Origin of the sequence: Salipiger marinus (assembly GCF_035481585.1) — a bacterium.
GTDB classification, from domain to species: Bacteria; Pseudomonadota; Alphaproteobacteria; order Rhodobacterales; family Rhodobacteraceae; genus Salipiger; species Salipiger marinus.
This window is the reverse complement of record NZ_JAYKSL010000018.1, coordinates 1-56,458: the sequence shown is the minus strand read 5'-3', so window position 1 is coordinate 56,458 and position 56,458 is coordinate 1. Positions and strand designations below refer to the sequence as shown.

Annotated in this window: 50 protein-coding genes and 1 pseudogene (1 of these 51 cut by a window edge); 26 read left to right on the top strand and 25 right to left on the bottom strand. The window is 67.5% G+C overall.

The genetic code is table 11. The features are described 5' to 3' along the window. From VK682_RS20160 to VK682_RS20150, 3 genes are all read left to right on the top strand, one after another. Positions 1–264: the final stretch of an OpgC family protein gene (locus VK682_RS20160; protein ID WP_089844335.1), read on the top strand. It extends 1,011 nt beyond the left edge of the window; the window shows 264 of its 1,275 coding nt (coding positions 1,012–1,275); the start codon falls outside the window, past its left edge; its stop codon occupies positions 262–264. Between the two features lie 129 nt (positions 265–393). Then, positions 394–1,680 carry an efflux RND transporter periplasmic adaptor subunit gene (locus VK682_RS20155; RefSeq protein WP_324782455.1) on the top strand — a complete coding sequence of 429 codons (1,287 nt, stop codon included), beginning with the start codon at positions 394–396 and terminating at the stop codon, positions 1,678–1,680. Positions 1,681–1,683: 3 nt separating this feature from the next. Beyond that, on the top strand, positions 1,684–4,791 hold the full coding sequence (locus VK682_RS20150; RefSeq protein WP_324782454.1) for an efflux RND transporter permease subunit: 3,108 nt from the start codon (positions 1,684–1,686) through the stop codon (positions 4,789–4,791). A 12-nt stretch (positions 4,792–4,803) separates the two neighbouring features. On the opposite strand, the gene VK682_RS20145 is transcribed toward VK682_RS20150, so the two are convergent. The 11 genes from VK682_RS20145 to VK682_RS20095 all read right to left on the bottom strand — a co-directional run bounded on the left by VK682_RS20145 (position 4,804) and on the right by VK682_RS20095 (position 15,594). Next, complete coding sequence (locus VK682_RS20145) at positions 4,804–5,244, bottom strand: MarR family winged helix-turn-helix transcriptional regulator (RefSeq protein WP_324782467.1); 441 nt, start codon at positions 5,242–5,244, stop codon at positions 4,804–4,806. Positions 5,245–5,329: 85 nt separating this feature from the next. Beyond that, positions 5,330–6,031 carry an ABC transporter ATP-binding protein gene (locus tag VK682_RS20140; protein ID WP_230797452.1) on the bottom strand — a complete coding sequence of 234 codons (702 nt, stop codon included), beginning with the start codon at positions 6,029–6,031 and terminating at the stop codon, positions 5,330–5,332. Beyond that, positions 6,024–6,794, bottom strand: coding sequence for an ABC transporter ATP-binding protein (locus VK682_RS20135; RefSeq protein ID WP_089844327.1), 771 nt, complete (start codon positions 6,792–6,794; stop codon positions 6,024–6,026). Before VK682_RS20135 ends, VK682_RS20140 begins: the two co-directional genes overlap by 8 nt. After that, positions 6,791–8,650, bottom strand: a complete 1,860-nt coding sequence (locus VK682_RS20130) for an ABC transporter permease (RefSeq protein ID WP_230797451.1) — start codon at positions 8,648–8,650, stop codon at positions 6,791–6,793. The genes VK682_RS20135 and VK682_RS20130 overlap by 4 nt, the downstream gene beginning before the upstream one ends. A 113-nt stretch (positions 8,651–8,763) precedes the next feature. Further along, the gene (locus VK682_RS20125) at positions 8,764–9,972 is read right to left on the bottom strand and encodes an ABC transporter substrate-binding protein (RefSeq protein ID WP_230797450.1); all 1,209 of its coding nucleotides are present in this window, start codon (positions 9,970–9,972) and stop codon (positions 8,764–8,766) included. Between the two features lie 64 nt (positions 9,973–10,036). Next, positions 10,037–11,107, bottom strand: coding sequence for an aromatic ring-hydroxylating dioxygenase subunit alpha (locus tag VK682_RS20120; RefSeq protein ID WP_230797449.1), 1,071 nt, complete (start codon positions 11,105–11,107; stop codon positions 10,037–10,039). Between the two features lie 31 nt (positions 11,108–11,138). After that, positions 11,139–11,714, bottom strand: a complete 576-nt coding sequence (locus VK682_RS20115) for an amino acid synthesis family protein (protein ID WP_230797448.1) — start codon at positions 11,712–11,714, stop codon at positions 11,139–11,141. Beyond that, positions 11,711–12,295, bottom strand: coding sequence for an amino acid synthesis family protein (locus tag VK682_RS20110; RefSeq protein ID WP_089844320.1), 585 nt, complete (start codon positions 12,293–12,295; stop codon positions 11,711–11,713). Before VK682_RS20110 ends, VK682_RS20115 begins: the two co-directional genes overlap by 4 nt. After that, entirely contained in the window at positions 12,288–13,184 is an 897-nt protein-coding gene (locus VK682_RS20105) for a UPF0280 family protein (protein ID WP_230797447.1), read from the bottom strand. The genes VK682_RS20110 and VK682_RS20105 overlap by 8 nt, the downstream gene beginning before the upstream one ends. Further along, positions 13,151–14,584, bottom strand: coding sequence for a 6-hydroxynicotinate reductase (locus VK682_RS20100; protein WP_230797498.1), 1,434 nt, complete (start codon positions 14,582–14,584; stop codon positions 13,151–13,153). The genes VK682_RS20105 and VK682_RS20100 overlap by 34 nt, the downstream gene beginning before the upstream one ends. 182 nt (positions 14,585–14,766) lie before the next feature. Next, complete coding sequence (locus VK682_RS20095; RefSeq protein ID WP_380715336.1) at positions 14,767–15,594, bottom strand: ferredoxin--NADP reductase; 828 nt, start codon at positions 15,592–15,594, stop codon at positions 14,767–14,769. A 203-nt stretch (positions 15,595–15,797) separates the two neighbouring features. Here VK682_RS20095 and VK682_RS20090 point away from each other — a divergent pair, with 203 nt between their 5' ends. The 4 genes from VK682_RS20090 (at position 15,798) to VK682_RS20075 (ending at position 23,234) form a co-directional block, all read left to right on the top strand. Continuing rightward, positions 15,798–16,634 carry an FAD binding domain-containing protein gene (locus tag VK682_RS20090; protein ID WP_230797446.1) on the top strand — a complete coding sequence of 279 codons (837 nt, stop codon included), beginning with the start codon at positions 15,798–15,800 and terminating at the stop codon, positions 16,632–16,634. Further along, entirely contained in the window at positions 16,624–19,347 is a 2,724-nt protein-coding gene (locus VK682_RS20085) for a molybdopterin-dependent oxidoreductase (protein WP_230797445.1), read from the top strand. The genes VK682_RS20090 and VK682_RS20085 overlap by 11 nt, the downstream gene beginning before the upstream one ends. Beyond that, positions 19,344–21,440, top strand: a complete 2,097-nt coding sequence (locus VK682_RS20080; protein ID WP_230797444.1) for a hydantoinase/oxoprolinase family protein — start codon at positions 19,344–19,346, stop codon at positions 21,438–21,440. The genes VK682_RS20085 and VK682_RS20080 overlap by 4 nt, the downstream gene beginning before the upstream one ends. Positions 21,441–21,533: 93 nt before the next feature. Further along, the gene (locus VK682_RS20075) at positions 21,534–23,234 is read left to right on the top strand and encodes a hydantoinase B/oxoprolinase family protein (RefSeq protein WP_324782453.1); all 1,701 of its coding nucleotides are present in this window, start codon (positions 21,534–21,536) and stop codon (positions 23,232–23,234) included. Between the two features lie 179 nt (positions 23,235–23,413). Here the strand turns inward: VK682_RS20075 and purU are convergent, their stop codons facing one another. After that, positions 23,414–24,298 (bottom strand): formyltetrahydrofolate deformylase, encoded by an 885-nt coding sequence (gene purU, locus VK682_RS20070; protein WP_089844307.1) that lies wholly within the window; start codon positions 24,296–24,298, stop codon positions 23,414–23,416. A gap of 248 nt (positions 24,299–24,546) precedes the next feature. Here purU and VK682_RS20065 point away from each other — a divergent pair, with 248 nt between their 5' ends. Further along, positions 24,547–26,277, top strand: a complete 1,731-nt coding sequence (locus VK682_RS20065) for a sugar phosphorylase (protein ID WP_230797496.1) — start codon at positions 24,547–24,549, stop codon at positions 26,275–26,277. Positions 26,278–26,283: 6 nt separating this feature from the next. On the opposite strand, the gene VK682_RS20060 is transcribed toward VK682_RS20065, so the two are convergent. From VK682_RS20060 to metF, 4 genes are all read right to left on the bottom strand, one after another. Further along, positions 26,284–27,669 (bottom strand): GntP family permease, encoded by a 1,386-nt coding sequence (locus tag VK682_RS20060; protein ID WP_230797442.1) that lies wholly within the window; start codon positions 27,667–27,669, stop codon positions 26,284–26,286. Between the two features lie 141 nt (positions 27,670–27,810). Further along, entirely contained in the window at positions 27,811–29,031 is a 1,221-nt protein-coding gene (locus VK682_RS20055; RefSeq protein WP_230797441.1) for a glycosyltransferase family protein, read from the bottom strand. A gap of 3 nt (positions 29,032–29,034) precedes the next feature. Continuing rightward, positions 29,035–29,808 carry an HAD-IIB family hydrolase gene (locus tag VK682_RS20050; RefSeq protein ID WP_324782452.1) on the bottom strand — a complete coding sequence of 258 codons (774 nt, stop codon included), beginning with the start codon at positions 29,806–29,808 and terminating at the stop codon, positions 29,035–29,037. A gap of 99 nt (positions 29,809–29,907) precedes the next feature. Next, on the bottom strand, positions 29,908–30,774 hold the full coding sequence (gene metF / locus VK682_RS20045) for a methylenetetrahydrofolate reductase [NAD(P)H] (RefSeq protein WP_230797439.1): 867 nt from the start codon (positions 30,772–30,774) through the stop codon (positions 29,908–29,910). A gap of 95 nt (positions 30,775–30,869) precedes the next feature. Between metF and VK682_RS20040 the strand changes: the two genes are divergently transcribed. Next, a complete protein-coding gene (locus tag VK682_RS20040) occupies positions 30,870–31,775 on the top strand; it encodes a LysR family transcriptional regulator (RefSeq protein WP_230797438.1) in 906 nt (301 codons plus the stop codon). Between the two features lie 11 nt (positions 31,776–31,786). Here VK682_RS20040 and VK682_RS20035 read toward each other — a convergent pair whose 3' ends face one another. Beyond that, positions 31,787–31,993: a cold-shock protein gene (locus VK682_RS20035; RefSeq protein WP_089844295.1), complete on the bottom strand. Its 207-nt coding sequence runs from the start codon at positions 31,991–31,993 to the stop codon at positions 31,787–31,789. A 226-nt stretch (positions 31,994–32,219) separates the two neighbouring features. On the opposite strand from VK682_RS20035, the gene VK682_RS20030 reads away from it, so the two are divergent. Both VK682_RS20030 and VK682_RS20025 read left to right on the top strand, forming a co-directional pair. Beyond that, positions 32,220–32,534, top strand: a complete 315-nt coding sequence (locus VK682_RS20030) for an arsenate reductase family protein (RefSeq protein ID WP_230797437.1) — start codon at positions 32,220–32,222, stop codon at positions 32,532–32,534. Beyond that, the gene (locus tag VK682_RS20025; RefSeq protein WP_230797436.1) at positions 32,531–33,229 is read left to right on the top strand and encodes an SDR family NAD(P)-dependent oxidoreductase; all 699 of its coding nucleotides are present in this window, start codon (positions 32,531–32,533) and stop codon (positions 33,227–33,229) included. Before VK682_RS20030 ends, VK682_RS20025 begins: the two co-directional genes overlap by 4 nt. 56 nt (positions 33,230–33,285) lie before the next feature. Here the strand turns inward: VK682_RS20025 and thrS are convergent, their stop codons facing one another. Beyond that, positions 33,286–35,232, bottom strand: a complete 1,947-nt coding sequence (gene thrS / locus VK682_RS20020) for a threonine--tRNA ligase (RefSeq protein ID WP_230797435.1) — start codon at positions 35,230–35,232, stop codon at positions 33,286–33,288. A 268-nt stretch (positions 35,233–35,500) separates the two neighbouring features. Between thrS and VK682_RS20015 the strand changes: the two genes are divergently transcribed. The 7 genes from VK682_RS20015 to VK682_RS19985 all read left to right on the top strand — a co-directional run bounded on the left by VK682_RS20015 (position 35,501) and on the right by VK682_RS19985 (position 41,604). Next, a complete protein-coding gene (locus VK682_RS20015; RefSeq protein WP_324782451.1) occupies positions 35,501–36,400 on the top strand; it encodes a DMT family transporter in 900 nt (299 codons plus the stop codon). Positions 36,401–36,508: 108 nt separating this feature from the next. Further along, positions 36,509–36,706: a hypothetical protein gene (locus VK682_RS20010; RefSeq protein WP_230797433.1), complete on the top strand. Its 198-nt coding sequence runs from the start codon at positions 36,509–36,511 to the stop codon at positions 36,704–36,706. 78 nt (positions 36,707–36,784) lie between these two features. Then, positions 36,785–37,357, top strand: coding sequence for a transcriptional regulator BetI (gene betI, locus VK682_RS20005; RefSeq protein WP_089844287.1), 573 nt, complete (start codon positions 36,785–36,787; stop codon positions 37,355–37,357). Then, a complete protein-coding gene (betB, locus tag VK682_RS20000) occupies positions 37,354–38,808 on the top strand; it encodes a betaine-aldehyde dehydrogenase (RefSeq protein ID WP_230797432.1) in 1,455 nt (484 codons plus the stop codon). The genes betI and betB overlap by 4 nt, the downstream gene beginning before the upstream one ends. Positions 38,809–38,898: 90 nt before the next feature. Beyond that, entirely contained in the window at positions 38,899–40,551 is a 1,653-nt protein-coding gene (gene betA / locus VK682_RS19995; protein WP_324782450.1) for a choline dehydrogenase, read from the top strand. Between the two features lie 73 nt (positions 40,552–40,624). Continuing rightward, the gene (locus VK682_RS19990) at positions 40,625–41,290 is read left to right on the top strand and encodes a thermonuclease family protein (RefSeq protein ID WP_230797430.1); all 666 of its coding nucleotides are present in this window, start codon (positions 40,625–40,627) and stop codon (positions 41,288–41,290) included. Positions 41,291–41,367: 77 nt separating this feature from the next. Then, on the top strand, positions 41,368–41,604 hold the full coding sequence (locus VK682_RS19985; protein WP_089844280.1) for an HP1242/YdcH family protein: 237 nt from the start codon (positions 41,368–41,370) through the stop codon (positions 41,602–41,604). Positions 41,605–41,610: 6 nt separating this feature from the next. On the opposite strand, the gene VK682_RS19980 is transcribed toward VK682_RS19985, so the two are convergent. Continuing rightward, the gene (locus VK682_RS19980; RefSeq protein ID WP_324782449.1) at positions 41,611–42,141 is read right to left on the bottom strand and encodes a glutathione peroxidase; all 531 of its coding nucleotides are present in this window, start codon (positions 42,139–42,141) and stop codon (positions 41,611–41,613) included. A 118-nt stretch (positions 42,142–42,259) separates the two neighbouring features. Here VK682_RS19980 and VK682_RS19975 point away from each other — a divergent pair, with 118 nt between their 5' ends. Then, a complete protein-coding gene (locus VK682_RS19975; RefSeq protein ID WP_089844276.1) occupies positions 42,260–42,529 on the top strand; it encodes a DksA/TraR family C4-type zinc finger protein in 270 nt (89 codons plus the stop codon). A 107-nt stretch (positions 42,530–42,636) separates the two neighbouring features. On the opposite strand, the gene VK682_RS19970 is transcribed toward VK682_RS19975, so the two are convergent. From VK682_RS19970 to VK682_RS19950, 5 genes are all read right to left on the bottom strand, one after another. Then, on the bottom strand, positions 42,637–44,454 hold the full coding sequence (locus VK682_RS19970) for a M3 family oligoendopeptidase (RefSeq protein ID WP_375342674.1): 1,818 nt from the start codon (positions 44,452–44,454) through the stop codon (positions 42,637–42,639). A gap of 208 nt (positions 44,455–44,662) precedes the next feature. Continuing rightward, positions 44,663–46,255, bottom strand: coding sequence for an ATP-dependent DNA ligase (locus tag VK682_RS19965; RefSeq protein ID WP_230797428.1), 1,593 nt, complete (start codon positions 46,253–46,255; stop codon positions 44,663–44,665). Continuing rightward, a complete protein-coding gene (locus VK682_RS19960) occupies positions 46,252–47,265 on the bottom strand; it encodes a ligase-associated DNA damage response exonuclease (RefSeq protein ID WP_230797427.1) in 1,014 nt (337 codons plus the stop codon). Before VK682_RS19960 ends, VK682_RS19965 begins: the two co-directional genes overlap by 4 nt. Before the next feature lie 36 nt (positions 47,266–47,301). Continuing rightward, positions 47,302–48,270 carry an alpha/beta fold hydrolase gene (locus VK682_RS19955; RefSeq protein ID WP_089844271.1) on the bottom strand — a complete coding sequence of 323 codons (969 nt, stop codon included), beginning with the start codon at positions 48,268–48,270 and terminating at the stop codon, positions 47,302–47,304. Next, positions 48,270–48,560, bottom strand: a complete 291-nt coding sequence (locus VK682_RS19950) for an SCP2 sterol-binding domain-containing protein (RefSeq protein WP_089844269.1) — start codon at positions 48,558–48,560, stop codon at positions 48,270–48,272. Before VK682_RS19950 ends, VK682_RS19955 begins: the two co-directional genes overlap by 1 nt. A gap of 63 nt (positions 48,561–48,623) precedes the next feature. On the opposite strand from VK682_RS19950, the gene VK682_RS19945 reads away from it, so the two are divergent. The 6 genes from VK682_RS19945 to VK682_RS19920 all read left to right on the top strand — a co-directional run bounded on the left by VK682_RS19945 (position 48,624) and on the right by VK682_RS19920 (position 54,339). After that, the gene (locus VK682_RS19945; protein WP_230797426.1) at positions 48,624–49,187 is read left to right on the top strand and encodes a hypothetical protein; all 564 of its coding nucleotides are present in this window, start codon (positions 48,624–48,626) and stop codon (positions 49,185–49,187) included. Positions 49,188–49,223: 36 nt separating this feature from the next. Further along, entirely contained in the window at positions 49,224–52,292 is a 3,069-nt protein-coding gene (locus VK682_RS19940; protein WP_324782448.1) for a helicase-related protein, read from the top strand. Beyond that, complete coding sequence (locus VK682_RS19935; RefSeq protein ID WP_230797424.1) at positions 52,293–52,679, top strand: Hsp15 family ribosome-associated heat shock protein; 387 nt, start codon at positions 52,293–52,295, stop codon at positions 52,677–52,679. Positions 52,680–52,736: 57 nt separating this feature from the next. After that, positions 52,737–53,075, top strand: coding sequence for a ferredoxin FdxA (gene fdxA / locus VK682_RS19930; RefSeq protein WP_089844265.1), 339 nt, complete (start codon positions 52,737–52,739; stop codon positions 53,073–53,075). 279 nt (positions 53,076–53,354) lie between these two features. Further along, entirely contained in the window at positions 53,355–53,864 is a 510-nt protein-coding gene (locus VK682_RS19925) for a CarD family transcriptional regulator (RefSeq protein WP_089844262.1), read from the top strand. A 298-nt stretch (positions 53,865–54,162) separates the two neighbouring features. Beyond that, the gene (locus VK682_RS19920; protein ID WP_230797423.1) at positions 54,163–54,339 is read left to right on the top strand and encodes a hypothetical protein; all 177 of its coding nucleotides are present in this window, start codon (positions 54,163–54,165) and stop codon (positions 54,337–54,339) included. An 831-nt stretch (positions 54,340–55,170) separates the two neighbouring features. Here the strand turns inward: VK682_RS19920 and VK682_RS19915 are convergent. Further along, positions 55,171–55,638, bottom strand: coding sequence for a GNAT family N-acetyltransferase (locus VK682_RS19915; protein ID WP_230797422.1), 468 nt, complete (start codon positions 55,636–55,638; stop codon positions 55,171–55,173). A gap of 234 nt (positions 55,639–55,872) precedes the next feature. Between VK682_RS19915 and VK682_RS19910 the strand changes: the two are divergent. Next, positions 55,873–56,458 (top strand): annotated as a pseudogene (locus VK682_RS19910) (hypothetical protein); the annotation flags it as partial.

Below are 56,458 nucleotides of genomic sequence, written 5' to 3'. Positions count from 1 at the left end.
TGGGCCGCGCCGCTGCGGCTGCTGGGGCGGCAGGGGCTGATCGTGTTCTGCACCGGCACGCTGCTGTCGCTGGTGCTTCAGGTCATCATCGCCGGGGCGGGCGAACCGCGCTGGATGGCATGGATCCTGCCGCCGGTCGGCGTGGCGATCATGCTGGGCATCGCGTGGCTGGCCATGCCGCGCAAGCCCATTGCCCCGCGTCAGGGCAGCGCACAGGCGCAGGGCGGCGTGGTGGCGCGCCCCGCAGGGGCCCGCGCCAGCTAAGCGCGGCTCACGGAAACGTCAGACCGAAAAGGCCCCGCCGCAATGACTTTTGCGGCGGGGCCTTCATCTTGCGGCGTGTAACGCTTGGTCCTGCGACCCATGCCGGATGACAGACGCAAAGGAACCTTCATGCCGATCCGACCCGTTCTGCGGACAGTTGCCGTGTTTGCCGCGCTGAGCCTTGCCGCTCCGCTGACAGCCCAGGTGCCGCCTTCTGGCGCTGCCCAAGCCCGGGAGGTGGGGGTGGTCACGCTGGAACGGGCGCAGGTGCCCTATCAGGTCACGCTGCCGGGCCGCTCGGTCGCCTTTGACGAGGTGGCGGTGCGTCCGCGCGTGTCTGGCATGATCTCGGAAATTGCCTATGAACCGGGGCGGAACGTGGCGGCGGGGGATCTGCTGTTCCGCATCGAAGGCGACACCTATGCCGCCGATGTCGCCGCCGCCGAGGCCGATCTGGAAGGGGCGCGCGCCGCGCTGCAATCCGCCGAGGCGACGCTGGGCCGCTATCAGCGCCTGTCGGGCACCGGGGTCGCCGCCACCGAGGTGGAGACGGCGGAAGTGTCGGTGGCGCAGGCCCGCGCCACGGTCAGCGCGGCAGAGGCGGCGCTGGATCTGGCGCGGCTGGAACTGGACCGCACCACCATCACCAGCCCCATCGACGGCATCGTGGCGCTGCCCGAGGTGTCGGTGGGCGATCTGGTCACCGCCAACCAGACCGACGCGCTGACCACGGTCACGCGGATCGACCCGATCTATGTGGACGTGCAGGAATCCATCCGCCGCATTCAGGAGGTGCGCGCCCGGTTCGAGGCGGGCACGCTGATGCCCGGAGAGGTGCGCGACGTGACGCTGGAGCTGGAAACCGGCACCCGCTATGACGGGCAGGGCAGTTTCGTGTCGCCGCCGATCAACGTGTCCACCACCACGGGCACCTCTGCCATCCGCTTCAGCTTTCCCAATCCCGACCGCCGCATCCTGCCGGGGCAGTTCCTGCGGGTGCATATCTCCGTGGGCACGGCGCAGGCGATCCTTGTGCCGCAGGGCGCCACCTCGCGCGCAGGCGATGGCAGCCTGACCGCCTTTGTGGTGACGGAGGGCGTGGCCGAAGAACGGATGCTGACCGAAGAAGGCACCTTCGGCAATGACTGGGTGGTGACCGAAGGCGTGACCGAGGGCGAGACGCTGGTGGTCGACGGGCTGCGCAACCTGATGGCCGGGGCAGAGGTGCGCCCGGTTCCGGTCGCCATTTCCGAAGAGGGCGTGGCGGTCCGCGCCGATGGCCAGAGCGAAAGCTTCATATCCCCCGCCGCCGCCTCCGGCGACAGTCCTCCCGTCGCCTCCGGCGAGACATCCGGCGAGGCGTCCGGCGCAGGGGACGACGCCGCCTCCGGTGACGCGTCCGGCGACGAGGGCTGATCCATGGGACATTTCTTCATCGGGCGCCCGGTTTTCGCTTGGGTGCTGGCCCTGCTGACCATGCTGGGCGGCGCCTTTGCCGTGCTGACCCTGCCGGTCAGCCAGTATCCCGACATCGCGCCGACCTCGGTGCGCATCTCTGCCAGCTATCCCGGCGCCACCGCCGAAGCGGTGCAGAATTCCGTCACCCGCGAGGTCGAGGACGCGATGACCGGGCTGGAGGGGATGCTCTACATGACCTCCAGCTCGTCGCAGGGGTCATCCTCCATCGAGATCACCTTTGACGAAAGCGTGGATCCCATCGACGCGCAGAACGAGGTGCAGTCCAAGGTCAGTCAGGTCGAGGGCCGCCTGCCCACATCGGTGCAGAGCCAGGGCGTGCGGGTGTCGCGCTCCAGCTCGTCGATCCTGCTGGTGGGGGCGCTGGTGGACACGTCCGGCACCTACAGCACGCTGCAGCTTGGCGACATCATGTCCACCACGGTCGAAGGCCCGGTGGAACGCACCGATGGCGTGGGCGGCGTGCAGAGCTTCGGTTCGGGCTATGCCATGCGCATCTGGCTTGATCCGCTGTCGCTGGCGCGCTACCAGCTGACGCCCTCGGACGTGACCAGCGCCGTGCAGGAGCAGAATTCCACCGTGTCCGTGGGCTCGCTGGGCGAACAGCCCACGCTGACCGGGCAGCAGTTCACCGCCACCGTCACCGCGCAAAGCCAGCTGACCACGGTGGAGGAATTCCAGAGCATCCTGCTGCGCTCTTCCGAAGAGGGGGGCGTGGTCCGGCTGGGCGATGTCGCCCGGGTCGAGATCGGGCAGGAAAGTTATGGCGGCGGCTCGCGGTTCAACGGGCTCGCCTCTTCGGGCTTTGGCGTCAATCTTGAAACCGGGGCCAATGCGGTGGACACCGCCGCCGCCGTGCGCGCCACGCTGGACCGGCTTGCCCCCGCGCTGCCCGAAGGCGTGGAATTCCGCATCGCCTATGACACCTCGCCCTTTGTCGAGCTGTCCATCGAGCGGGTCTATCACACGCTGATCGAGGCGGTGGTGCTGGTGCTGGCGGTGCTGCTGATCTTCCTGCAAAGCTGGCGCGCCACGCTGATCCCGCTGATCGCGGTGCCGGTGGTGCTGCTGGGCACCTTCGGGGTGTTGCTGGTCACCGGCTTCACCATCAACACGCTGACCATGTTCGCCATGGTGCTGGCCATCGGTCTTTTGGTCGATGACGCCATCGTGGTGGTGGAAAACGTCGAACGGCTGATGGAGGAGCAGAAGCTGTCGGCCTTCGAGGCCACCAGACAGTCCATGGCGCAGATCACCACGGCGCTGATCGGCATCAACGTGGTGCTGGCGGCGGTCTTTCTGCCCATGGCGTTTTTTGGCGGCTCCACCGGGGTGATCTACCGGCAGTTTTCGGTGACCATGGTTGCGGCCATGGCGATTTCGCTGATCATGGCGATCATCCTTGCGCCGCCCATGTCGGCGCGGCTGCTGCGCCCCAGCCATGGGCCCGCGCGCTTTGCCCCGGCGCGCTGGTTCAACAGCGGGCTCGCGCGCCTGACGGCGGGCTATGGCCGCGTGGTGCGGGCCAGCCTGCGCGCGCCTGCCATGGTGCTGGTGGTGCTGGCGCTGGTGCTGGGCGGCGCATGGGCGGTCTATGACCGGATGACCTCCTCGTTCATTCCGACCGAGGATCAGGGCGTGCTGATGACCATCATCTCGCTGGACGAGGGTGCCACCACGCAGCAGACGCTGGCCACGGTGGAGCGGGTCGAGGAGTATCTGCTGACCGAAGAAAGCGAGGCTGTGGAAAGCACCTTCGCCTCGCTGGGGTTCGGCTTTGGCGGGTCGGGGCAGAATCAGGCCATGGTCTTCGTCAAGCTGCGCGATTTTGCCGAACGCGAAGGCAATCCTGACTTGGCCGCCGAGGCGGTGGCGGGCCGCGCCACCATGGCCTTTGCCGCCAACCGGTCGGGGCAGATCTTTGTCACCCAGCCGCCCGCGATCCGGGGCATCGGCAATACCGGCGGGTTTTCCTTCTATCTGGTCGATCAGGCGGGCAACGGCATCGCGGCGCTGCAGGCCGCCGCCGAGGAGCTGGAGGCACGCTCCGCCGACAGCAGTGCCGTCACCAACCTGCGCGTGTCGGGCACCGAGGAAGAAAGCGCGCTGCGCATCGAGGTGGACCGCGAAAAGGCGGAAAGCTTCGGCCTGACCCTGTCCAGCATCAACGCCATGCTGTCGGTCATCTTCGCGGGCAGCGAGGTGAACGATTTTGTGCTGGGGTCGGAACTGCGCCCGGTGATCGTGATGGCCGATGCCGCCTACCGGATGCAGCCCGACAACATCATGGACTGGTATGCCCGCAACGACGCCGGAGAGATGGTGCCGTTTTCCGCCTTCATGGACACCACATGGGAGCCGGTGGCGCCGCGTCTGCAACGCTATGCCGCCACCGCCGCGATCGAGGTGTCGGGGTCGGCGGGCGAGGGCGTCAGTTCCGGCGCGGCCATGGCCGAAATGCAGGATCTGGTCGCGGAACTGGAGGGCGGCTACGGGCTGGCATGGACGGGCCTGTCCTATCAGGAGCAGCAGTCGGGCTCGCAGGCGCCTTATCTTTACGCCATCTCGGCGCTGGTGGTGTTCCTTGCACTCGCGGCCCTTTACGAAAGCTGGTCGATCCCCTTTGCGGTCATGCTGTCAGTGCCGGTGGGCGTGCTGGGGGCGCTGGTGGCGGCGTGGCTCTTCGGGCAGTCCAATGACGTCTATTTCAAGGTGGGGATGCTGACGACTATCGGGCTTGCCGCGCGCAATGCCATCCTCATCGTGGAATTCGCCGAAGATCTGCGCAAGCAGGGCCGCAGCATCGCCGAGGCGGCGGTGGAGGCGGCACAGCTGCGGCTGCGGCCCATCCTGATGACCGCGCTGACCTTCATTCTGGGGGTGGTGCCGCTGGCCATCGCCACCGGGGCGGGGGCCAAGGCGCAGAACGCCATCGGCATCGGGGTGATCGGCGGCATGATCGCCTCCACCGTGATCGGGATCTTCCTCGTGCCGGGCTTTTATGTGCTGGTCATGCGGCTGGTGCGGCGGGTCACGGGCCGCACCGCCTGAGGCGAGGCCGCCTTAGATGATCTTGCGAAGGAGGCGCAGCAGCGTCTCCTTCTCCTTGTCGCGCAGCGGCGCCAGCGTTTCGGCGGTGACAAGGATCGCCGCCTCCACCGCCTCGTCGACCAGCGCCACGCCCGAAGGTGTCAGCGACACCAGATGCCGCCGCCGGTCGTCGGGATCGCGCGCGGTGCGCAGCAGGCCGCGCGCGATCAGCCGGTCCACCACGCCCTTGGTGGTGGCGCCGTCCATCGCCACCGACCGCCCCAGCGCGTTCTGCGACATGGGGCCATCTTCGGCGAGCCGGTACATCACCGAAAACTGCGTGGTGGTCAGCTTGCCGGGCACCTTTTCGGCAAAGATCACCGAATTGCGCTGATAGGCGCGGCGCAGCAGGAAACCGATCTGGTCATCCAGCGTATAGCCGTGTTCGGCACTGGTTCGGGCGGGGCGGGGCATGTCCAAGCGGCGTCTCCTTCTTGGCTTTGCCCTAGCGGCGTCGCGCCGCAAGGGCAATCCGGCCCCGCCACAGAGCGGCGTCAGGTCACACGGACAGATAGGCGTCGCGGATCTCGGGCTGCTGTTCCAGTTCGGCAAACGTGCCGTCGAATTTCTTCTGTCCACCTTCGATGATGATCGCCCTATCGGCCACGGCGCGGGCAAAATGCAGGTTCTGTTCGGAAATCATCACCGTCAGCCCTTCGGCCTTTAGCTGCAGGATGGTGCGCGCCATCTGTTCGACGATGACCGGCGCGATGCCTTCGGAGGGCTCGTCCAAAAGCAGCAGCGCGGGATTGCCCATGAGCGTGCGCGCGATGGTCAGCATCTGCTGTTCGCCCCCCGACATGTGCTTGCCACGGTTGCCGCGCCGTTCCGACAGGTTGGGGAAGATCTGGAACAGCTGCTCCACGCTCCAGTGCGGGGCATCCTTGCGCGCGGGCTGGCGGCCCACTTCGAGGTTTTCCAGAACCGTCAGGTCGGTGAAGATGCGCCGGTCCTCGGGCACATAGCCAAGCCCGGCCTTGGCCACGCGGAAGGCCGGGTCGCCCACCAGATTGCGGCCCTGAAACATCACCGCGCCGTCGCGCGGGCGCACCAGCTGCATCACCGATTTCATCGTGGTGGACTTGCCCGCGCCGTTGCGGCCCAGCAGGGCCACCACCTCGCCGCGCCGCACCTCGAAACTCAGATCGTCAAGGATATGGGCCTTGCCGTAATAGCTGTTGATCCGCTCGACGCTAAGCATGCGCCTCCTCCTTGAACAGGGTGCCGCCGCCCAGATAGACCTCTTGCACCTTGGGGTTGTTGCGCACCTCGGCGGCAGAGCCGTCGGCGATCAGCGCGCCACGGTTCAGCACCATGATGTGATGGGCATGGGCAAAGACCACGTCCATGTCATGTTCGGTGAACAGCACCGACACGCCCTGATCGCGCACGATGTCGGCGGTCAGCTGCATCAGCGCGATGCGTGCCTGCGGCGCCATGCCAGCGGTGGGTTCGTCCATCAGCAGGAGCCGGGGCCGGTGGCAGAGCGCGATCGCCAGTTCCAGCCGCTTCAGATCGCCATAGGCCAGCACCGAACAGGGCCGGTCGGCCTGATCCTGCAGGTCGACGGTGCGCAGGAAGTCCATCGCCTCGTCCCGATAGAGCCGCCACGCCCGCGCCCCGAAGGAGAACAGCCGCCGGTGATGGCTGATCAGCGCCATCTGCACGTTCTCGATCACCGTCATCGACTGATAGGTGCCGGTGATCTGGAAGGTGCGGCCCACGCCGCGCCGCCAGATCTCGCGCGGCTTCTGCCCGGTGATGCGCGATCCGTCCAGAAACACCTCTCCGGCGGTGGGTCTGAGCTGGCCCATCAGCATGTTGAAGCAGGTGGATTTGCCCGCGCCATTGGGGCCGATCAGCGCTTTCAGCTCGCCCTGTTTCACCGAGAACGACACGCCATTGACCGCGATGAAGCCGTCATAGCTTTTCTTCAGGTTTTCGACCCGGAGGATTTCCGTCATTTGCTCACCTCGGACTTGCTGCCGGTGACACGCGCCCACAGGCTGCGCAGGCTGCCCACGATACCTTCGGGCATCAGGATCACCACGGCGATGATGACCAGACCCAGCACCAGCCGCCAGTATTCCAGCCGGGTCAGCCAGTGTTCGACCGAACTGAGGAAGGTGGCGCCGACCACGCCGCCCGCCAGCGTCTTGACCCCGCCAAGGAAGACGACGATCAGCGCGTCGAAGCTTTTGGCGATCTCAAGCTCGGTGGGAAAGACCGAGCCCTTGGCGAAGACGAAGATGCCGCCCGCCAGACCTGCCATAACCCCCGCGATGGCAAAGGCCACCAGCTGCACGCGCTTGACGTCGATGCCCATGGCCTCGGCCTGACGCGGGCTGTCGCGGCCCGCGCGCAGCGCATAGCCGAAGGGCGCGTGGATGATGTGGCGCAGCACGAGGATGCCCCCCACCGCAAGGATCAGCGTGAAGTAGTAATAGGTGACCGGCCCGTTCAGCCATGGCGCGGGCCAGATGTTGATGAGCCCGTCATCGCCGCGCGTCAGCCCGCGCCACTGGAAGGCCACCGACCAGACCAGCTGCGAAAAGGCCAGCGTCAGCATGGCGAAATAGACGCCCGAAAGCCGGATGCAGAACCAGCCGATCCCCAGCGCCAGCAGCCCCGCCGCCAGCGGCGCGAAGAGAAACGCCAGCTCCATCGGGGTGTCGGTGTGAAAGACCAGAAGCGCCGCCGCATAGGCGCCACCGCCAAAAAACGCGGCATGGCCAAAGCTCACCAGCCCGCCCGAGCCAAGGATGAAATGCAGCGAGGCGGCAAACAGCGCGAAGATCAGGATGTCGATGGTCAGGATCAGCAGGAACTGGTCCGCGACGAAGGGCAGCGCGGCCAGCACCAGCAGCAGCGCCGTCACCACCATGCGGCCCCGGGTGCCATAGGGGCGGATGGGGGTTTCGGGGGCACCGACCTGCCCGTGTTCGCCCGCCACCTCCTCGCGGCCCAGCAGGCCATAGGGACGGATGATCAGCACGATGGCCATGACCACGAACATCAGCACCAGCGTCGACTGCGGCAGGTAGGTGACGCCGAAGACGTTGAGCACGGAAATCAGCACCGCCGCGATGAAGGCGCCGGGCAGGCTGCCCATGCCGCCGATCACCACCACCACGAAGACCGCGCCGATGATGTTGAAATCCATCAGCAGATCGGCCCCGCCCTTGGGCAGCTGCAGCGCGCCGCCCCATGCCGCCAGCGCCGAGCCAAGCGCGAACACCCCGGTAAAGAGCCATGCCTGATTGACGCCAAGCGCGCCCACCATCTCGCGGTCCTGCGTTGCGGCGCGCACCAGCACGCCCAGCCTTGTGCGGGTGATGAGATACCACAGCGCAAACAGGATGAACGGCGTCATGGCGATAAGGATGATGTCATATTTCGGCACCGGCTCGCCGAAGATGCGCCAGACGCCGCGCAGGCCGGGGGCGCGCGGCCCCAGCCGGTCCTCCGCGCCCCAGATCATCAGCGCCAGATCCTGAATGACGAGGATCACGCCGAAGGTGGCGACAAGCTGGAACAGTTCCGGCGCGCGGTAGATAGGGCGCAGCACCACCATTTCGACCACGGCGGCGATCAGCCCGACCACCAGCCCGGTCAGCACGATGGCGCCCCAGAATCCCACCGCGCCGGGCAGGATCTCCATCAGGGTGACCCCGACAAAGGCGCCCAGCATGTAGAAGGAGCCATGGGCAAAATTGACGATCCGGGTGACGCCGAAGATCAGCGACAGCCCGGAGGCGACAAGGAAAAGGGCGGCGGCATTGGCGAGCCCTGTCAGGAACTGGGCGAAGAAGAAGGCCATGGAAGGGTCAAATCCGTCTCATTCCGTCCCCGGACCGGGGCGCGGTCGCCCGATGGCAGCGCCACCGGGCCTGCTGCGGCGTCAGCCCCTGCGCTGTGGCAGGGGCCACGGGGTCACTCGGCGGGGCGCATCGCGGACACGTCCTCGTCCGAGGGCGTGTAGGCGGCGGGATCCTTGTATTCCCAGTTCACCATCACACCCTTGCCGTCTTCCACCGCGGTGGTGCCGACCCATGCCCCCAGCGAGGACTGGTTGTCGATCTCGCGGTAATGCAGCGTGCCGATGGGGGTGTTTTCCACGTCGAGCCCTTCAAAGGCCATGCGCAGCGATTCCGTATCGGTGGCGCCGGCCTTTTCGATGGCGGCGGCGATGGACTGCGCCGTCATGTAGCCCACGACCGAGCCGATCTTGGGGGTCTCGCCGGTTTCCTCGACATAGGCATCGACGAAGATCTTGCCGGGGGTGCCGTCCTCGAACCCGTACCACGGGAAGCCGGTGACGAACCAGCCTTCGGGGGCCTCGTCGCCGAGCGGTTCCAGATATTCGGGCTCGCCGGTCAGCAGGCCGTAAACGTCGCGCCCGTCGAACAGGCCACGGTCGCCGCCTTCGCGCACGAATTTGGCAAGGTCGGTGCCGAAGGTCACGTTGAAGATGGCGTCGGGCTTGGCACGTTCCAGCGCCTGAACCTCGGCGCCCGCGTCGATGTTGAAAAGCGCGGGCCACTGTTCGGCCACGAACTCCACCTCGGGCTTCAGCATCTTGAGATTGGCCTTGAACGCCTCCACCGCTTCGGTGCCATAGGCGTAGTTGGGCGCGATGGTGGCGTATTTCACCGCATCGGTGGTCGCGGCCTGTTCAGCCAGCATCGCCGCCTGAATCCATGTCGAGGCGCGCAGGCGGAAGGTGTAGGGGTTGCCCGATTTCCACACCAGCGTGTCGGCCAGCGGTTCGGAGGCGAGGTAGAGGTATTTCTTCTCTGCCGCGAAGGAGGACAGCGCGAGGCCCACATGCGACAGGATCGAGCCGGTGAACATCACCGTGCCGTCGCGGGTCATCAGTTCCTCGGCGATCTTGATCGCCTCGGCGGGGTCGCCCTGATCGTCGCGGAAGATGAATTCCAGCGGCTTGCCCAGCACGCCGCCATCCTCGTTGATCTCTTTCAGCGCCAGTTCGATGCCCTTCTTGTAGGGCTCGGCAAAGGCCGCCATGCGTTTGTAATGGTTGATTTCGCCAACCTTGATGCTGTCCTGCGCAAAGGCTGCGGCAGGGGTCAGCGCCAGGGCTGCGGCACTGGCCAGAAGGGTGCGTCGAAGCAGGGTCATTGCGGGGGTCTCTCCTGTTGATGGGCCGCCGGTCGGGCGGCTGCGGGTCCGGTCTTGCGCCGGTTCAGTCGTGATAGACGAAGGCAGGCGAGGGGTCTGAGGCCAGATCCTCGGTGCGTTCCAGTTCCAGAAGGTCGTTGATCCGCTTGCGATACACAAGCGGCCCCTTGTCGATGGCGATGCGGATGGGCCGCCGCTTCGCGGGGCGCAGTTCTTCCTGCTGCACGGCTTCGAGGATCTCCTGATCCTCGGCAAAGGCCTTGCGGAACATCGCATCCATGCGGTCGGCGGCTTCGGGATCGTCCTGCGCGGTGTTGCGCAGGTGCATCCAGCGGTCGATCGTATGGGTTTCGGTGACGGGGGTCATGAAATGCAGCGCAAAGATGCGCACGCCCTGATCGCGGTCTTCCTCGGCACAGTGCTTTTCGGTGTCGATGGAGCCGAAATCGATCACCGCCGTGCAGGGGGTATACAGGTAATAGTAATGCCAGCGGTCGACATTGCCCGAAAACCCGCCGAAGGCCTTGAAGAAGCCCACGGGTTCGGCATCGCGGATCCAGCGCCATGCGACGATGGCCTCGCCTTCGGTGCGCACATGCACCGGCACGTTTTCCGAGGCGGAGCTGCCCAGCGTGGTCGGATGCACGAAGCTGACATGCGCGGGATCGACCAGATTTTCCGCCACGTTGAGGTAATTGGATTTCAGATGCAGCGCGTCGCCCTGATGCGCGGCCCAGTTGGGGTCTGAAAACTCCGGCATGTCAAAGACGGTTTCGGGATCGGCCTTGGCGGGATCGCCCATCCAGATCCAGACGATGTCGTGCTTTTCGACGATGGGATAGGCCTGCACATAGGCCGAGGCGGGCAGGTTGGTCTGGCCCGGCACCCGCACGCATTTTCCCGAACAGTCGAAGGTCAGCCCGTGATAGCCGCATTGCACCGTGTCGCCGATGCGCTTGCCCTTGGACAGCGGCAGCAGGCGGTGGGGGCAGCGATCCTCCAGCGCCACGACACTGCCATCGGATTTGCGGAACATCACCACATGCTCGTTCAGAAGCGTGACGCGGCGCAGCTCGGCGTCGATCTCGCGGGACCAGCCCGCCACATACCACGCATTTTTTACGAAACCCGTCATCCTCTTGCTCCCTTGGCTGGAGATGTCGTGATCAGCGCAACCCGTCCGCGCCGGTGATGTCTTCGTGGCGCAGCCCGCCCACGCGCGGGTCGGGCCGTCCGGTCAGGGCCAGCGCCACCGCCACCACGATCTCGCCCGCACGGGGCGCATCGGGGATGGTCAGGCGCATGCCGTCGAAATGGCTGCGGACATAGGCCGCGTCCTTGTGGCCCAAGGGCACGTCGATCACCGCCCCCGGACCGCCCATCGCCTTGGAGGACGGGACCAGCGCCGTGCCCCCGCCCAGCACGGCGCGCAGCGGCGCGCCCATCTGCGGATGCAGCAGGGCGGCGGCATGTTCCAGCTCGCCCTCCTCGCCCACAAGGGCGGCCTTGCCATAGCTCTGCACCGCCTCGGGTGCGCAGCCAAGGGCTGTCAGCGCCTCCGCTCCCAGCAGCCCGCCCAGCGCAGCACCCATGTCGATCAGCGCCGCGAGGTCGGGCGCATACTGCCCGGCATGGGGATTGGCGATCACCGCCGCCGCCAGCGCACGGCGCGAGGGGGGCAGGTCGCGCCCCCGCTCGGCCCGCGTTTCCTCGACAAAGGTGATGAGCTTGCGCAGCTTCACCGCAACCCGTCCTCGCCCTTCACATCCGCCGCCGCGAGCCCGCCCATGCGGGCATGGATGCGCCCGCCGGTGGTCATCACCAGCACCAGCACGATTTCATCGGCGCGCGGCGCGTCGGGGATCCCCACCTCCATCGCGTCGTAATGCGACCGGACGTAAGAGGCGTTGGTATGCGTCACCGGCACGTCGAGCCGGGCACCGACCGGCCCCACCTTCTTGGTGGAGGGCACGATGGCCGCGCTTTTCTCGATGGCGTCGCGCATGGCGTAGCCGCCGGGCACATGCCAGAGCGCGCCATGCTCGATCTCGCCCGCAGCGCCGACGATGGCGCCCTTGCCATAACCTTCGACCTGCGCGGCATCACCGCCAAGCGCTGCCACCAGATCCTGCGCCATCTGGGCGCCAAGCGGTTCGAGATCCTTCATGAAGGGCGCGATGTCTTCCACATAGCGGCCCGCAAAGGGGTTCTTGATGACCGCCATGGCCGCCGCGCGGCGCTGCGGCACGTCGGGCGCGGGGCCGCCTTCGTGGTGGATGGTTTCAACGATCATCGCGGTCTTGCGGATCTGCGGCTCAGGCATGGGTCAAGTCCAGTCGTTCCAGTGAGGGGCCAAGGATGCGCCTTTGCCTGCCAAGCGCAAGGCAGCAGGCGCGGATCAGCCCGCGGTGGGTAAATTCTGCGGCGCGGGCCTCGCCCCGGTCCAGCGCCTGCGCGATGTCGGCTTCGGTCAGCGCGCCCACATCGGTGGTGACGGCGCGGGATCCCAGATCGCTGTCGGGGCTCAGCAGATCGGCGGGCTGCCGGGTGATGGCGGGATGGCCGGGCAGATCCACCGCATTGGCGATCAGCGTGGCGGCGGCATCCGCCTCTGCCGCGCTGCGGGCCAGCACGGTCACGGCATCGGCGATGCCGAGGGACTGCGACCGCCCGCGCCAGCCGCTGGTGGCGACACCGCCCACGCCATCGCCGGGCGCGATGCTGGCCCGGGCCCCGGGCGCGCGGCGGAGCGGATCCTCGCAGACCATCAGCCGCAGCGGCGTGGTCCCGGTCCAGAGCGCGATATCGCCGCCATTGTTGACATGGGCGCGGGTCAGCCCGTGGCCGGGGGGCAGCAGGGCGGCCAGCACAAAATCCGCCACCGCCCCCGCCACCGCCGCCATGGGCGTGACGAAAATGGGCGCAAAGGGAGCCGTCACCGCCACCATGCGCCGCGCGACAGCGCCCTGCGGGGCGGGGCCATGGGGGCTGCGCAGCCGGGGCAGTTCGGCGGCAAGCTCTGCCAGCAGCGGGGCAAAGGCGGCGCGGGCCCGGGCATGGGCCTGTGCCACGGCGGGGGCGGGGCCTTCTGCCGTCACGATCAGGTCGATGGGGCCATGGATCAGCCGCAGCCGCCCGTCCTGCGCCAGATGCGCCGTGGGGGCTTCGGCCCAGCCCATCAGGCCAGTTCCCCGCTGCGCGACACCGGCCATGGCGCGCCCTTCTTGCGGGTTTCCGACCGGCGGCCCGACAGGCGGTGGTCGTTCTGCCGACCCGTCAGGCCCTGCATCGCCTGTTCCAGCGGCATGACGTAATCCATATGCCCGCCAAGCGCCTGATAATCGGCGCGCGACATGGTGAATTCGATGGGCGCCACCAGCGCGGGCGTGGGCACATAGCCAAAGGCGTTTTTTGGCATCTGCGTCACATCGGCCATGAAGGTGATGCCGCCGCCGGGCCACATCATCACCGGCGCGCCGCCGCAGGTCACCCGGGTCAGACGGCTTTGCACCGACCGCGTCAGGCTCACCGGGTTTTCGGTGACGCCGGAGCGCAGTGAGCCGCCAGCCCCGGCCATGAACAGCACAGAGGCCAGCGAGGGTTCGCAGTTCTCCTCGATCCGCCGGACCGAGGGCAGCAGCCGCGCGGGCATCTCCTGCTGCACCGGCACCAGATCGGTATTCAGCTCATAATAGGCGGCATGTTCGCCGGTGGTCGACACCATCAGCAGCGACAGGCCGGGCCATGCCTCGGGCTTCCATGTGTCAAGGATGGCCAGAGGGTCGATCAGATCGGTGCCGCCCCAGCCGGTGCCGGGTTCGGCCACCTGAAAATACCGCCCCGGCGTCGACCGGCGGCCCTTGATGCGGATGCCGGTCTGCGGCCAGCCGATGACCTTGCCCGCCTGATGTTCGGACATCACGCCGGTGATGTGGTCATCGACCACCACCACCTCGTCCACCAGCCCCTTCCACTGCGCGGCGAACATGCCCACCGTGGCAGAGCCGCAGCCGACGCGCATCCGTTCCTCGCGCGCGCCATTGACCACCGGCGCCTGACCGGCAGCGATCTGCAGGTCCGCCCCGCCGTCGATGGTCAGATCGACCGTTGCGCCATTGCACAGGGCCAGCAGCGTGGCGCAGGTGACGCGGCCCTCTTTCTTGGAGCCGCCGGTCAGGTGATGCACGCCGCCCAAGCTCAGCATCTGGCTGCCATATTCCGAGGTGGTGACATGGCCGATCACCTCGCCCTCGGCGCGGACGGCGGCGCATTCGGCGCCCAGATGGCGGTCGGTGTCGATCTTCACCTTGGCGCCGCAATAGGAAAAGATGCCTTCGGTCACCACGGTGATCATGTCCACGTCCCGCGCGCGGGAGGCGACGATGAAGGGCGCGGGCTTGTAATCGGGATAGGTGGTGCCCGATCCGACGGCGGTGACAAAGGCATCCTCGCCCGACACGATCTCGCCATCCCATTCGCGGTCAAGGAAGGGCACCACGGCGCCATCCTCGCGGTTTTCCAGAATGGTCAGCGGGTCGAGCCGCACAAGCGCGCCGCCTTCGTTGGCATAGCGGTCACAGGCGCCCGCGCGGCCTTCGGCGATGTAGCACATGACCGGACAGGCATCGCAGCGGATCTTCTCCGGCTTGTCGGCGGCGCTGCGGCGCGCGGGGGGGGCGATGGTGTCGGTCACGGCGCTGGCTCCGGTTCTGCGAGGCTCGCGTAATTCGTTTGTATACGAACGCACGCGACTCGATTGTCTGTCAACAAGTTTGCGTCTCCGAGGGGGGCGGTTCAGTCGACGAAGGCCTTTTCGACCACGAATTCGGCAGGCTTGTTGTTCGCCCCCTCGGTCAGCCCCAGATCAAGGCAGATCTGGCGGCAGTCCTGCAGCATCTGCACCGATCCGCAGATCATCACCCGGTCTTCCTCGGGGGTGATCGCGGGCAGATCCAGCGCCTGATGCACGGCGCCCGAGGTCAGCAGATCGGTGATCCGCCCGGTCACCCGGTAAGGTTCGCGCGTGGTGGCATTATAAAGCCGCAGCCGACCCGTCGCCGCCTCGCCCACCAGCGGATCCGCCAGCGTGGCGGCGGTGATTTCGGCGCCATAGGCCAGTTCGCTGACCAGCCGGCTGCCCTGCATCAGAATCACCTGATCGAAGCGGTCATAGGTTTCCGGATCGCGGATCAGCGAGGCAAAGGGCGCGATGCCGGTGCCGGTGGACAGCATCCACAGCCGCTTGCCGGGGCGCAGCGCGTCCAGCACCAGCGTGCCGGTGGGCTTCTTGCGCATCAGCACCGTGTCGCCCACCGCCACCTTCTGCAGATGCTCGGTCAGCGGGCCATCCGGCACCTTGATGGAATAGAATTCCAGCTCTTCATCCCATGCGGGCGAGGCCACGGAATAGGCGCGGAATACCGGGCGTTCGGCATTGGGCAGGCCGATCATCACGAACTCCCCCGACCGGAAGCGGAAGCTGGCGGGGCGGGTCACCCGGAACCGGAACAGGCGGTCGGTGTAATGCTGCACCTCGGTCACGGTCAGCGCAAAACAGTTGGCAGGTGCCGCGAATCCCGCATCGGCGCCACGATAGACAAGAGTGGGGGCAAGCTCGGTCACAGGGTGCTCCTCTTTGCATCATTTCGCAGCAGATGCTGGCGGAAAATTCATTCGTATACAAACGAAATTCACTTTCTGGCCCGAAATCACCAGACAGCCGCTCAAGGCAATTGACAACTTTTCGGGCATCTTCCTAGGCTGTGCTTGTATCGTTTGCATACGAATGAAGTCTCGCCACCCGATTTCCCCGACAGGAGGCCGCCATGACGCTTCACCGCCCCGAATCGCTGGAGGATGCGCTTGCGCTGCTGGGGCAGGGCGGCGCCCGTCTGCTGGCGGGAGGGACCGACCTTTATCCGGCGCTGCGCGACGGGCCGCCGCCACCGGCGCTGATCGACCTGACAGGGGTGCCGGATCTGCAGGGCATCCGCCGCGACGCCTCTGGCTGGCGGATCGGCGGGGCGGTGACATGGCGGCAGATCCTGCGCGCCGAGCTGCCGCCGCTTTTTGCGGGGCTGAAAGCCGCCGCGCGCGAGGTGGGATCGGTGCAGATCCAGTCCGCCGGCACCGTGGCGGGCAACCTGTGCAACGCCTCGCCCGCCGCCGATGGCGTGCCCGCGCTGCTGGCGCTGGAGGCGGAGGTGGCGCTGGCAGGCCCCGAAGGCCCCCGCCGCCTGCCGCTGGCGGAGTTCCTGCTGGGGCCGCGCCGCACCGCGCTGGGCGCAGGCGAGATCGTGACCGCGCTGCATGTGCCCGACCGGTCTGGCACCGGCGGCTTCGGCAAGCTGGGGGCGCGGCGCTATCTGGTCATCTCCATCGCCATGGTGGGGGTGGTGGTCGACTGGCAGCAGGGCCGCATTGCCGCCGCCCGCGTGGCGGTGGGGGCCTGTTCGCCGGTGGCGGTAAGGCTCGGCGCGCTGGAGGCCGCGCTTGTCGGCCAGCGCGCCGCCGATCTGCGCGCGGTGGTGGTGGCGGCCCCGCTGCCGGAGCTTGCGCCCATCGACGACGTGCGCGCCAGCGCCGACTATCGCCGCGATGCGGTGCGCCCGCTGATCCATGATACGCTGCACAAGACGCTGGAGGTGTCCCATGTCGCTTGACGCGCCGCTTGGCCATATCGGCTTTACGCTCAACGGGGCGGAGGTGACCGTGCCCGCCGCCGCCACCGCCCGGCTGTCCGAGGTGCTGCGCGATCAGGCGGGCGCGCGGGACGTGAAGGTGGGCTGCAATGCCGGGGATTGCGGCGCCTGCACCGTGCTGCTGGACGGCGTGCCGGTCTGTGCCTGCATCACCGCCGCAGGGCAAGCGCAGGGCCGGGTGATCGAGACACAGGCGGGGCTGGTGGCGCGGGATGCCGATGCGCGGCGGCTGGCGCAGGCCTTCCAGCGGCATCAGGCGGCGCAATGCGGCATCTGCACGCCGGGCATGATGGTTTCCGCCGTGGCGCTGCTGCGCGAGCGCGCGCCCTTGGATGAAGGCGCTGTCGCGGATGCGCTGGGCGGCGTGCTCTGCCGCTGCACCGGCTATCGCAAGATCATCGCCGCCGTTCTTGATGCCTCCGACGCGCCGCTGCTGACCGAGGGCGGGGTGGGGGCCTCCATCGCGCGGCTGGATGGCTGGCCCAAGGTGGCGGGTACCGAACGGTTTGGCGATGACGTGGCCCCCGGCGATGCGCTGGTGGTCAAGGCGATCCGGGCGCCGCATCACCGCGCCGCCTTCACCTTCGGCGATCTGGAGGCGTATCGGCGCAAGACCGGGCTCGACCTGATCCTGACCGCCGCCGACATTCCCGGGCGCAACGCCTTTGGCGTGATCCCCGGCTTCGAGGATCAGCCGGTTCTGGCCGAGACCGAGACGCGCTTCCGGCTGGAGGCGGTCGCCGCCGTGGTGGGCCGGGCCGAGATCGTCGCCAATCTGCCGCCCTTTCCGGTCAGCTACACCGAACTGCCCGCCGCCCTGATCCCGTCAGAGGCGGGGGCGGTCGCGGATCTGCACCCCGGGCGCGAGGGCAACGTGATGTGCCGGGGCCATGTCTCGCGCGGGGATGCCGTGGCAGCACTTGCCGCCTCCGCCCATGTGGTGGAGGGGCATTTTTCCACCGGCTTCATCGAACACGGCTATATCGAACCCGAAGCGGCCTCCGCCCGCCGCATCGGCGACCGGATCGAGGTCAGCTGCTGCACGCAGGCGCCTTACATGAACCGCGACGGGCTGGCGGGCATCCTTGGCCTTGCGCCAGAGGCGGTGCGCATCCTGCCCACGGCGGTAGGGGGCGGGTTCGGATCGAAGCTTGACCTGACCGCGCAGCCCTTCGTGGCGCTGGCGGCATGGCGGCTGGGGCGCCCGGTGCGCATGGCCTATAGCCGCGTCGAAAGCATCGCCACCTCGACCAAACGCCACCCGTCGGAAACCTACATGCAGATCGGCTGCGACGCGACGGGCCGCATCACCGCCGCGCGGTTCGAGGGTACGTTCAACACCGGCGCCTATGCCAGCTGGGGGCCGACCGTGGCCAACCGCGTGCCGATCCATGCCTCCGGCCCCTATCTGACCCCCAGCTATCAGGCGGACAGCGCTGCGATCCACACCCATACCGCGCCCTCTGGCGCCTTCCGGGGCTTCGGCGTGCCGCAATCGGCGGTGGCGCAGGAGCAGCTTTACGACCTGCTGGCCGAACGGGTGGGCATGGACCGGCTGGCCTTCCGCCGCCTGAACTGCCTGCGCAACGGCGATCCCACCGTGACCGGGCAGGTCTTTGACACCGGCATGGGCATCGACGCCTGCCTTGATGCGCTGGCCCCGCACTGGGACCGCGCGCTGGCCGAGGCGGAGGCCTTCAACGCCACCAGCACGCGGGTCAAACGCGGCATCGGCATCGCCTCGGGCTGGTATGGCTGCGGCAACACCTCCATGTCGAACCCCTCCACCATCCGGGCGGGGATCACTGCGGCGGGCGAGATCTGCTTGCATCAGGGCGCGGTGGATATTGGCCAAGGCTCCAACACCGTGATCCTGCAGATCTTCGCCGAGGCGCTGGGCGTGCCGGTCTCTGCCATCACCCGCATCGGCGCCGATACCGACCTGACCCCGGATGCGGGCAAGACCTCGGCCAGCCGCCAGACCTTTGTCACCGGCAATGCTGCGCGGCTCTGCGGGGCGGCGCTGCGCGCACAGATCCTGCGGCTGGGCAATGTCTCCGACGCGGCGGTGATCCATGTCACCCCCGGCGCGCTGGAACTGTCCGAAGGCGGTGCCACCCGCCGCATCGCGCTGGAGCCGGGCGCGGGCCCCTATGCGCTGGAGGCGAGCGAAACCTACGATCCGCCCACCACGCCTCTGGATGCGCGCGGGCAGGGCGCGCCCTATGCCGTGTTCGGCACCGCCGCGCAGATGGCAGAGCTGGAGGTGGATCTGGATCTGGGCACGGTCCGGCTGCGCCACATCACCGCCGCGCATGACGTGGGCCGCGCCATCAACCCGCTTTCCGCCGAAGGCCAGATCGAAGGCGGCGTGGCGCAGGGTCTGGGGCTGGCGCTGATGGAGGAATTCCTGCCCGGCCGCACCGAGAACCTGCACGATTACCTCATTCCCACCATGGGCGACGTGCCGCCCGTCCGGTCGATCCTGATCGAATCCGGCGATGCCCATGGCCCCTATGGCGCCAAGGGTCTGGGCGAGCACTGCCTCATCCCCACCGCCCCCGCCATCCTCAACGCCATCGCCCATGCCACCGGCGTGCGCATCCACCACCTGCCCGCCACCCCCGACCGGGTGCGCGCGGCGCTTTTGACCGCAGGCAAGACCCCAGCATGAAAGATCTCGACCAGACCGCCGATCACAGCGCAGAGCACAGCCCGGGCCAGATCTCCGGCCAGATCGCCGGGATCGACGTGGGCGGCACCTTCACCGATCTTGTGTTCTATGACGCCACGCAGGCGCGGGTGCGGCTGGCCAAGGTGCCCACCACGCTCGACAACCAGTCGCGCGGCGTGCTTGACGCGCTCGATGCCGCCGAGGTCGATGCCGCGGCGCTGGATCTGATCGTGCATGGCACCACCACCACCACCAATGCGGTGCTGGAACGGCGCCTGTGCCGCACCGGGCTGATCACCACCATGGGCTTCCGCGACGTGCTGGAGCTGGGCCGCCGCACCCGCCCGCAGGCCTATGGCATGAAGGGCCAGTTCCGTCCGCTGATCCCGCGCGACCTGCGGCTGGAGGTGCCCGAACGCATGCTGGCCAGCGGCGCCGTGCACACGGCTCTGGACGAGGATGCGCTGCGGCAGGCGCTGCGCGCGCTGGTGGCGCAGGATTGTGAATCGCTGGTGATCCATTTCCTGCACGCCTATGCCAACCCCGCCCATGAACTGCGCGCCGCCGAAATCGCGCGCGAGGAATGGCCCAATGGCAACATCACGCTGGGCCATGCGCTGCTGTCGGAAAGCCGCGAATACGAACGCGGCGTGACGGCGGCGGTCAATGCCAGCGTGCAGCCGCTGCTGCGCCGCTATGTGGAACGGCTGGCCGACCGGCTGGCCGAGCGCGGTTATACCCGCGACCTGCTGGTGATGACCGGCAATGGCGGCATGGTCTCCGCGCGCATCGTCGCCGAAGAGGCGGCGAAGACCGTGATGTCCGGCCCCGCCTCGGGGGTGATGGCCGCCGCCTATACCGGCAGGCGGGCGGGCATTCCCGATCTTCTGACCTATGACATGGGCGGCACCTCCACAGATGTGGCGATGATCCGCGGCGCCGATCCCGCCGTCAGCCACGAAATCGAGATCGAATATGCCATGCCGATCCATGTGCCCATGGTCGACGTGCGCACCGTGGGTGCGGGCGGCGGATCGCTGGCGCGGATCGACGCCTCGGGGTTGCTGCAGGTGGGCCCCGACAGCGCCGGATCGGTGCCGGGGCCGATCTGCTACGGCAAGGGCGGCACCGAACCCACCATCTCGGATGCAAACATGCTGCTGGGGCGGATGAACCCCGCCCGGCTCAACACCATTCAGGGCGATGTGACGCTGGCCGATATCGAGGCGGCCTTCGCACAAAAGCTGGGCGCGCCTTTGGGCCTTTCGGCAACCGGGGCGGCCTCGGCAGTGCTGCGCATCGCCACCGCCAAGATGGCCGATGCCGTGCGCATGGTGTCGATCTCGCTGGGCGAGGATCCGCGCGATTTTGCGCTTTTTGCCTTTGGCGGGGCGGGGCCGCTGCATGCCTGCGACATCGCCCGCGAACTGGGCGTGCCCCGGGTGCTGGTGCCCGCGCGCCCCGGCATCACCAATGCGCTGGGATGTATCGTGGCCGATCTGCGCCATGACTACGTGACCACCGTCAACCGCCCGCTCGCCGCCTGCGACATGGCGGAGGTCCACGCGCAGTTCGCCCGCCAGATCGAGGAAGGCCGCGCCGCCATCGCCCGCGAACGGGTGAAGATCGCCGATCTGCGCGTGACCCATTCCGTCGACATGCAGTTCATCGGCCAGACCCATCTGCTGCGCGTGGCGCTGCCCGGCCCCGCCCCCACGCGCGAGGATCTGGCCGAGCTTTTCGAACAGGCCTATTTCCGGCGCTTTCAGGTGGCGCTGCCGGAAATCCGGCCCGCACTGGTCAATGTCAACACCTCCGTCATCGGGCGCCGCCCCGAGGTCGATCTCTCGGCGCTGATCGACGCGGCAGGCCGCAGGCCCACGCTGGCCGAGGCGCGGACCGGCAGCCGCGCGGTGTTCTTCGACGACTGGCACGACACGCCGGTCTACTGGCGCGACCATCTGCCCGCCAGCGCCACGCTTGCGGGCCCCGCCATCGTCGAACAGATGGACTGCACGCTGGTGCTGTCGCCGGGCGATACCGCCACGCAGGATGCCGATGGCAACCTGATCGTCACGGTCAGGGCGCTGTGATGACCCGCGCCCGCCCTTCATCTTGCCCGACAAACTCCCGCCGGAGGCGGACCCGCGCCGCCACCGCCGCCCGCCCCGCCTTCGGAGGTCGCCATGACGCTTGATCCCATCACCCTCACCGTGATCCAGTCCGGCCTGCAGCAGGTCTGCGACGAGATGGATCTCACCTTTTCCCGCGCCGCCTTCTCGCCGGTGATCGCCGAGGCCAATGACCGCTCCGACGGCATCTATTCCGCCGAGGATGGCAGCCTGATCGCGCAGGGCTCGCAGGGCCTGCCGGTCTTTGTCGGGGTGATGCAGTATTCCACCGGCAAGATCATCGAGATGATCGCGGCAGGCACGGTGACCGCCCCTGAACCGGGTGACATCTACATCGTCAACGATCCCTATCTGGGCGGCACCCATCTGATGGACGTGCGCTTTGCCATGCCGGTCTGGCGCAATGGCAGGATCTTCTGCTGGCTCAGCAATACCGGCCACTGGCCCGATACCGGCGGCGCGGTGCCGGGGGGCTTTTCCGCCTCCGCCACCTCGGTGGAACAGGAGGGCCTGCGCCTGCCGCCGGTGCGGCTTTTCAAGAAAGGCGTGATGGATCCCGAGATCTACGCGATCATCTGCTCCAACATCCGCGTCGCCGAACAGCGCATCGGTGATGTGAAGGCGCAGGCGGCAGCGCTTTATGTCGGAGAGGCGCGGCTGACCCGGCTGCTCGACCGCTATGGCGATGCGCTGGTGCAGGAGGCCATCGCCGAACTGCGCAGCCGCGCCGCCCAGCAGATGCGCGCCCGCATCGCGGAAATCGCCCCCGGCACCTACCGCTCGGTGGCCTATATCGACAGCGACGGCGTGGTGAACGAGCCGCTGGAGATCCGGCTCGCCATCACCGCCAGCGGCGACCGCCTGAGCTTCGATTTCAGCGGCTCCTCGGCGCCCTGCGCGGGGCCGATGAATTCGGTGCTCGCCACCACGCTCAGCTCGGTCTATCTCGCCATGCGCCACATCTTTCCCGATGTGCCGATCAGCGCCGGCGCCTTCGAGCCGCTGGAGATCCAGCGCTCCGAGGGCACGTTTCTGGATGCGCAATATCCCCGCCCGGTCTCCGGCTGCGCCGCCGAGGTCAGCCAGCGCATCGCCGAGGCGGTGTTCGCCGCGCTTGTCGGCCCGCTGCCGCAGCGCGTCACCGCGTCCCCCGCCGGATCCTCGGGCAATTTTGCGCTGGGGGGCGAGGTGCCCGAGGAGGGCCGCAGCTTCGTCATGTACCAGATCTCGGGCGGCGGCTATGGCGGCTATGCCGGGGGCGACGGCATCTCCAACGGCTGCTCGACCATCGGCATCTCCAAGGCGCCGCCGGTGGAGATCATGGAACAGCAGTTTCCCGTGCTCTATCACCGCTACGCGCTGCGCGAAGGCTCGGGGGGCGCGGGGCAGCATCGCGGCGGCTTCGGGCTCGATTACGAGGTGGAGCTGCTGAAGGGAAATGCCCGCGCCAGTTTTGTCATGGATCACGGCCGCACCGGCCCGCAGGGCGCGCTGGGGGGCGGTGACGGCGCGGTGAACGAGGTGCGCGTGACCCGTGGCGGCGTCACCACCACGCCCGAGCATCTGTCCAAGGCGCAGGACATCCCGCTGGTGGCCGGGGACCGGGTGCGGGTGCGCACCCCCGGCGGCGGCGGCTATGGCGATCCTGCGCTGCGCGACCCGGCGCTGGTGGTCGAGGACGTGCGGCTGGGGCGCTACAGCGCCGAAGCGGCGGAGCGGCTCTTCCGCCCCGCCCCGTCGCCGCAGGACGCCTGAGCGGGGCAGGAGGGGGGCGCTGCCCCCCTCGGCGCGTGCCGCGCCTCACCCCCCGGGATATTTTTGCCAAGAAGAAGCGGCAGGCGCGCGACCTTCGTCCTTCTTCTTGGGTCAAATATCCCCGCCGGAGGCAAGCCGGACCGCGACGCTGGCACGGCCTGCGGTCTGCGCGCGGCGGTTCAGCCCATGCGTTCGGAGGCGTAGCTGCCGGGGGAGGCGGGGAAGACCACCGTCTTGTTGCCGTTGAGAAAGACGCGGCGGTGGATATGGGCATGGATGGCGCGGGCCAGCACCTGTGCCTCCACGTCGCGGCCAAGGCTGACGTAATCGTCCGGGCTCTGCGCATGGGTGACGCGGATGGTGTCCTGTTCGATGATCGGGCCTTCGTCGAGATCGGCGGTGACGTAATGCGAGGTGGCGCCGATCAGTTTCACGCCGCGCTCGAAGGCCTGCTTGTAGGGGTTGGCGCCCTTGAAGCTGGGCAGGAAGCTGTGGTGGATGTTGATGATCCGGCCCGACATCTTCTGGCACATCTCGTCGCTGAGGATCTGCATGTAGCGCGCCAGCACGATCAGGTCGGCGCCGGTTTCCTCGACCACGGCCATGATCTGCGCCTCGGCCTGCGGCTTGTTCTCCTTGGTGACGCGGATCATGTGGAAGGGGATGTCGTGATTCACCACCACCTTCTGGTAATCCATGTGGTTGGAGATCACCGCCACGATGTCGATGGGCAGCGCGCCGATCCGCCAGCGGTAGAGCAGGTCGTTCAGGCAGTGGCCGAAGCGCGACACCATGATGACCACCTTCATCTTGGCCTTCTCGTCATGGAACTGCGCCTGCATGGCAAAGCGGGTGGCGACCTCGGCGAAGGCGGGCTCCATCACCTCCAGCGTCGCGCCGGTTTCGGACTGGAAGCTGACGCGCATGAAGAAATTGCCGGTCTCCAGATCGTCGAACTGGGCGCTGTCGGTGATGTTGCAGCCATGCTCTGCCAGAAAGCCGGCGATGGCGGCGACGATGCCGCGGGTGGAGGGGCATTTGACGGTCAGCGCAAACGAGCTCATGCGGGTCTGTCCTTTGCGGAAAAAGGGATGGCGCCTCTGGCTGGCCGCTTATGGCGGGCGCGTCAAGGCCTCTGCCCGGTGTGATGCCCCAGCTGCGCGGCGGCGTGGCGCCTGCCCGCGACCTGTTCACTGCCGCGTGCGACACGCGGGCCGGGGCAGGGGCGGGCAGTTTCTTCTTGTGCCCTGCCGGACGGGGCGCCATGCTGGTGCCCATCTGCCCGGAGCCGCCGGAGATGCCGCCCCCCGTCATGACCGATCCCTCGTTCAGCACCCGCCTCGCCGATCTTCTGCGCTTCGTCTATCCGCAGCTTGATGCCGATATTCTGGCCAGTCAGGTGATCGAGGCGTTCTGGCCCGAGGGGCGGGGCCGCCGCCGCCGCCCGCGCCGTCCGGGCAACACGCTGTGGTCGCAGCGCGATGCGGTGCTGATCACCTATGGCGACAGCCTGATCGACGGGCGGCACAAGCCGCTGGACCTGCTGCGGCATTTCCTGACGGCGCGGCTGCGCGGGGTGGTGAACGGGGTGCATGTGCTGCCGTTCTTTCCCTATACCTCGGATGACGGCTTTGCGGTGACCGATTACCGCAAGGTGAATCCGCAGCTGGGCGACTGGTCCGACATCCGCCGCATTGGCCGCGACTTTCACCTGATGTCGGATCTGGTGCTGAACCATGTCTCGTCGCAGGGGGTGTGGTTCACCGCCTACCGGCAGGGGCAGGCGCCCTATGACCGCTTCTTCGTCGAAGCGGCACCCGAAGATGACCTGACGCAGGTGGTCCGCCCGCGCACCACGCCGCTGCTGCGCGAGGTCGACACCGCCATGGGCCGCCGCCATGTCTGGTGCACCTTCAGCCATGATCAGGTGGATCTGGATTTCGCCAATCCCGAGGTGCTGCTGGAGATCCTGCGCATCATCCGGCTGCATGTGGACCGGGGCGTGCGGATCATCCGGCTGGATGCGGTGGCCTTTCTGTGGAAGGAACCCGGCACCTCCTGCATCCACCTGCCGCAGACCCATGCCCTCATCCGCCTGCTGCGCCTGCTGGTGGATCATGCCAGCGAAACCGTGATCCTGCTGACCGAGACCAACGTGCCCAAGGCCGAGAACCTGAGCTATTTCGGCCACCGCAACGAGGCGCATATGGTCTACAACTTCCCGCTGCCGCCTTTGGTGCTGCATGCGATGCTGTCGGGCAGCGCCGCCTGTCTGAACGGCTGGCAGCGCGGCATGCCGCCCGCGCCGCTGGGATGCGCCTATCTGAACTTCACCGCCAGCCATGACGGCATCGGCATGCGCCCCGCCGAGGGGCTGCTGCCGCCTGCCGAGATCGGGCGCGTCATCGACACCATCCGCGACATTGGCGGGCTGGTGTCGATGCGCACGCTGCCCGGCGGCGGCGAGGCGCCTTACGAGCTGAACTGTTCGTTTTTTGCCGCCATGTCCCGCAGCTTCAAGGGAGAGGATCAGCACCATCTGGCGCGGTTTCTGGCCTCGCAGACCATCGTCATGTCGCTGGAGGGGATCCCGGCCTTTTACATCCATTCCATGCTGGGCACGCCCAATGACCTTGATGCGGTGGCGCGGCGCGGCATGAACCGGGCGATCAACCGGCACCGCTGGCACTATCCCCACCTGACCGCGGCGCTGGACGATCCCGGCACGGTGCAGGCGCAGGTTCTGGCGCAGCTGTCGGAGCGGCTGAGGCTGCGCGCGCGTCAGCCCGCCTTTCACCCCAATGCCACGCAGTTCACGCTGCGGCTTGACGAGCGGGTGTTCGGGCTGTGGCGGCAGTCGCTGGACCGGGACCAGTCGATCTTTGCCCTGCACAATGTCAGCGACGAGGAGGTGGAGATCCCCCATGACGCGCTGAACCTGATCGCCGACGAGCCGTGGCGCGACCTGCTGGGCGGGGAGGTGGTGGCGCAGGGCGGGGTCCGCCTTGCGCCCTATCAGTGCCGCTGGATTTCCAACCGCTGAGCGGCGTCAGAGCCCCAGCGAGCCCAGCAGGATCACGGTGATCAGGGCCACGACCGGGATCGCCACCGCCACCACGAAGATGTCGCCATAGCTTTTCTTGTGGGTCAGCCCGGTGATGGCCAGCAGCGTGACCACGGCGCCGTTATGCGGCAGCGCGTCGAACCCGCCAGAGGCCAGCGCGGTGACCCGGTGCATCAGCCCCATGCTGACGCCCTGTTCGGCCCCCATGGCGGCGAACTGTTCGCCAAGGGCTGCCAGCGCGATGGACATGCCGCCCGAGGCGGAGCCGGTGATGCCCGCCAGCACGTTGACCGCCACGGCCAGCGAGGCCACGGGATTGTCGGGAAAGAGCCCCAGCACCGCGTCGCGGATCAGCGCGAAGGCCGGAAGCGAGGCGATGACGGCGCCATATCCCACCTCGGAGGCGGTGTTGAAGATCGGCAGCAGCGAGCCCATGGTGCCGTTGTTCACGCTGTCCTTGAGGCTGGCGAAGCGGCTCCAGTTCAGCCCGATGGCCAGCGCGATGGACAGGGTCAGCGACACGATGATGGCCCAGATCCCCGCCACCTTGTCGAGGCTGGTGGCGCCATATTCGGGTTCTGCCAGATAGCCCGCCTCCATCTGCGGGAAGACCAGATAGGTGAAGATGGCGTTGAGCGCGATCACCGTCACCACCGGGGCTATGGCCACGGCAAAGCCGGGCAGGTTGGCATCTTCGGGCAGGGAGCTGTCGGCGGCGGTGGTTTCATGCGTGCCATAGCCTTCGGAGGCGCGGGCGGCGGCGGCGGCGCGCCGGTTCAGCCACAGCACCCCGCCTGCCAGCATGATGACCCCGGCCAGCGTGCCCAGAAGCGGGGCGGCAAAGACATTGGTGCCGAAGAACGGGATGGGGATGGCGTTCTGGATCGCGGGCGTGCCGGGAAAGGCGGTCATGGTGAAGGTGAACGACCCCAGCGCGATGGCGGCGGGCAGCAGGCGCTTGGGCACATCGGCGCGGCGGAACAGCGCGTTGGCGATGGGATAGATGGCAAAGGCCACCACGAACAGCGACACGCCGCCAAAGGTCAGCACGCCACAGGCCAGCACCACGGCAAGGATGGCGCGGTTGCCGCCCACCCAGTCCACGATGGTTTCGGCGATGGTGCGCGCGGCGCCGCTGTCAGCCATGACCTTGCCAAAGATCGCGCCCAGCAGGAACAGCGGGAAATAGGTGATGACATAGCCGCCCAGCGACTGCATGAACACCTGCGTGTAGGTGGCCAGCAGCGGCAGCCCGCCCGACAGCAGCACCGCCAGCAGCGACAGGAGCGGTGCCAGGATCAGCACGTTGATGCCGCGATAGGCCAGATACATCAGCAGCCCGAGCGATAGAACAATCCCCAAAAGACCCATGCGTTTCCTCCTGTCGTGATCTGCCGCGGGCCGGGTGGCGCGGCGCAAAGGTTCTACTTCCGGCAGAGCTAGCGCAAGTCAATGACGGGTCGGCAAAAACCCGGCCGCCGGCGGCGGTGCCGTGGCGGCAAGGCCTGCGGGTCAGCCAAACTCCGCCTCGTCCGCCGCGACGGCGGCGCGGAAATCCGCCAGCAGCGTCGGGTCGGCGGAATGCACCCGGTTCCATGTGGGGATGAACGGCGTTTCCTGCGGATTTTCGATGAACAGCTGGCCCGCGCGCACGATGTTTTCGCCGAACATCTCGATGCTGCGTTCCTCGGCATGGCGGTCGATCGCCAGCCCGTTCATGCGCGCATCGGCCCAGTAGGCCTCCAGCAGATCCAGCGCGGAGCGGTAATAGGTGGCTTTCAGCGTGCGGAAGACATGCGGGGTGAACACCGTGCCATCGGCGGCGAGCTTGCGGAAGATCGCCTTGCAGATGTCCACCGACATGCGCGACAGCCCCTGAGAGGCATCCTCGGGCGACAGATCCTGATGCTTGTGATCGTAGCTGTCGGCAATCTCCACCTGACAGACCTGCCGGGGGCCAAGGTTGCGCCATGCCTCGGACAGCACGCCGATTTCCAGCCCCCAGTCCGAGGGGATGCGCAGATCGGGCAGAAGCCCGGTGCGCAGCGCCATCTCTCCCGACAGCGGATAGCGGAAGGCGCGCAGGTAATCGATGTAATCGCGGTCGCCGATGGTGCGCTTGAGCGCGATCAGCAGCGGCGAGACCAAAAGCCGCGTCACCCGCCCGTTGAGCTTGCCCTGACCGATCCGCGCGTAATAGCCCTTGGACAGCTGATAGGAAAAGCCGGGATGCGCCACGGGATAGACCAGCCGGTGCAGCATCTCGCGCCGGTAGGTGACGATGTCGCAGTCATGGATCGCCATCACCGCGCTGTCGGCGCAGGAAATCAGATAGCCCATGCAGCCCCAGACATTGCGGCCCTTGCCCGGCTCCTGCGGGGCGAGCCCCAGCGCATCCAGCCGCGCCATGATGTTGAGCATCCGGGGGCTGTCGTTCCAGATCACCGTGGTCTGCTGCGGCAGCACCGAGAAGAAATCGCGCGCGTGGCGATACTGCGCCTCGTCGGCGCGGTCGAGCCCGATGATGATGCGGTGCAGATAGCTGACCTGCGCCAGTTCCGACAGGATGCCGGGCAGCGCCTCGCCCTCCAGTTCCGAATAGAGGCTGGGCAGCACCAGCGAAATCTTGCGGCTTTGAGCAAAGGTCTCAAGTTCGTAGACCAGTTCCTCAAGCGGGCGCGCCCGCAGGTTGTGGAACTGCGCGATATTGCCGTTCTGCTGGAAGTCCGCCATGGGTCAGGTCTCCGGAAAACCAAGATCGGAAAGATGCGCCAGCACCGCCGCGTTCCAGCCTTCGGGGCCGGGCAGGGCGCTGCGCGTGATATGGCCCGTGACCTCGCCCGGCAGGGGCGGGACGGGGCGGCCATGGGGATTGGGCAGGATGACGCCGCGCGTGGCGGTCTGCAGCATTTCCGCATCATTGGGCGCGTCGCCAAGCGCCAAGGACTGCTCTGCCCCCAGATCGGACATGATCGCCGCCATCTGATCCGCCTTCGTGCCGCCATGGGACAGGGTCAGGAACCGCCCGCCCTGTCGCGCCTGCAGGCCTTGGGCCGCCAGCACCTGCAGAAACCGGGCAAGCTGCGACTCGGTCCCGGACCACAGGCCCGGTTCGCTGAACCGGCGGTCACGGGCGCGGGCGGCATCCTCGGGGGGAAGACCGGTCAGCGCCGCCACCTCGGCGGCGTCCATGTCGCCAAAGCCGCGGAACCCCGCGCGCACCTCGCGGGGCAGGGCGTCCAGCGCGGCGCGCAGGCGGGGATAGTCGTCGCAGGCCGGGGGCTGCCCCGGCACCATGCGCTGCGCGCCGTTTTCCACCAGCGCGGGCCAGTGGCCCAGACCAAGCGCGGCATGCAGCGGCGCGATCTCGGCGGCGGTCTTGGACGAGGCGAGGATCAGCGGGATGTTGTGACGGCGCAGGGCTGCCAGCGCGGGGGCTGCGGCATCATAGCGATAGCTGCCATGATCCAGCAGCGTGCCGTCAAGATCGGTAAACACCACCAGCCGCATGCCTGCTCCGTCTTTCTGCCCTGCAGAAAGACTAATGTGGCGCGGCGGAAAGGAAATGCCGGGGGCGCGGATAAGCCACGCCCCGGCGGGGATCAGCCGTCAGGCGACGTTTTCCAAGGCAGTTTCCGGGGTGACCCCCAGCGCCGCGCAGACATCGCGGGTCAGTTCGGGGCGGTTCAGCGTGTAGAAATGCAGCTTGTCGACGCCCCCCGCCATCAGATCCTGACAGAGCCGGGTGCAGAGCTCGGTGGCGATCTGGTCCTGCCGCCCCTCGGCCTGCGGCGACTCGAAGAGGTCGATCACCCAGCCGGGGATCTTGGTGCCGGTGGCTTCGGCAAAGCGGCGCGCGCCTTTCCAGTTCTCGATCGGCAGGATGCCGGGCACCACGGGCTTGTCGATTCCGGCGGCAGCACAGGCATCGCGGAAGCGGAAAAAGCTGTCCGGTTCAAAGAAGAACTGCGTCAGCGCCTCGGAGGCGCCCGCCTCGAATTTGCGCTTGAGCCATGCCACATCCGCCTGCGCATCCGCCGCTTCGGGATGCTTGTCGGGATAGGCGCCGACGCGGATGGTGAAATCGCCAGCCTCGCGCAGCGCCGCGATCAGATCGAGCGAGGAGGCGAAGCCGTCAGGATGGGCGGTGAAGCCCGACGAGCCCTTGGGCGGATCGCCCCGCAATGCGACGATGTCCTGCACGCCCGCCTCCTGAAACTGCCGGGCGATGCCCAGCGTTTCCTCGCGCGTGGCGTCGACGCAGGTCAGATGCGCCGCAACCCGCAGGCCGGAGCGTTTGTGCAGCGCCGCCACCACATCGCGGGTCAGTTCGCGCGTGGTGCCGCCCGCGCCATAGGTGACCGACACGAAGCGCGGCTTCAGCGGGGCCAGCGCCTGTACGGTGTCCCACAGCCGGAAGGTGGCCTCGACATTGCGGGGCGGGAAGAATTCGAAAGAGATCTCGGGGCGGGTCATGACCGGGCTCCAGTTCAGATTTCGCGCCTTGTGACACAGCAGGCTTTGTGAGACAAACTCATAAATCTCATCAACAACATGAAGCGGACGCTAGGATGCATATCGAGTTCCGCCATCTGCGCACCATCAAGGCCATCCATGATGCGGGCGGGCTCGCGCGCGCGGCGGAAACGCTGAACATAACGCAATCGGCGCTGTCGCACCAGATCAAGGGGCTGGAGGATCAGGCCGGGGTGGAGCTGTTCGTGCGCCGCGCCAAGCCCATGCGCCTGTCGGCGGCGGGGCTGCGCCTGCTGCGGCTGGCCGAACAGGTGCTGCCGCAGGTCGAGGCGGCGCTGGCGGAATTCGACGGTCTGCGCAAGGGATCCTCGGGGCGGCTGCACATCGCCATCGAATGCCACGCCTGTTTCGAATGGCTGTTCCCGGTGCTGGAGGCTTTCCGCAAAAGCTGGCCCGACGTGGATGTGGACATCCGGCCCGGCCTTGCCTTCGACGCGCTGCCCGCGCTGGTCAAGGAGGATGTGGATGTGGTCATTTCCTCCGATCCGGAGGATCTGGACGGGGTCACCTTCACGCCGCTTTTTGACTACAGCCCGGTCTTCGTGGCCGCCGCAGCACATCCGCTGGCAGCCAGACCCTATATCGAGGCGCAGGATTTCCGCGGCGAGACGCTGATCACCTATCCGGTGGACCGCGCCCGGCTTGACGTGTTCTCGCAGCTTCTGACCCCCGCCAAGGTGGAACCGGCGGCGATCCGTCAGGTGGAACTGACCGCGGTGATCCTGCTGCTGGTCGCCTCGAACCGGGGCGTGGCCGTGCTGCCCGACTGGGTGGTGCGGGAGGTCAAATACAATTCCGATTACGTCACCCGGCCACTGACCGCGACCGGGCTCACCCGCGGGCTTTACGCCGCCAGCCGCAGCGGCGATCTGGACAAGCCGTTCATGCGCGATCTGATCCGGCTCGCCGGGCAGGAGGCCCGGCGGCTGCAGGCGCGCTGAGGCGGCAGTTGTTACAGCGGCCGGATGTCCGAGGCCATCATCCGTCCGTCGCGCCCTTCTTTCAGGTCATAGCTGACCTTCTGGTTGTCCGCGAGCCCGGTCAGCCCGGAGCGTTCCACGGCAGAGATATGCACGAATACGTCCTTGCCGCCCTCTTCCGGGGCGATAAAGCCGTAACCTTTGGTGGTGTTGAACCATTTCACGGTGCCGCTCGGCATCTGTCCCGTGCTCCTTCAAGTCTTTCCTGCGTCTCGCCCGCCGGAGCGGGCACCCTGTCACCTTCCTGTGCGGAGGGGCTGTGGGCCGGCGCCTTGGCCGTCCGGGTCCGATCCGTGGAAGATCACCCTGCCAGAGTTGCACGGCGCCTGTAAAAATCAAGCGAAACACTTCGCGCCTGCGGCATTCCGCCCTAAAACGGCGGAGGAAGATGCAAGGAGACTGCGGATGCAGCTTTACGGACTAAAAACCTGTGACACCTGCCGCAAGGCATTGAAGGCGTTGCCAACGGCGGAGTTCATCGACGTGCGCGCCCAAGGCGTGCCCGCGCCGGTGCTGGCGGCGGCCTTCGCGCGCTTTGGTCAGGCGCTGGTCAACACGCGCAGCACCACTTGGCGCGGTCTTTCAGAAGAGGCGCGCGCCCGCGATCCGCTGGCGCTGCTGGCGGATGAGCCGACGCTGATGAAACGCCCGCTGATCGTCGCCGGGGAGGAGATGTATCTGGGCTGGGACAAATCGGTGCAGGCGGCGCTGGGGGCATGACCGCGCCGGGACGGGTGGTGCTGGTCACCGGCGGCACGCGCGGCATCGGCCACGCCATCGCCGCCGAATTTGCCGCCGATCATGCGGTGGCGGTGACATGGCGCAGCACCCCGCCCGATTCCGGCGCCGCGCTGGCGATCAGGGCCGATCTGGCGGATCCCGACAGCGTGGCGCGCGTGGTGGCCGAGGTGCTGGCGCGCTTCGGCAGGCTCGACGTGATCGTGAACAATGCGGGCCAGATCAGCCCCAGCCCGGTCGAGAGCGCCGATGCCGAGGCGGGGCAGGGGCTGCTGGCGGTCAACCTGCTGGCGCCCGCAGCGCTGCTCGCCGCCGCGCTGCCGCATCTGGCGCCGGGCGCGGCCATCGTCAGCATCTCCTCGGTCAATGCGGTGCTGCCGCCCCGCGGGGCGGCGCTTTACGGGGCCAGCAAGGCCGCGCTCAACCTCTGGACCCGCGCCATGGCCAAGGAACTGGGGCCACGTGGCATCCGGGTCAATGCCGTGGCCCCCGGCGCCATCACCACGCCCGAAACCCCGCGCCCGGCGGATCTGCAGCAGGCCTTTCTGGCCGAGACCGCGCTGGGACGGCTGGGCAGGCCGCAGGACGTGGCCCGCGCCGTGCGCTTTCTCGCCTCCGACGCGGCCTCCTTCATCACCGGCGAAGTGCTGACCGTCTCCGGCGGCTACCGGCTCTGACCCCAGCAAAAAGGCCCCGGAACCGCTCCGGGGCCTTCTGCAGAAACAGGCGCGGCTCAGCGCAGGTCGGGGGGCGTGGCCTCTGCCGCCAGATCAGCCAGAACCGTCTCCAGCGCCACCACCCGCGTGTCCTTTTCGCCAAGGCGACGCAGGCTGACGGTGCGCTCCTCCACCTCGCGATGGCCGACGGCAAGGATCACCGGCACCTTGCCCACCGAATGCTCGCGGACCTTGTAGTTGATCTTTTCGTTGCGCGTGTCGGCCTCGGCCCGCAGCCCGGCCTTCTGCAGCGCCGCCACCACCTCGGCCACATAGCCATCGGCTTCGGAGGTGATGGAGGCCACCACCACCTGACGCGGCGCCAGCCACAGCGGCAGACGGCCCGCGTGGTTTTCTATCAGGATGCCGATGAAACGCTCGAACGAGCCCAGACAGGCGCGGTGCAGCATGAAGGGCGTGTGCTTGGCGCCATCCTCGCCGACATAGCTCGCGTCCAGCCGCTCGGGCAGGTTGGGGTCAAGCTGCAGCGTGCCGCACTGCCAGTCGCGCCCGATGGCATCGGTCAGCACGAATTCCAGCTTCGGCGCATAGAAGGCGCCCTCGCCGGGGAACAGCTCATACTCATACCCCGCCGCGGTGCAGGCATTGGCCAGCGCCGCCTCCATCCGGTCCCAGATCTCGTCCGAGCCCACGCGCTTTTCCGGCCGGGTCGACAGCTTCACCCGCCACCGCTCGAAGCCCAGATCGGCATAGATCTTGGCCAGAAACTCGATGAACTTGGTGGATTCCGCCTCGATCTGGTCGAGCGTGCAGAAGATATGCGCATCATCCTGCGTAAAGCCGCGCACCCGCATGATGCCATGCAGCGCACCCGAAGGTTCATAGCGCGCGCAGGATCCGAATTCCGCCATGCGCAGCGGCAGGTCGCGATAGGATTTCAGCCCGACATTGAAGATCTGCACGTGGCAGGGGCAGTTCATCGGCTTCAGCGCATTGATGACCTTGTCGCGGGCGCCATCCTCGTCAACCTCGACGATGAACATGTTCTCGCGGTAATTCTCCCAATGCCCCGAAGCTTCCCAGAGCTTGCGGTTCACCACCTGCGGCGTGTTCACCTCGACATAGCCGTCGCGGCGCTGCTGGCGGCGCATGTAATCCTGCAGCGTGGTGTAGATGGTCCAGCCGTTGGGATGCCAGAAAATCTGCCCCGGCGCCTCTTCCTGCATGTGGAACAGATCCATCTCGCGGCCAAGCTTGCGGTGGTCGCGCTTGGCGGCCTCCTCGAGGAAGGTCAGATGCGCCTTCAGATCCTCGCGGTTGCGGAAGGCGACGCCGGTGACGCGCTGCAGCATGGGGCGGCTGACATCGCCGAACCAGTAGGCGCCCGAGACGCCCATCAGCTTGAAGGCATCGGCGGGCAGCTGCCCGGTGGTCTGCAGATGCGGGCCCCGGCACAGATCCTGCCAGTCGCCATGCCAGTACATGCGGATCGGCGCGCCTTCGGGGATGCGGTCCAGCAGCTCCACCTTGAACGGCTCGCCCGCGTCGATGTAATGCTGGCGGGCGCGCTCGCGGTCCCAGATCTCGGTGCGGACCGGCTCGCGGGCGTTGATGATCTCTTTCATCTTCGCCTCGATGCGGCCCAGATCCTCGGGCGTGAACGGCTCGGCCCGGTCGAAATCGTAGAACCAGCCCTTTTCGGTCACCGGCCCGATGGTCACCTTGGTGTCGGGCCAGATCTCCTGCACGGCGCGCGCCATGACATGGGCAAAGTCATGGCGGATCAGTTCCAGCGCGGGCGCGTCATCGGCCATGGTGTGGATGGCAATGGAGGCATCGCTCTCCAGCGGCCAGGCCAGATCCCAGTGCGCGCCATCGACGCTGGCCGAGATCGCCTTTTTCGCAAGGCTCTTGGAGATCGAGGACGCCACCTCGGCAGCGGTCACGCCGCGCGGGAACTCGCGCTGGGATCCATCGGGAAATGTCAGGGAAATCTGGGCCATCGGCCAATTCTCCTCGTCGGTCTGGCGCCCACGGAACGCCCGGTTGCGGGTTGATATGTGTGCGCGCCTTGTCGCGCCGCCCCCGCTGCCTGTCAAGCCATGCGCCCTTCTTCTGACCCCAAATATCCCGGGGGAGGCGCCGCAGGCGCCGGGGGCAGCGCCCCCTGCCACCGCGCCGCCGGGCGCTGCCCCGCCGCGTCCGGGCGCAAACCCATGCCCGGAGCACGCTTGGGCTTGCCTCTGCCGACAGGCAGTCTACCAAGGAGGCATGACCGACCAAAGCTTCCAGCCCGCGCGGGGCATTTTCTGGATGATCGTCACCGGGCTCTGCTTCGTGGGGGTCACGGCGCTTGTCAAACTTCTGGCCGGGCGGGTGCCCGCGGCGGAATCCGCCTTCCTGCGCTATCTGCTGGGGCTGGTGTTTCTGGTGCCCATGTGGCGGTCGATCCGCGGCATGCGCCTCACTCCGCGGCAATGGCGGCTCTCGGCGCTGCGCGGCATCACCCATACCATCGGCGTGATCTGCTGGTTCTTCGCCATGTCGCGCATCCCCATGGCCGAAGTCACGGCGATGAACTACCTCACCCCGGTCTATGTCACGATCCTCGCCGTCTTCGTGCTGCAGGAACGGCTGGCGATCCGCCGCATCCTCGCCATCGTCGCGGCGCTTGGCGGCGCGCTGCTGATCCTGCGCCCGGGCTTCCGCGAGCTTGATCCCGGCCATTTCGCCATGCTGGCCACGGCGCTGCTGTTCTCGGTCTCCTATCTCATCGCCAAGATCATCACCGACGAGCTGTCGCCCGCGGCGGTGGTGGCGCTGCTGTCGGTCTCGGTCACCATCGGCCTTGCGCCATTCGCCGCCGCGGTCTGGGTCACGCCCACATGGTCCGATCTGGCGGTGCTCTTCGGTGTCGCCTGTTTCGCCACCGGCGGGCATTACGCCATGACGCTGGCCTTTGCCGCCGCCCCGGTGACGGTGACGCAGCCGGTCACCTTCCTGCAGCTGGTCTGGTCGGTGCTGGTGGGGGCGATTTTCTTTGCCGAACCCGCCGATCCCTTCGTGGTGGCGGGCGGGCTGGTCATCATCGGCTCGGTACTGTTCATCACATGGCGCGAGGCGGTGCTGAAACGCCGCGTCACGCCCTCGGGGCCCGAAACCAAGCTCTGACGCCACGAAACAGACCGTTTCCTTCTGCGAAATCGCCCCGCGCCCTGCGCATTTGTGCCTCATTCCGGCGGCAGCCTGACGTTCAGTCACCTGCACCGGAGAATGGACATGTTCGCAGAAAATCACCTGACCGAGTCGCTTGAAGAGGTCACCGCCTTCCTGCTGAGCGAGCGGCGCAAGACGCTGTCCGAGGCGGAATGGCGGTTCCGGATGCGCGGCTACGGCTACAGCCTGCGCCGCACCGACCGGGGCGTCGAGGTGGCGCGCCTGCCGCCGAAGACGGTTCTGGGCACGATTCAGGCCTGAGGCGCGGCGCTCCCGTTTTTGTTGATTGACCAGTCAATCAACTTGTCGCATCCTGCGCGCGAAGCCCCGGAGGATGCCATGCCCAGACCAGCACAGGAACCGATGCGCCGCGCGGCGCTGGTGGCGGCCACCGTGGCCGAGGTCGGCGCACGCGGCACGCTGGATGTGACCGTGGGCCAGATCGCGCGGCGGGCGGGCATGTCGCCCGCGCTGGCGCACCACTATTTCGGCGGCAAGGCGCAGATCTTTCTGGCCGCCATGCGCCAGATCCTTGCCGATTATTCCGCCGAGGTGCGCAGCGCCCTGCATCAGGCGCCACAGGGCGCCCGGCTGGAGGCGCTGATCGCCGCCAATTTCGCCGAAAGCTGCTTTCAGCCCGCCACCGTTTCGGCATGGCTCAATTTCTACGTTCTGGCGCAGCGCGACCCCGATGCGGCGCGGCTGCTGACCATCTACCAGCGCCGCCTGCAGTCCAACCTGACCCATGCCCTGCGCGGGCGCAGCCCCGATCCTGTCGGCCATGCCCGGATGATCGGCGCGCTGATCGACGGGGTCTATCTGCGCGCCGCGCTCGCCGGGCAGGGCGTCGGAGAGGCGGCGGCAGAGGTGCACCGCGCGGCCCATGCGCTTTTGACAAAGGACAGATCATGATCAACCCGCAACCGCAGGCCAGCCATTTTGTCGATGGCGCATGGCTGGAAGATGCCGCGGGCGCGGCGCTCGCCGTGATCCACCCCGCCACCGGCGCCGAGATCGCGCATCTGCACGAGGCGACGCCCGCCGTGATCGACGCGGCGCTGGCCGCCGCCACCCGCGCGCAGGCCGACTGGGCCCAGCGCAGCGGCGCCGAACGGGGCAGGGTGCTGCGCCGCGCCGCCGACCTGATCCGCGCCCGCAACCGCGCGCTGTCGGAACTGGAAACGCTCGACACCGGCAAGCCGCTGCAGGAAACGCTGGTGGCCGATGCCAGCTCCGCCGCCGATGCGCTGGAATATTTTGGCGGGCTCGCCGCCAACCTGACCGGGGAGCATATCCCGCTGGGCGCCAACTGGGCCTATACGATCCGCGAACCGCTCGGCGTCTGCGTCGGCATCGGCGCGTGGAACTACCCCACCCAGATCGCCTGCTGGAAAGCCGCACCGGCGCTGGCCTGCGGCAATGCCATGGTGTTCAAACCCTCCGAGGAAACCCCGCTCTGCGCGCTGCAGATCGCCGAGATCCTTGTGGAGGCGGGGGCCCCTGCCGGGCTTTTCAACGTGGTGCAGGGACGGGGCGCGGTCGGCGCGGCGCTGGTCAGCGATCCGCGCGTGGCCAAGGTCTCGCTCACCGGCTCGGTGCCCACCGGCGCGCGGGTCTATGCCGCCGCTGCTGCGGGCATGAAACATGTGACCATGGAACTGGGCGGCAAGTCGCCGCTGATCGTGTTCGAGGATGCCGATCTCGACGATGCGGTGGGGGGTGCCATCCTTGGCAATTTCTACTCCTCGGGGCAGGTCTGCTCCAACGGCACCCGCGTCTTCGTGCACCGCGCGCTGCGCGAGGCTTTCCTTGCGCGCCTCACCGAGCGGCTGGCGGGCGTGGTGATGGGCGATCCGCTGGACGAGGCCACGAATTTTGGCCCGCTGGTCAGCGCCGCACAGCGCGACAAGGTGATGGGCTTCATCACCCGTGCGCAGGCGGAAGGTGCGCGGCTGGTCTGCGGCGGCACCATCCCCGACCGCCCCGGCTTCTTTGTGGCGCCCACCGTCTTTGCCGATGTCACGGATGACATGGAAGTGGCCCGCGACGAGGTGTTCGGCCCGGTCATGTCCGTGCTCGATTTCGACAGCGAGGAGGAGGTGCTGGCCCGCGCCAATGCCACGGAATTCGGCCTTTCCGCCGGGGTCTTCACCCGCGATCTGACCCGCGCGCATCGCGTCATCGCGCGGCTGCAGGCGGGCACCTGCTTCATCAATTCCTATAACGACGCCCCGGTCGAGGTGCCCTTTGGCGGCACCAAGGCCTCGGGCGTGGGCCGCGAAAACGCCCGCGCCGCGATCGAGCATTATTCGCAGCTGAAATCCGTCTTCGTGCGCATGGGCCCGGTCGAGGCACCGTACTGACCGAACCCCCGCCCTTTCATCTTGCCAGATAAACTCCCGCCGGAGGCGTCCGACCCCGCCACCGGCGCATCCCCGTCACAGGAGACCGCCATGCAGGCCGATTACGTCATCGTGGGCGCCGGTTCCGCCGGCTGCGCGCTTGCCTTCCGGCTGGCCGAAGCCGGGCGCAGCGTCATCGTGCTGGAACATGGCGGCAGCGATGCCGGGCCCTTCATCCAGATGCCCGGCGCGCTGAGCTTTCCCATGAATATGCCGCGCTATGACTGGGGCTTCCGCTCTGAACCGGAGCCGCATCTGGGCGGGCGCCGTCTGGCCACCCCGCGCGGCAAGGTGGTGGGCGGCAGTTCCTCCATCAATGGCATGGTCTATGTGCGCGGCCATGCCCGCGACTATGACACATGGGCCGAGATGGGCGCGCAGGGCTGGAGCTATGCCGAGGTGCTGCCCTATTTCAAGCGGATGGAGCACTGGCACGATGGCGGCCATGGCGGCGACGCCGCGTGGCGCGGCGACAGCGGCCCGCTGCATGTCACCCGGGGCGGGCGGCAGAACCCGCTGACCCGCGCCTTTGTCGAGGCGGGCGGGCAGGCGGGTTATCCGCTGACCCCCGATTACAACGGCCCCCAGCAGGAAGGCTTCGGCCCCTATGACATGACGGTCTGGCGCGGGCGGCGCTGGTCGGCGGCCAATGCCTATCTGCGGCCCGCGCAGAAGCTGGGCGCGCGGCTGGTGCGCGGCTTTGCCCGGCGCGTGGTGATGACCGGGGGCCGCGCCACCGGGGTGGAAATCCTGCGCGGTGGCGCCATCGAGGTGGTGGAGGCGCGGCGCGAGGTGATCCTGTCGGCCTCCTCGATCAATTCGCCGAAGCTCCTGATGCTGTCGGGCATCGGCCCTGCCGCCCATCTGGCGCAGCATGGCATCACGCCGCTGGTGGACCGTCCCGGCGTCGGGCAGAATCTGCAGGACCATCTGGAGATCTATCTGCAGATGGCGGCCAAGCAGCCGGTAAGCCTCTATTCCTACTGGAATCTCTGGGGCAAGGCGCTGGTGGGGGCGCAGTGGCTCTTCACCCGCAAGGGGCTGGGCGCCTCGAACCAGTTCGAAAGCGCGGGCTTCATCCGGTCGCGCGCCGGGGTGGACTATCCCGACATCCAGTTCCATTTCCTGCCGATCGCCGTGCGCTATGACGGGCAGGCCGCCGCCGAAGGCCACGGCTTTCAGGCGCATGTGGGTCCGATGCGCTCCGCCTCGCGCGGGGCCATCAGCCTTGCCAGCGGCGATCCCGAAGCGGCCCCGCGCATCCTTTTCAACTACATGAGCGATCCGCAGGACTGGGAGGATTTCCGCACCTGCATCCGCCTCACGCGCGAGATCTTTGCCCAGCCCGCTTTCGCCCCCTTTGCCGGGGCCGAGATCCAGCCCGGCGCCGCGCTGCAGTCGGATGCAGAGCTGGACGGTTTCCTGCGCGAGCATGTGGAAAGCGCCTATCACCCCTGCGGCACCTGCCGCATGGGCGCGCCGGAGGATCCCATGGCGGTGGTCGATCCGGAGGCGCGGGTCATCGGCGTGGACGCGCTGCGGGTGGTCGACAGTTCGATCTTTCCGCGCATCACCAATGGCAATCTCAACGCGCCCTCGATCATGGTGGGCGAAAAGGTCGCCGATCACATCCTGTGCCGCAGCCTGCCCGCCGAAGACGTGCAGCCATGGATCCATCCCGAATGGCAGACGGCGCAGCGCTGAGCCTGCCGCGGAAATCTTAACGAAGGTTAACGAATCCGGTTGATCCCGCCCCGGCGGGCTGCAAGATGCGGCCATGATCCGCATTTGTTCCCTTCTTCTCGCGCTGCTGGCCACACCGCTGGCAGCGGATCCCCGTGGCCCGATCCATGTGATCGACGGCGACACCTTCGATATCGGCGGCACCCGCGTGCGCCTGCATGGCGTGGACGCGCCCGAACAGGCGCAGCTCTGCGGCGAGGGCACGGCGCAGGTCTGGTCCTGCGGCGCATGGGTCACCCAGGAAGTGCGCGCCCGCTATGAGGGCCGCGCCGCCCGCTGCACCGCGCTGGGGCAGGATGGCTATGGCCGCACGCTGGCCCGCTGCGACGTGGACGGCGCCGATCTGGGCCGGACCCTGGTCTCGGACGGGCTGGCCTTCGCCTTCCGCCGCTATTCCATGGATTATGATCTGGATGAAAAGCGCGCGGTCGTGGCCCTGCGCGGCCTGCATCGCGAAGAGATCGACCGCCCGTCGGACTATCGCGCCGGAATGCGGCAGGCGCAGGCCGTCGCCAACAGCGCCGGGGCGCCCGAGGACTGCGCGATCAAGGGCAACATCTCCCGCAAGGGCGAACGCATCTTCCACGCCCCCGGACAGGAGCATTACGGCGCGACCCAGATCAGCACCGCCAAGGGCGAACGCTGGTTCTGCACCGAAGCCGAGGCGCGGGCGGCAGGCTGGCGCAAGGCGCGCCGCTGATCCGGCTTGCGCCAGATCAAGGCGCGGCCTTGGCATCGCGGCGATACTGCCCGGGACAGATCCAAGGAGGATAGCCCATGTCGCATGTGCCGCATGACCTGCACGAAGACTTCCCCGGTCAGGCCGACCGCATTTCGGTGCTGAAACAGCAGGACCGGCATTTCGCCCAGCTGGTGGAGCGGTACCACGACATCAACCGCGAAGTGCACCGCGCCGAAACCCTCGTGGCCCCGATGGCAGATCACGCCGAAAGCGAACTGCGCCGCAGCCGCGCCCTGCTGAAGGACCAGATCCGCGCCGCTCTGCGCGGCTGAGCCGGATCAGTCCAGCAGGGGTTCGATCGCGCGCCGGATCGGGGCAGAGGTCGGGCGCGTGGTCGATCCCCAAGTCGCGACAAAGTCGCCCTCCGGCCCGATCAGCACCTTGTTGAAATTCCACGAGGGCGCAAATTCCGCCTCGTCCTGCAGCCACAGGTAAAACGGATGTGCGCCCGCGCCGGTCACCGGCGTGATCGTGGTCATCGGCAGGTCAAGGTCGAAGTTCAGCTCGCAGTATTCCTTGACCGCCGCCTCGCTGCCCAGCTCCTGCCGGAAATCATTCGACGGCACCGCCAGAACCACCAGCCCGCGGTCGCGGTAACGGTCATAGATCTCCTGCATCCCGTCATATTGTGGCGCGAAGCCGCAGCGCGAGGCGGTGTTGACCACCAGCACCGGCTGGCCGCGCCATTCGTCCAGCGCCAGCACCCCGCCATCGATGCTGTCAAACACGAAGCCCTGCTGCGGCTCGGCGGCAGCCAGAAGGGCGGGCAGGGCGGCAAGAAGTCCAAGACCAAGAAAAATCGCACGCATCACAGGGGCCTCCTTTTTCCGTGACCTAGGCTTGACGGCGCAAAGTCAAGCCCGAGGCGCGCAAAGCCTCTGGACCCGGCGCGCGGCGCCGCTATCTTGACAGGATCGGAGGTGACGCATGGCCGGAGGCTGGACGCGCGACGGCGCGGTAAATGACCAGATCGAGGATTCGATCCGCGACGAACTGGCGCGGCTCAAGGCGCGGCGCGCGCCGGTGGGCGAAAGCCGCAGCCATTGCGCCGAATGCGAAGACCCGATCCCCGAGGCGCGCCGCGCCGCCCTGCCGGGGGTCAAGCTCTGCCTCGACTGCCAGCAGGAGCGCGACCGCACACCCCAGACCCGCGCGGGCTTCAACCGCCGCGGCTCCAAGGACAGCCAGCTGAAGTAGCACACAAACCAACAGGGGCAGCCGCACCGCGCCCGCCCCTTCATCTTGCCGGATAAACTCCCGCCGGAGGCATCCCGCCCCCGGCCAGAAAGCCCGATGGCCGGGGATCAGTCCTCCATCGCCTCCAGCTCGTCGATGAAGCCTTCGATCATCGACAGGCCCTTGTCCCAGAATTTCGGATCCGTGGCATCCAGACCAAAGGGCGCCAGCAGCGCCTTGTGGTGCTTCGACCCGCCCGCCTTCAGCATGTCGAAATACTTGTCCTGAAAGCCCTCCGGCGCCTCCTGATAGGCGGCGTAAAGCGCGTTCACCAGCCCGTCGCCAAAGGCATAGGCATAGACATAGAAGGGTGAGTGCACAAAATGCGGCACATAGGCCCAGAAGGTCTCGTAGCCCTCCATGAAGTCGAAGGCACCGCCAAGGCTTTCCGCCTGCACCGACATCCACAGCGCGTTGATGTCCTCGGGGGTCAGCTCGCCGCCGCGCCGCGCCTCGTGCAGCTTGCATTCGAAATCGTAAAAGGCGATCTGGCGCACGACCGTGTTGATCATGTCCTCGACCTTGCCCGCCAGCAGCACCTTGCGTTCGGCCTGATCCTTGGCCCGGTCCAGCAGCGCGCGGAAGGTCAGCATCTCGCCAAAGACCGACGCGGTCTCGGCCAGTGTCAGCGGGGTGGAGGCCAGCATCTCGCCCTGTCCCGCCGCCAGCACCTGATGCACGCCATGACCCAGCTCATGGGCCAGCGTCATCACGTCGCGCGGCTTGCCGAGATAGTTCAGCAGCACATAGGGATGCACCTCGGTGACGGTGGGATGGGCAAAGGCCCCGGGCGCCTTGCCGGGCTTGGCGGCGGCATCGATCCAGCCCTTGCGGAAAAACGGCTCGGCGATCTCGGCCATGCGCGGATCGAACCCGGCATAGGCCTCCATCACCATGCGCTCGGCCTCGTCCCAGCCCACGATGCGGGTGCTTTCCATGGGCAGCGGCGCGTTGCGGTCCCAGACCTGCATCCGGTCCAGCCCCAGCCATTTGCGCTTCAGCTCGTAATAGCGGTGCGACAGCCGCGGATAGGCGGCCACCACCGCATCGCGCAGCGCCTGCACCACCTCGGGCTCCACGTCATTGGCCAGATGCCGGGCGGATTGCGCGGTGGGCATCTTGCGCCAGCGGTCCATCACCTCCTTCTCCTTGGCCTGCGTGTTGTGCACGCGGGCAAAGGTGCGGATGTTGCGGCCAAAGACCCGGGCCAGTTCCCGCGCCGCCGCCTCGCGCTTGCTGCGGTCCTGTTCGGTCAGCAGGTTCAGGGTGGATTCCAGCCCCATCTCCTCGCCGTCGATCTCGAAGCTCAGCCCGGAGATGGTCTCGTCAAAAAGCCGCTCCCACGCATCGCCGACCACGCCCATGTCATGCAGGAAATGCTCCATCTCGTCGGAAAGCTGATGCGGCTTCATGGCGCGGATGCGGTCGAAGGCAGGCTTGTAGCGGCCAAGCTCGGGATCGGCGGCAAAGAGCCCGTCCAGAAACGCATCCTCCAGCCGGTTCAGCTCCAGCGTGAAGAACACCAGCGGCGTGGTGAAGCGCGTGAGCTTTTCCTGACAGTCGGACAGGAACTTCGCCCGCTCCGCATCCAGCGTCAGCTGGTAATAGCGCAGGCCCGCATAGGACATCAGCCGCCCGCCCACGGCCTCGATACGCTCGTGGCGGCGGATCATCTCCAGAAAGCCCGCCGCGTCCAGATCGCCCAGCTTGCCCTCGTAATCCTCGGCAAACCGCGCGCAGGCCTCCTCCAGCCAGTCCAGATCGCGCTTCAGCTCGGGCGCGTCGGGGGCGGGGTAAAGGTCGGTCAGATCCCATTCGGGCAGATCGCCCAGATCCCGGCCACCAGCGGCGGCGGTTGCGTCGAAAAGCCGATCGGGCGTCATCATGTCTCTCCTTGACTGTCTGGCCCCACAGGTAAGGGCCGCATCCCCCGGTGTTCAAGGCCAAAGCGCCGCGCGCCCCGGCTGCGGCTTCTTCTTGGCACAAATATCCCGGGGGAGCCCCCGCAGGGGGCGGGGGCAGAGCCCCCTCCTGTTTCTCTTAGCCCGCCCGTGGCAGGCAGCAGGCAGCGCGCTTTTCTATCTCCCGCCCCCCTCAGCCATAGCGCGCCAGCAGCGCCCGCAGCCCCTCCAGCGTGTCGACCTCGGAGGCGGGCTTGTCGCGGCGCCAGCGGGCCATGCGGGGAAAGCGCAGCGCGATGCCGGATTTGTGGCGGGGGCTGGCCTGAATCCCCTCGAAGGCGATCTCGAAGACCAGATCGGGCGTGACCTGCCGCACCGGGCCGAACCGCGCCTGCGTGTGGCGGCGCACCCATGTGGTGATCTCGGCAAATTCGGCATCGGTCAGCCCGGAATAGGCCTTGGTGAAGGGCACCAGCGCCTCGCCATCGCGCACGGCAAAGGTGAAATCGGTGAACAGGTTGGCCCGCCGCCCGTGGCCCTGCTGGGCATAGATCATCACCGCATCGACGCTGAGCGGATCCAGCTTCCATTTCCACCAGTCGCCGCGCCGCCGCCCGTCGCGATAGGGCGAGGCAAGCCGTTTCAGCATCAGCCCCTCGGCGCGCCGCTCCCGCGCCTCGGACCGCAGCCGCGCCAGCGCCGCCCAGTCCGGGGCGGTGACGGCGGGCGACAGGTCGACCCCCGCCTCATCGGGCAGCCCGTCGAGCAGCGCCGCCAGCCGCGCCCGCCGATGGGACAAGGGGGCGGCGCGCAGATCCTCTCCGCCGTCTTCCAGCAGATCATAGGCCACGAGCCGCACCGGCGCCTCGGCCAGCAGCTTTTTCGGCACGGTCTTGCGCCCCAGACGCGCCTGCAGCGCGGCAAAGGGCTGGGGCGCGCCGTTGCCCCAGACGAGGATCTCGCCATCGATCACCGTGCCCTGCGGTAGGAAATCCGCCGCCCGCGCCAGTTCGGGAAAGCTGTCGGTGATCAGATCCTCGCCGCGTGACCACAGATGATGGGTGCCGCCGCGCAGCAGCAGCTGGCCGCGGATGCCGTCCCATTTCCATTCCGCCAGCCAGTCGGACAGATCGCCCAGCGACTCGGGCGGATCCTCCAGCGGCGAGGCAAGGCAGAACGGGTAGGGGCGGCTGGCATCGCTGTCCGCATCCTCCTCGGCGGTCAGCGCGGCCCAAGTGGTGGCTTCGGGATCCCATGTGCCCATCAGCCGCAGCGCCAGCGCCGCCTCGTCGCGCCCCGTCGCCTGTGCCAGCGCGCGGGTCATCAGCTTGCGGCTGACGCCGATGCGAAAGCCGCCGGTGATGAGCTTGTTGAACAGGAACCGCTCCGTGGTGCCCTGCCGCGCCCAAGCCGCCAGCACCCCGGCGCGGCGCTGCTCGGGGGCGGCGCGGGCGATGGTGCGCAGCTCGAGGATCCATTGCGTCAGCGACTGCTCCTGCGGATTCGGGGCGGGGGGCAGCACAAGGCTGATGGTTTCGGCCAGATCGCCCACGATGGGATAGGCTTCCTCAAAAAGCCAGAGCGGGATGCCTGCCTCCTCGGCGGCCCAGAGCCGCAGGTCGGTGGTGGTCACCGCGCGCTTGGGCCTGCGGCCCGAAAACAGCGCCACGGCCCAGAGCCGGTCGGTTTCGGGTGCCTCGCGGAAGAACTGCGCCAGCGCCTCGGTCTTGACGCTGGTCTTGGTGGTCTGGTCGAGCCGGGTGAAAAGCTGCGCAAATTCCTTCATGCGCCCGCCTCCGCTTCCGCCTCGTCATCGCCGCCGAATTCGGTGGGAACCGGGGTGGCATCATAACCTTCGGCCTTCAGGTGGCGCGCGAAGATTTCGGTGTAACCATGCGTCGGAAATATCTTTTCCGCCCCCGTCTCTGCCACGGAGCGCAAAAGCGCGTCCCAGTCGGCATGATCCGAGATGACAAAGCCGCGCTCCGCGCCGCGCCTGCGCCGGATGCCACGCAGCCGCATCCAGCCCGAGGCAAAGGCCTCCGATCCCGGGCCCAGACGGCGGGCCCATGCGCTGCCAAGCGCGGCGGGTGGCGCCACGACCATGGCACCCCGGGCGCGGGCGCGGTCAAATTCCGGCGTGATCTGTTCGGTCGCGGGGGCAAAGGCGCCGAGCCCGCGCAGCACCGCATTGGTGCCCTCGACCGCGCCATGGGTCAGCACCGGCCCGATGGACGGGTCCAGCATGGCGATCAGCCGCTGTGCCTTGCCCAGACTGTAGGCGCCAAGGATCGACACCCGGTCCGCTGCGGCGTTCGCCGCCCACCAGCGGTTCAGTTCGGCTGCGACCTGCGCCTGCGGATCCCAGCGGAAGACCGGCAGGCCAAAGGTGCATTCGGTGACAAAGCCGTGGCAGCGCACCGGTTCGAAGGGCTCCGACACGCCATCGGCTTCCAGCTTGTAATCGCCGGACACCACCCAGACCTGTCCCGCCACCTCCAGCCGGACCTGCGCCGAGCCGGGCACATGGCCTGCGGGATGAAAGCTGACCGTGGCCGCGCCCATGCGCAGCGGCGTGCCATAGGGCAGCGCCTGCACCGGCACGTCGCCCAGCCGGTGCCGCACCAGCGCTGCGGTCAGCGGCGTGCACAGATACGATCCCATGCCGGGGCGGGCATGGTCGGAATGGGCATGGGTGATGATGGCCCGGGGCACCGGGCGCCACGGATCGACATAGGCATCGGCGGCAGGGCAATACATGCCGCGTTCGGTGAAGCGTAGCACAGGATCCGTCATGCGCCTGTTCTAGCACGCGGGCGGGGCCGGGAAAGATCAGGCGCGGCGCATGTCCTCGGCGCCTGCGGCGGCGGCGGTGAACACCTGCGCCAGCTGCGCCACGATGCGGCCCCGGGTCACCGCATCCTCCATCAGCACTTCGTGTTCGCCGCCCTGCACCAGTTCCAGCCGTCCGCGCGGCCAGCGCGCCATACGGGCGCGGATGCGGGGCACGTCGACGATGCGTTCATTTGATCCCATGAAGGTCAGACAGGGCAGATCCGGCGAGGGCAGGCGCGACAGGGCAAGGCATTCCGCCAGCGCCTCGTGCAGCCAGCGCAGCGAGGGCCCGCCAAGCTGCAGCTCCGGGATCGCCTCGACCTGACGGCGCATGTAGTCCCAGCCGCCGCGGTCGGTGGTCAGAAGGTTGCCCGCAAACGCCGCCTGCGCGACATAGCTGCCCGGCCCGGTGGAGGGGGCATAGGCATGGCCCAGCCCCATGCGCGCCCCCGACCAGCTGAGCGCCCATGCCGCCTGCCGCACCGGCCCGGTAAAGCGGATGCCCCACATCGGCCCGGTGAAGCCAGCGGCGGCCACCGGGGCACCGTTCATCAGCGCGCGCAGCCCGATGCAGCCGCCCATGGAATGCCCCAGCAGGAAGAACGGTCGCGGCAGGTCCAGCGCCTCTGCCGCCTTCACCAGCGCCGCCACGTCTTTCTGGTAATCGGCAAAAAGATGCACATGCCCGGTGCGCGGATCGTCCAGCATCCGGTCGGCCAGCCCCTGTCCGCGCCAGTCGATGGTCAGGGTGTGAAAGCCGTGGCGGGCAAATTCCGCCGCCACCCGGCCATATTTTTCGACATATTCGGTGCGGCCCGGAAACAGCAGCACGGTGCCTGTGGCCTCGACCGGGCCGGGATACTGGGCAATGCGCAGCCGCAGGTTGTCCTCGGCCTTGATCCAGAAGGCGCAAGCCCCTTCGGGGCCTTCCGCAAGCTCCGCATGGAAAGGGGCCGCGAGCAGCATCAGGACAGCACGCCCGCCAGACGCATGGCCGCACCCATGTCGCCATCGATGCTGAGCCTGCCGCCCATGAAGGCGGCGGTGGGGTTCAGATCCCCCTCCAGAATGGCGCGGAAGGTTTCGGCATCCGCCGACAGCGTCACGTCTGCGGGGGCATCCTCCTGCCGCGCGCCGTTCTGGTCGACAAGGATGCTGCCCTCGTCCTCGATGACGAACTTGGCCACGCCATCGAATCCCGCGCCGTCCAGCTTGGTGTTCAGCGCGGCCACGGCCGCCTGCAATGTTGCGCTCATTCCGGGGTCTCCTCACGAAATCCTGTGCTGGCTTTCCAGCAGGGCTGGGTTACACTTCCCTGTATGAGCAGGACACACGCCAAATACAAATCTATCATCGCGGCCACCGCCGCGCTGGTCATGTATTCCATACCCGGCGCAGCGCTGGCCGACCGCGCCGCCGACCTGCTGGCGGACCTGCGCGCGGCCCCCGATGCCGCGCAGGCGGAGCGGCTGGAAAAAGAGCTGCGGCTGGAATGGTCCAAATCCGGATCCGCCGCCATGGACCTGCTGCTGAAGCGGGGCCGCGACGCGCTGGAGGTGCAGGATACCGCAGCCGCCATCGAACATCTGACCGCCCTCACCGACCACGCGCCCGGCTTTGCCGAGGGCTGGGCGGAACTGGCGCTGGCCTATTACAGCGCCGAGATGCTGGGCCCGTCCATGGACGCGCTGGAACACACGCTGGCGCTGAACCCCGATCATTTTGGCGCGCTGCAGGGCGTCGCCGCCATCTACGAACAGCTGGGTGATACAGGCCTTGCCTATCGGGCCTACTCGCAGGTATTGGACCTGAGGCCTCATGACGAGACCGTCACCGAGGCAATGCAGCGGCTCGAAACCGAGGTGCGGGGCACGGCGCTCTGATCCTTCGGGATCCGGGCCGGAGAACAAGGCGGCTTCATGGCCCAACGCGCACGGATCGCGGCCGTTCTTGGCCCGACCAATACAGGCAAGACCCATTACGCCATCGACCGGATGCTGGGTCACAGGACCGGCATGATCGGGCTGCCGCTGCGGCTGCTTGCCCGCGAGGTGTATGACAAGGTGGTCAAGGCCCGGGGGCCTTCGGTGGCGGCGCTGGTCACCGGCGAAGAGCGCATCGTGCCGCCGCGCGCGCAATACTGGATTTGCACGGTTGAGGCGATGCCCGAGGGCATGGGCTGCGATTTTGTCGCCATCGACGAGATCCAGCTTTGCGCCGATCCCGAGCGTGGCCACGTTTTCACCGACCGGCTGCTGCGGATGCGCGGCCTGCACGAGACGCTGTTTCTGGGCGCCGACACCATGCGCGGGCCGATTTCGGCACTGGTGCCGGGGGTGGAATTCCTGCGCCGCGAGCGGATGAGCCAGCTCAGCTATCTGGGATCGAAAAAAATCAGCCGGATGCCGCCGCGCAGCGCCATCGTCGGGTTTTCGGTGGACAATGTCTATGCCATCGCCGAACTGATCCGCCGCACCAAGGGCGGCGCCGCCGTGGTCATGGGCGCGCTCAGCCCGCGCACCCGCAACGCGCAGGTGGAGCTTTATCAGAATGGCGAGGTCGATTATCTGGTCGCCACCGATGCCATCGGCATGGGGCTCAACCTCGACATCGACCATGTGGCGTTTTCCTCGCTGACCAAGTTCGATGGCCGCCGGATGCGCGAATTGATGCCGAACGAACTGGCGCAGATCGCGGGCCGGGCCGGGCGGGGGATGCGCGACGGCACCTTCGGCACCACCGGCGAGGCGGGGCAGATCCCCGACGACTGGGTGGAGGCGATCACCGCCCATAGTTTCACTCCGCTCCGCAAGCTCAACTGGCGCAACGCAAAACTGTCCTTTGGCACCCCGGAAAAACTGATCGAGTCGCTGGAGATGTCGCCCGAGGATCCGACGCTGGTGAAAGCGCGCGAGGCCGATGACCTGATGGCGCTGAAATCGCTGACGGCGCAGGCCGAGGTGCGCGCCCGCGCCTCCAGCCCGCAGGCGGTGCAGCTGCTTTGGGATGTCTGCCGCATTCCCGATTTTCGCGGCATAAGTCATGGCGAACATTCTGGGCTGTTGTCGGTTATCTACGGGCATCTGCACGAACGCGGCAGCATCCCTCGGGAGTTTATCGCGCAGCAGGTGCAGCGCATCGACAGAACCGATGGGGACATTGATGCGTTGTCGAAACGGCTGGCCTATATCCGCACCTGGACCTATGTGGCGCAGCGGCGGAACTGGGTCGACGATGAAAGCCATTGGCGCGAGGCGACCCGCGCGGTAGAAGATTCCCTGTCTGACGCGCTCCACGCGCGTTTGACGCAAAGATTTGTAGACCGGCGCACCTCTGTGCTGCTGCGCCGGTTGAAGCAGAAGGAGACCCTCTTGGCCGAGGTGAACGACAACGGAGAAGTGACCGTCGAAGGCGAATTCGTCGGTCGGCTTGAGGGCTTCCGCTTCCGGCAGGATGCCGGCGCGACGGGGCAGGAGGCAAAGACGCTGAAAACCGCGTCGCTGCAGGCTTTGGCGCCGCATTTCCACCTGCGGGCGGACCGGTTCTATAACGCCCCCGACACCGAGATCGACTTCACCGAGCAGGGGGGCCTCATGTGGGGCGCTCAGGCGGTGGGCAAGCTGGTCAAGGGTGATGACCCGCTGAAGCCGCGAATCTCGGTCTTTGTCGACGAAGAGGCCGGGCATGATGTGGCGCAGAAGGTGGAACGCCGCCTGCAGCATTTCATCGACCGCAAGATCGCGGCCCTGTTCGAGCCGCTGCTGGCCATCCAGCGCGACGAGGCTCTGGCCGGTCTGGCGCGCGGCTTTGCCTTCCGGCTGGTCGAGACGATGGGGATCATTCCCCGTTCGCAGGTCGCCGAGGACGTCAAGCAGCTGGATCAGGACAGCCGGGGCGCGCTGCGCAAGCACGGTGTCCGGTTCGGCCAGTATACCATCTTCATGCCGCTGCTGCTGAAGCCCGCGCCGACCCGGCTGCGGCTGGTGCTGTGGTCGCTGGCCAACGGGCTGGATCATTTCCCCGAGGCGCCGCCGCCGGGGCTGGTGACCGTGCCCAATATCCGCGACGTGCCGATGCAGCATTACACGCTGGCAGGCTACCGTCCGGCGGGCGAGCGCGCGATCCGCATCGACATGCTGGAACGTCTGGCCGACATGCTGCGCGGCGAGGACAGCCGGGGCGGGTTCGAAGCCAAGCCCGACATGCTGTCGATCACCGGCATGACGCTGGACCAGTTCGCCGATCTGATGCAGGGCATGGGCTACCGCGCCGAAAAGGGCGAGCGGAGCAAGGTCCGTGCCGCCGACCGCGTGGTGACCGAAACCAGCGAGCCCGAGGCGGAACCCGCCGAGGAGCAGCCGGTCTTTGATGCCGCGCGCGAGTTGGAAGCCACGCCCGCCGCCATGGCCGATCCCGCCGACATGCCCGCCGCCGCCGATGCGGTGCCCGAAGCCATCGAGCTGGAGGACGAGGGTGTCGCGCCCGTGGCGGAGGACGCTCAGGGCGAAGAGGTCAGCGATCACATCGCCGAGACCCCCGAAGAGGAAATCCTGCCCGGCACCGCCCCCGACGAGGCGCTGGCCGGTCCGGAGATGGAAGCCTTCTACACCTTCACCTGGGGCGGCACCCGGGGTGCGCGCGGCGGACGTCAGGGCCAAGGTCAGGGTGCCCGCGAGCCGCGCGACGGCGGTCAGGCCCGCGAACCCCGCGAAGGCGGATCGCGGCGCGCGCCGCGCGACCGTGACGCAGGTGCAGGTGCAGGCGCCGAGGGTGCAGGCGGCGGCGAGCGCCGGGGCAAGGGTGGCCCGAAAGGCGGCGGCAAGCCCGGTCAGGGCGGTCGCGGCAAGGGTGGCCCCAAGGGCGGCGGCAAGGGTCCGCGTCCCGACAGCGGCCCCAAGACCTTTGAATCGCGGCCCGAGAAGAAGGACCGCATCGATCCCGACAACCCCTTCGCCGCCGCGCTGATGGGGTTCAAGAGCAAGTCCTGAGTGGCCGCTGACCCCGACAGCCCGCCGCTGAAGCTGCGGATCGACAAATGGCTGTGGCAGGCCCGCTTCTTCAAGACGCGGAGCCTTGCCGCCAAGGCCGTGTCGGGCGGGCTGCGGGTCAATGGCACCAGCGTCTCCAAGCCCGCCTTCGCGGTGGGGCCGGGGGATGTGCTGACCTTCACTCAGGCGCGCGCGGTGCGGGTGATCCGCATCGCGGCGCTTGGCGACAGGCGCGGTCCCGCCCCCGAGGCGCAGGCGCTTTACGAGGATCTGGCCCCGCCACAGGCTGATCCGCCACAGGCACAGGCTCCCCGCTATGATGGCGGGGGCCGCCCCACAAAACGTGACCGGCGCATGCTGGACCGCAGCCGGGATGTGCTTGAATGATCCCGGCCGCTGGTCTAGGGAATCACCGATCTCCTGCCCAAGCGGAATGCCAAGCCCATGACCTATGTCGTCACCGACAATTGCATCGCCTGCAAATACACAGACTGCGTGGAAGTCTGCCCCGTGGACTGTTTCTACGAGGGCGAGAACATGCTGGTGATCCATCCCGACGAGTGCATTGACTGCGGCGTCTGCGAACCCGAATGCCCCGCCGATGCGATCCGGCCCGACACCGAGCCGGACATGGAAAAATGGGTGGAGTTCAACCGCAAGTATTCCGAGATGTGGCCGGTGCTGGTCACCAAGAAGGACCAGCTGCCCGAGGCCGAGGAGCGCGACGGCGAAGCCGGCAAGCTGGAGAAGTATTTCTCCGAAGCGCCGGGCGAGGGCGGCTGATCAGCGATTCGCCGCGGCCTGCGCGCCGCAGGTAAAAAAATCTCTCCAAGCCCTTGGAACAAAAGGCATGTTTGCCCAAACGGCAGAGTCCTAGGAAGGGCGTGCTTTTTGTGCTATGTTCAGGGGCACTCATGTTGAAACCAAGCACAGGCACGCACGGGTCAATTCCCGGAGCATGAGCAAGAGGACGCTGATCTTCAGGCGAACGGGATGCTTTGCATATCCGTCCGTCTTTTCTGTCGCCCGCGTGCAGGGTTTGGCTGCTAAGGACGCTGTTGGATGACCAAGACCAAGAAGAACGAATTCCGCCCGAATGACTATGTGGTCTACCCCGCGCATGGCGTGGGTCAGATCATGTCCATCGAAGAGCAGGAAATCGCCGGCATCACGCTGGAACTGTTCGTGATCTCCTTCGAGAAGGACAAGATGACGCTGCGTGTGCCCACGCACAAGGCGAGCGAGATCGGCATGCGGTCGCTGTCGACGCCAGATGTGGTCAATCAGGCCATGAAGACGCTCAAGGGCAAGGCCAAGGTCAAGCGGGCCATGTGGTCGCGCCGCGCGCAGGAATATGAGCAAAAGATCAATTCCGGCGACCTGATCGCCATCGCCGAAGTGGTGCGCGACCTGCACCGCGCCGATGACCAGCGCGAGCAGTCCTATTCCGAGCGTCAGCTTTACGAAGCCGCGCTGGAACGGCTGACCCGCGAAGTGGCCGCCGTTTCCGGTGGCGACGAAGTGGCCGCCGCCCGGCAGGTCGACGAGGTGCTGGGCCTGCGCGCCGCCTGATCCCCCGCCTGACGGCAAGTTCAAAAACGGCCGCACCTCCGGGTGCGGCCGTTTTTCGTGTTTTCCTGCGCGCCTGCGCCCGTGCCTGACCGCCCGGGCTTTTCCCCGCTGCAGCGCCGCTGCATGGATCTCGGCGGCGCGGCTCCGGCAAGGCATGGCAGCGCCGGTCCCTAGCCGAGGATCTTGGAGCCCGCCCGCCTGCGCCCCCGCAGGCCCGGCCAAATACCGCCTCGCGCCGCGCAATGGTGACACTGTTTCCGGCGCCACCGTCGGGCTCTTGTCTTCTGAGGATACGCCCATGCCCGACAATGGCGTCAGACCCATCGACCTTACCAGCCTCGCCGGCGCCGAGGACTTGCTGGCGCATGACGGCGGCACGCTGGAAATGCTCCCCGTACTCGCCCTCAGCACCGGGCTCGCCGCCTCCGGCGCCGTGGCCAACCGGCTGGCCGAACTGGACCGGGCCCCTTTTTAGCCAGCCTTCTGCGCCCAAGCGGGGGGCGCTGGCGCCGGAGGCGATCTGCCAGCCCGAGCTCAGCCCCGAGGATACCGGCAGCCATCCCGATCCGCAGACCAGTTCCACGGTCGCCAATGCCGGGCACTGCAGCGCCTTCGGCACCGCGGCCGGGGACTGGACTTAGGTGGACGTGGGCGACCGATGACAGCACCGCCTTTGCCGGAGCCGCGCAGGGTGCTCTGGCCGTAGCCCGCTGACATCCTCGGGTTCAGCGCCGATCTGGTCGGTCCCGAAGGCCCGGGCAGAGTGACATCTATTCTTGCAGTGACGGCAGTGGCGCTCGGAAGATGCCAGAATGGTAATAATGCCAGAGGGTTGTGCGGCGCGCGGGCTGGAGGGCGTGTTTTGCAGTCGCAGCCGAAACCGCCTTACGAAGGCCGGCGGGGCACATTATTTGCGGCGTCCCGCAGCCGGAGGGATAAAACCCGATATAGCTTTGTGAAACCTACCTAAAACGCCTGTTTTAATGCACTTTACGGCGCAATTTCGGCCTCGTGGGCGCATTCGGAAGTGGGCCGGGGATCACCCACTTATGCGCCTCTGTCCCACATGGCGGATAGGCAAATAAAACAGGCCCATGAGCTGCCACGCGCCTGTTGCGAAGGCCTGCTCGAGTGGCCCCCAATTTTACGCCGGAAGGCCTGCGCTGTCTTGGCTGCGTGGTTGTCCGCGCTGGTGATCAAGGAGAGGGCACGCGCGCGGCACTTCACGCCATTCGGCCCCAATGTCGGCGAGGCAGAGCTTGCGGCCACTCGCAGCGTCCCGGCAGACCCCGCCAGATCGCACTGGTCATGTGGCGAACCGCTTCTCCAGATCCAGCCGCATCGTAGCCATGCCGTGGCGACGGGACAGCTCCTCGTAGCCTGCCGATACATAGGCATTGAAGGCGGGCGCGTTGTCGAGATCCACCTTCAAGGTCAGGATCAGCGCGTCGAGATCCCGCGCCGCCTGCTCCACCCGCTCCGTCAGTTCCGCGGCAGCCCCGCCGCGCGCCTCTTCGGCGAGATAGACATAGGTGAGGTGCCGCACTTCCGGCCCAATACCCTCCCGCAGGGCGAAGAACCCGACGTCCCGTCCGGTAGCATCCTGCAGGTAGAAGGAGACATCCTCACTGTCTCCAAGCCACTTGCGATGCCATTCCACCTCATCGAAGGGCACTTTTGCATTGGGATTGAGCAAGGGTATTTCCGCGTCCGTCAGCATTTCTGCCAAGGGCGCCAGATCGCGGTCGCGATTGCGACGCAGAGTGAGTGCCATGGATCCTTCCTTCGGCTGGGCCCGGGGCCAGCGCGCCGGGTGCTTCATGAAAGCCGCGCGTCTGACACAGACGGCCCGCCCTAGTCAACCGGCGGGAGCATCAAGGCCATCGCGCCCAGATCAGGGCTACGGGCTGCCTGCCACGGCGCAAACCAGTCTTTCGCTGCGCCCTGGACGAGCGACAGCGGCGCGGACAGAGCGCCATTTCGCTGCGGTTGTGACGCCTTCCGCTCGGTGGGCTTTGACGCGATCACCGGGCTGGCCCGGGGCGGCGACGAGGCCGCCGCCGCCATCTCCCGGCTGGGTGATGCCATCTATGATGCCGCGATGAAGGCGCTCCTGCTGGGCGAAGGCCCGCTGGCGGGGCTGCTGGGCGGCGGCGAGGGCGGGCTCTTGGGGATGCTCTTCAGCGCCATCGCGCCGGGCAGTCCAGCGGCCCCGGCAGGGGCTGGTGCGGGCGCGATCCCGGCCAATGCCGATGGCGGGATGCAATACTTTCCCGGCGGCAGCCGGGCCGACAAGGGGCTGAGCTGGCTCAGCTCCGGCGAGTTTGTGGTCAATGCCAATGCCACCGCGCGGCATCGGGCGCTGCTGGAGGCGATCAATGCGGGCGGCATGCCGCCGCTGGCGGCGTTTGCCCAGGGCGGGGCTGTTGGACCTGTGGGGGCGGCGATGCTGCCGCAGATGCCGCAGATTACCTTCATCGACCAGTCCGGGCGGGGCGTTGACGTGAAGACCGAAGAGCGCCTCGAGGGCGGGCGGCGCCAGATGCGCTTCGTGCTGTCGGATGCGGTGGCCGATGCCATGACCACGCCCGGGG

What these genes read in the sequence shown, in the direction of transcription:
- VK682_RS20105 (WP_230797447.1), bottom strand. Translation starts at nt 13,184, where the DNA reads ATGGCCGGTGTCGCGCAGCGGGGAACTGGCCTGATGGGCTGGGCCGAA.
- VK682_RS19960 (WP_230797427.1), bottom strand. Translation starts at nt 47,265, where the DNA reads ATGACGGATCCTGTGCTACGCTTCACCGAACGCGGCATGTATTGCCCT.
- VK682_RS20145 (WP_324782467.1), bottom strand. Translation starts at nt 5,244, where the DNA reads ATGCCCCGCCCCGCCCGAACCAGTGCCGAACACGGCTATACGCTGGAT.
- VK682_RS20050 (WP_324782452.1), bottom strand. Translation starts at nt 29,808, where the DNA reads ATGCGGCTGGTGGTGTTTACCGATCTTGACGGCACGCTGCTGGATCAT.
- VK682_RS20085 (WP_230797445.1), top strand. Translation starts at nt 16,624, where the DNA reads ATGTCGCTTGACGCGCCGCTTGGCCATATCGGCTTTACGCTCAACGGG.
- VK682_RS20040 (WP_230797438.1), top strand. Translation starts at nt 30,870, where the DNA reads ATGCATATCGAGTTCCGCCATCTGCGCACCATCAAGGCCATCCATGAT.
- VK682_RS20100 (WP_230797498.1), bottom strand. Translation starts at nt 14,584, where the DNA reads ATGTGCTACATCGCCGAAGGCCGCGCGGGCGCCTGTGACCGCTATGCC.
- VK682_RS20090 (WP_230797446.1), top strand. Translation starts at nt 15,798, where the DNA reads ATGACGCTTCACCGCCCCGAATCGCTGGAGGATGCGCTTGCGCTGCTG.
- VK682_RS20125 (WP_230797450.1), bottom strand. Translation starts at nt 9,972, where the DNA reads ATGACCCTGCTTCGACGCACCCTTCTGGCCAGTGCCGCAGCCCTGGCG.
- VK682_RS19975 (WP_089844276.1), top strand. Translation starts at nt 42,260, where the DNA reads ATGGCCGGAGGCTGGACGCGCGACGGCGCGGTAAATGACCAGATCGAG.
- VK682_RS20025 (WP_230797436.1), top strand. Translation starts at nt 32,531, where the DNA reads ATGACCGCGCCGGGACGGGTGGTGCTGGTCACCGGCGGCACGCGCGGC.
- VK682_RS19985 (WP_089844280.1), top strand. Translation starts at nt 41,368, where the DNA reads ATGTCGCATGTGCCGCATGACCTGCACGAAGACTTCCCCGGTCAGGCC.
- VK682_RS20015 (WP_324782451.1), top strand. Translation starts at nt 35,501, where the DNA reads ATGACCGACCAAAGCTTCCAGCCCGCGCGGGGCATTTTCTGGATGATC.
- VK682_RS20075 (WP_324782453.1), top strand. Translation starts at nt 21,534, where the DNA reads ATGACGCTTGATCCCATCACCCTCACCGTGATCCAGTCCGGCCTGCAG.
- VK682_RS19920 (WP_230797423.1), top strand. Translation starts at nt 54,163, where the DNA reads ATGCCCGACAATGGCGTCAGACCCATCGACCTTACCAGCCTCGCCGGC.
- VK682_RS20135 (WP_089844327.1), bottom strand. Translation starts at nt 6,794, where the DNA reads ATGACGGAAATCCTCCGGGTCGAAAACCTGAAGAAAAGCTATGACGGC.
- VK682_RS19970 (WP_375342674.1), bottom strand. Translation starts at nt 44,454, where the DNA reads ATGATGACGCCCGATCGGCTTTTCGACGCAACCGCCGCCGCTGGTGGC.
- VK682_RS20030 (WP_230797437.1), top strand. Translation starts at nt 32,220, where the DNA reads ATGCAGCTTTACGGACTAAAAACCTGTGACACCTGCCGCAAGGCATTG.
- betB (WP_230797432.1), top strand. Translation starts at nt 37,354, where the DNA reads ATGATCAACCCGCAACCGCAGGCCAGCCATTTTGTCGATGGCGCATGG.
- VK682_RS20130 (WP_230797451.1), bottom strand. Translation starts at nt 8,650, where the DNA reads ATGGCCTTCTTCTTCGCCCAGTTCCTGACAGGGCTCGCCAATGCCGCC.
- VK682_RS20080 (WP_230797444.1), top strand. Translation starts at nt 19,344, where the DNA reads ATGAAAGATCTCGACCAGACCGCCGATCACAGCGCAGAGCACAGCCCG.
- VK682_RS19950 (WP_089844269.1), bottom strand. Translation starts at nt 48,560, where the DNA reads ATGAGCGCAACATTGCAGGCGGCCGTGGCCGCGCTGAACACCAAGCTG.
- VK682_RS19945 (WP_230797426.1), top strand. Translation starts at nt 48,624, where the DNA reads ATGAGCAGGACACACGCCAAATACAAATCTATCATCGCGGCCACCGCC.
- VK682_RS19965 (WP_230797428.1), bottom strand. Translation starts at nt 46,255, where the DNA reads ATGAAGGAATTTGCGCAGCTTTTCACCCGGCTCGACCAGACCACCAAG.
- VK682_RS20060 (WP_230797442.1), bottom strand. Translation starts at nt 27,669, where the DNA reads ATGGGTCTTTTGGGGATTGTTCTATCGCTCGGGCTGCTGATGTATCTG.
- thrS (WP_230797435.1), bottom strand. Translation starts at nt 35,232, where the DNA reads ATGGCCCAGATTTCCCTGACATTTCCCGATGGATCCCAGCGCGAGTTC.
- VK682_RS20155 (WP_324782455.1), top strand. Translation starts at nt 394, where the DNA reads ATGCCGATCCGACCCGTTCTGCGGACAGTTGCCGTGTTTGCCGCGCTG.
- VK682_RS20065 (WP_230797496.1), top strand. Translation starts at nt 24,547, where the DNA reads ATGACCGATCCCTCGTTCAGCACCCGCCTCGCCGATCTTCTGCGCTTC.
- VK682_RS19980 (WP_324782449.1), bottom strand. Translation starts at nt 42,141, where the DNA reads ATGCGTGCGATTTTTCTTGGTCTTGGACTTCTTGCCGCCCTGCCCGCC.
- metF (WP_230797439.1), bottom strand. Translation starts at nt 30,774, where the DNA reads ATGACCCGCCCCGAGATCTCTTTCGAATTCTTCCCGCCCCGCAATGTC.
- VK682_RS20035 (WP_089844295.1), bottom strand. Translation starts at nt 31,993, where the DNA reads ATGCCGAGCGGCACCGTGAAATGGTTCAACACCACCAAAGGTTACGGC.
- VK682_RS20110 (WP_089844320.1), bottom strand. Translation starts at nt 12,295, where the DNA reads ATGCCTGAGCCGCAGATCCGCAAGACCGCGATGATCGTTGAAACCATC.
- VK682_RS20055 (WP_230797441.1), bottom strand. Translation starts at nt 29,031, where the DNA reads ATGGCGGACTTCCAGCAGAACGGCAATATCGCGCAGTTCCACAACCTG.
- betI (WP_089844287.1), top strand. Translation starts at nt 36,785, where the DNA reads ATGCCCAGACCAGCACAGGAACCGATGCGCCGCGCGGCGCTGGTGGCG.
- betA (WP_324782450.1), top strand. Translation starts at nt 38,899, where the DNA reads ATGCAGGCCGATTACGTCATCGTGGGCGCCGGTTCCGCCGGCTGCGCG.
- VK682_RS20120 (WP_230797449.1), bottom strand. Translation starts at nt 11,107, where the DNA reads ATGACGGGTTTCGTAAAAAATGCGTGGTATGTGGCGGGCTGGTCCCGC.
- VK682_RS20010 (WP_230797433.1), top strand. Translation starts at nt 36,509, where the DNA reads ATGTTCGCAGAAAATCACCTGACCGAGTCGCTTGAAGAGGTCACCGCC.
- VK682_RS20150 (WP_324782454.1), top strand. Translation starts at nt 1,684, where the DNA reads ATGGGACATTTCTTCATCGGGCGCCCGGTTTTCGCTTGGGTGCTGGCC.
- fdxA (WP_089844265.1), top strand. Translation starts at nt 52,737, where the DNA reads ATGACCTATGTCGTCACCGACAATTGCATCGCCTGCAAATACACAGAC.
- VK682_RS19990 (WP_230797430.1), top strand. Translation starts at nt 40,625, where the DNA reads ATGATCCGCATTTGTTCCCTTCTTCTCGCGCTGCTGGCCACACCGCTG.
- purU (WP_089844307.1), bottom strand. Translation starts at nt 24,298, where the DNA reads ATGAGCTCGTTTGCGCTGACCGTCAAATGCCCCTCCACCCGCGGCATC.
- VK682_RS20140 (WP_230797452.1), bottom strand. Translation starts at nt 6,031, where the DNA reads ATGCTTAGCGTCGAGCGGATCAACAGCTATTACGGCAAGGCCCATATC.
- VK682_RS19940 (WP_324782448.1), top strand. Translation starts at nt 49,224, where the DNA reads ATGGCCCAACGCGCACGGATCGCGGCCGTTCTTGGCCCGACCAATACA.
- VK682_RS19915 (WP_230797422.1), bottom strand. Translation starts at nt 55,638, where the DNA reads ATGGCACTCACTCTGCGTCGCAATCGCGACCGCGATCTGGCGCCCTTG.
- VK682_RS19955 (WP_089844271.1), bottom strand. Translation starts at nt 48,270, where the DNA reads ATGCTGCTCGCGGCCCCTTTCCATGCGGAGCTTGCGGAAGGCCCCGAA.
- VK682_RS19925 (WP_089844262.1), top strand. Translation starts at nt 53,355, where the DNA reads ATGACCAAGACCAAGAAGAACGAATTCCGCCCGAATGACTATGTGGTC.